50 protein-coding genes and 2 pseudogenes are annotated in these 47,500 nt (G+C 57.7%); 28 read left to right on the forward strand and 24 right to left on the reverse strand.

The window, feature by feature from the left end:
• Window positions 1-369: 369 nt before the first annotated feature.
• Window positions 370-1,173, forward strand: a complete 804-nt coding sequence (locus tag LPA44_RS15490; RefSeq protein ID WP_230890419.1) for a DUF7537 family lipoprotein — start codon at window positions 370-372, stop codon at window positions 1,171-1,173.
• A gap of 129 nt (window positions 1,174-1,302) precedes the next feature.
• Here LPA44_RS15490 and LPA44_RS15495 read toward each other — a convergent pair whose 3' ends face one another.
• The 3 genes from LPA44_RS15495 to LPA44_RS15505 form a co-directional block, all read right to left on the reverse strand.
• Entirely contained in the window at window positions 1,303-1,491 is a 189-nt protein-coding gene (locus LPA44_RS15495; RefSeq protein ID WP_230890420.1) for a hypothetical protein, read from the reverse strand.
• Window positions 1,492-1,888: 397 nt separating this feature from the next.
• Window positions 1,889-2,284: an HVO_A0114 family putative DNA-binding protein gene (locus LPA44_RS15500; RefSeq protein ID WP_230890421.1), complete on the reverse strand. Its 396-nt coding sequence runs from the start codon at window positions 2,282-2,284 to the stop codon at window positions 1,889-1,891.
• Between the two features lie 136 nt (window positions 2,285-2,420).
• Window positions 2,421-2,996, reverse strand: a complete 576-nt coding sequence (locus tag LPA44_RS15505) for a hypothetical protein (RefSeq protein WP_230890422.1) — start codon at window positions 2,994-2,996, stop codon at window positions 2,421-2,423.
• A gap of 227 nt (window positions 2,997-3,223) precedes the next feature.
• Between LPA44_RS15505 and LPA44_RS15510 the strand changes: the two genes are divergently transcribed.
• Window positions 3,224-3,484 (forward strand): hypothetical protein, encoded by a 261-nt coding sequence (locus LPA44_RS15510; protein WP_230890423.1) that lies wholly within the window; start codon window positions 3,224-3,226, stop codon window positions 3,482-3,484.
• A gap of 246 nt (window positions 3,485-3,730) precedes the next feature.
• Here LPA44_RS15510 and LPA44_RS15515 read toward each other — a convergent pair.
• From LPA44_RS15515 to LPA44_RS15525, 3 genes and pseudogenes are all read right to left on the reverse strand, one after another.
• Window positions 3,731-3,895: pseudogene (locus LPA44_RS15515) on the reverse strand (zinc ribbon domain-containing protein); the annotation flags it as partial.
• 18 nt (window positions 3,896-3,913) lie between these two features.
• Complete coding sequence (locus LPA44_RS15520; protein ID WP_230890424.1) at window positions 3,914-4,435, reverse strand: HVO_A0114 family putative DNA-binding protein; 522 nt, start codon at window positions 4,433-4,435, stop codon at window positions 3,914-3,916.
• 6 nt (window positions 4,436-4,441) lie between these two features.
• Window positions 4,442-4,741, reverse strand: a complete 300-nt coding sequence (locus LPA44_RS15525; RefSeq protein WP_230890425.1) for a toxin-antitoxin system TumE family protein — start codon at window positions 4,739-4,741, stop codon at window positions 4,442-4,444.
• A 225-nt stretch (window positions 4,742-4,966) separates the two neighbouring features.
• Between LPA44_RS15525 and LPA44_RS15530 the strand changes: the two genes are divergently transcribed.
• The 3 genes from LPA44_RS15530 (at window position 4,967) to LPA44_RS15540 (ending at window position 8,608) form a co-directional block, all read left to right on the forward strand.
• Window positions 4,967-5,830 (forward strand): hypothetical protein, encoded by an 864-nt coding sequence (locus LPA44_RS15530; RefSeq protein WP_230890426.1) that lies wholly within the window; start codon window positions 4,967-4,969, stop codon window positions 5,828-5,830.
• 68 nt (window positions 5,831-5,898) lie between these two features.
• Entirely contained in the window at window positions 5,899-7,536 is a 1,638-nt protein-coding gene (locus LPA44_RS15535; protein WP_230890427.1) for a hypothetical protein, read from the forward strand.
• A 454-nt stretch (window positions 7,537-7,990) separates the two neighbouring features.
• Window positions 7,991-8,608, forward strand: coding sequence for a hypothetical protein (locus LPA44_RS15540; protein WP_230890428.1), 618 nt, complete (start codon window positions 7,991-7,993; stop codon window positions 8,606-8,608).
• 21 nt (window positions 8,609-8,629) lie between these two features.
• Here the strand turns inward: LPA44_RS15540 and LPA44_RS15545 are convergent, their stop codons facing one another.
• Together LPA44_RS15545 and LPA44_RS15550 are read right to left on the reverse strand one after the other, a co-directional pair.
• Window positions 8,630-9,109: a hypothetical protein gene (locus LPA44_RS15545; RefSeq protein ID WP_230890429.1), complete on the reverse strand. Its 480-nt coding sequence runs from the start codon at window positions 9,107-9,109 to the stop codon at window positions 8,630-8,632.
• A 120-nt stretch (window positions 9,110-9,229) separates the two neighbouring features.
• The gene (locus tag LPA44_RS15550) at window positions 9,230-9,625 is read right to left on the reverse strand and encodes a hypothetical protein (protein ID WP_230890430.1); all 396 of its coding nucleotides are present in this window, start codon (window positions 9,623-9,625) and stop codon (window positions 9,230-9,232) included.
• A gap of 183 nt (window positions 9,626-9,808) precedes the next feature.
• On the opposite strand from LPA44_RS15550, the gene LPA44_RS15555 reads away from it, so the two are divergent.
• A complete protein-coding gene (locus tag LPA44_RS15555) occupies window positions 9,809-10,786 on the forward strand; it encodes a HEPN domain-containing protein (RefSeq protein ID WP_230890431.1) in 978 nt (325 codons plus the stop codon).
• A 244-nt stretch (window positions 10,787-11,030) separates the two neighbouring features.
• On the opposite strand, the gene LPA44_RS15560 is transcribed toward LPA44_RS15555, so the two are convergent.
• From LPA44_RS15560 to LPA44_RS15570, 3 genes are all read right to left on the reverse strand, one after another.
• Complete coding sequence (locus tag LPA44_RS15560; RefSeq protein WP_230890432.1) at window positions 11,031-11,474, reverse strand: hypothetical protein; 444 nt, start codon at window positions 11,472-11,474, stop codon at window positions 11,031-11,033.
• A complete protein-coding gene (locus LPA44_RS15565) occupies window positions 11,467-12,369 on the reverse strand; it encodes a ParA family protein (RefSeq protein WP_230890433.1) in 903 nt (300 codons plus the stop codon). Before LPA44_RS15565 ends, LPA44_RS15560 begins: the two co-directional genes overlap by 8 nt.
• A 601-nt stretch (window positions 12,370-12,970) precedes the next feature.
• Window positions 12,971-14,095 carry an outer membrane protein assembly factor BamB family protein gene (locus LPA44_RS15570; RefSeq protein WP_230890434.1) on the reverse strand — a complete coding sequence of 375 codons (1,125 nt, stop codon included), beginning with the start codon at window positions 14,093-14,095 and terminating at the stop codon, window positions 12,971-12,973.
• 199 nt (window positions 14,096-14,294) lie between these two features.
• Here LPA44_RS15570 and LPA44_RS15575 point away from each other — a divergent pair, with 199 nt between their 5' ends.
• From LPA44_RS15575 to LPA44_RS15590, 4 genes are all read left to right on the forward strand, one after another.
• Window positions 14,295-15,971, forward strand: coding sequence for a transposase (locus LPA44_RS15575; RefSeq protein WP_230890435.1), 1,677 nt, complete (start codon window positions 14,295-14,297; stop codon window positions 15,969-15,971).
• Window positions 15,972-16,510: 539 nt separating this feature from the next.
• Window positions 16,511-17,050: a DUF7342 family protein gene (locus LPA44_RS15580; RefSeq protein ID WP_230890436.1), complete on the forward strand. Its 540-nt coding sequence runs from the start codon at window positions 16,511-16,513 to the stop codon at window positions 17,048-17,050.
• A gap of 3 nt (window positions 17,051-17,053) precedes the next feature.
• The gene (locus LPA44_RS15585) at window positions 17,054-17,515 is read left to right on the forward strand and encodes a hypothetical protein (RefSeq protein ID WP_230890437.1); all 462 of its coding nucleotides are present in this window, start codon (window positions 17,054-17,056) and stop codon (window positions 17,513-17,515) included.
• Complete coding sequence (locus LPA44_RS15590; RefSeq protein ID WP_230890438.1) at window positions 17,512-18,759, forward strand: phage integrase SAM-like domain-containing protein; 1,248 nt, start codon at window positions 17,512-17,514, stop codon at window positions 18,757-18,759. The genes LPA44_RS15585 and LPA44_RS15590 overlap by 4 nt, the downstream gene beginning before the upstream one ends.
• A 32-nt stretch (window positions 18,760-18,791) precedes the next feature.
• On the opposite strand, the gene LPA44_RS15595 is transcribed toward LPA44_RS15590, so the two are convergent.
• The 3 genes from LPA44_RS15595 to LPA44_RS15605 are packed head-to-tail and all read right to left on the reverse strand — an operon-like array spanning window position 18,792 to window position 21,613.
• A complete protein-coding gene (locus LPA44_RS15595) occupies window positions 18,792-19,445 on the reverse strand; it encodes a hypothetical protein (RefSeq protein WP_006183494.1) in 654 nt (217 codons plus the stop codon).
• Window positions 19,446-19,473: 28 nt separating this feature from the next.
• Complete coding sequence (locus LPA44_RS15600) at window positions 19,474-21,393, reverse strand: heavy metal translocating P-type ATPase (RefSeq protein ID WP_179908274.1); 1,920 nt, start codon at window positions 21,391-21,393, stop codon at window positions 19,474-19,476.
• Window positions 21,394-21,397: 4 nt separating this feature from the next.
• Entirely contained in the window at window positions 21,398-21,613 is a 216-nt protein-coding gene (locus LPA44_RS15605; protein ID WP_006183492.1) for a heavy-metal-associated domain-containing protein, read from the reverse strand.
• A gap of 182 nt (window positions 21,614-21,795) precedes the next feature.
• Between LPA44_RS15605 and LPA44_RS15610 the strand changes: the two genes are divergently transcribed.
• Window positions 21,796-22,320, forward strand: a complete 525-nt coding sequence (locus LPA44_RS15610) for an ArsR/SmtB family transcription factor (RefSeq protein ID WP_006183491.1) — start codon at window positions 21,796-21,798, stop codon at window positions 22,318-22,320.
• 20 nt (window positions 22,321-22,340) lie between these two features.
• Here LPA44_RS15610 and LPA44_RS15615 read toward each other — a convergent pair whose 3' ends face one another.
• Together LPA44_RS15615 and LPA44_RS15620 are read right to left on the reverse strand one after the other, a co-directional pair.
• The gene (locus LPA44_RS15615; RefSeq protein WP_015299307.1) at window positions 22,341-22,997 is read right to left on the reverse strand and encodes a hypothetical protein; all 657 of its coding nucleotides are present in this window, start codon (window positions 22,995-22,997) and stop codon (window positions 22,341-22,343) included.
• Between the two features lie 26 nt (window positions 22,998-23,023).
• A complete protein-coding gene (locus LPA44_RS15620) occupies window positions 23,024-23,395 on the reverse strand; it encodes an SHOCT domain-containing protein (protein ID WP_179908275.1) in 372 nt (123 codons plus the stop codon).
• Between the two features lie 182 nt (window positions 23,396-23,577).
• Between LPA44_RS15620 and LPA44_RS15625 the strand changes: the two genes are divergently transcribed.
• Together LPA44_RS15625 and LPA44_RS15630 are read left to right on the forward strand one after the other, a co-directional pair.
• A complete protein-coding gene (locus tag LPA44_RS15625) occupies window positions 23,578-24,963 on the forward strand; it encodes a permease (protein WP_179908276.1) in 1,386 nt (461 codons plus the stop codon).
• Between the two features lie 155 nt (window positions 24,964-25,118).
• Window positions 25,119-25,568 carry a universal stress protein gene (locus LPA44_RS15630; protein WP_008364394.1) on the forward strand — a complete coding sequence of 150 codons (450 nt, stop codon included), beginning with the start codon at window positions 25,119-25,121 and terminating at the stop codon, window positions 25,566-25,568.
• 14 nt (window positions 25,569-25,582) lie between these two features.
• Here LPA44_RS15630 and LPA44_RS15635 read toward each other — a convergent pair whose 3' ends face one another.
• Both LPA44_RS15635 and LPA44_RS15640 read right to left on the reverse strand, forming a co-directional pair.
• Complete coding sequence (locus tag LPA44_RS15635) at window positions 25,583-25,978, reverse strand: SHOCT domain-containing protein (RefSeq protein WP_179908277.1); 396 nt, start codon at window positions 25,976-25,978, stop codon at window positions 25,583-25,585.
• 28 nt (window positions 25,979-26,006) lie between these two features.
• Complete coding sequence (locus LPA44_RS15640; protein WP_058365957.1) at window positions 26,007-26,567, reverse strand: DoxX family protein; 561 nt, start codon at window positions 26,565-26,567, stop codon at window positions 26,007-26,009.
• Between the two features lie 114 nt (window positions 26,568-26,681).
• Here LPA44_RS15640 and LPA44_RS15645 point away from each other — a divergent pair, with 114 nt between their 5' ends.
• The 3 genes from LPA44_RS15645 to LPA44_RS15655 all read left to right on the forward strand — a co-directional run bounded on the left by LPA44_RS15645 (window position 26,682) and on the right by LPA44_RS15655 (window position 27,844).
• Window positions 26,682-27,032 carry an ArsR/SmtB family transcription factor gene (locus LPA44_RS15645; RefSeq protein WP_179908278.1) on the forward strand — a complete coding sequence of 117 codons (351 nt, stop codon included), beginning with the start codon at window positions 26,682-26,684 and terminating at the stop codon, window positions 27,030-27,032.
• A gap of 3 nt (window positions 27,033-27,035) precedes the next feature.
• Window positions 27,036-27,311 (forward strand): DUF7521 family protein, encoded by a 276-nt coding sequence (locus LPA44_RS15650; protein ID WP_230890439.1) that lies wholly within the window; start codon window positions 27,036-27,038, stop codon window positions 27,309-27,311.
• Between the two features lie 137 nt (window positions 27,312-27,448).
• Entirely contained in the window at window positions 27,449-27,844 is a 396-nt protein-coding gene (locus tag LPA44_RS15655) for a hypothetical protein (RefSeq protein WP_179908280.1), read from the forward strand.
• A gap of 30 nt (window positions 27,845-27,874) precedes the next feature.
• Here LPA44_RS15655 and LPA44_RS15660 read toward each other — a convergent pair whose 3' ends face one another.
• Complete coding sequence (locus LPA44_RS15660; RefSeq protein ID WP_179908281.1) at window positions 27,875-29,209, reverse strand: permease; 1,335 nt, start codon at window positions 29,207-29,209, stop codon at window positions 27,875-27,877.
• A gap of 372 nt (window positions 29,210-29,581) precedes the next feature.
• On the opposite strand from LPA44_RS15660, the gene LPA44_RS15665 reads away from it, so the two are divergent.
• The 3 genes from LPA44_RS15665 to LPA44_RS15675 are packed head-to-tail and all read left to right on the forward strand — an operon-like array spanning window position 29,582 to window position 31,877.
• The gene (locus tag LPA44_RS15665) at window positions 29,582-30,400 is read left to right on the forward strand and encodes an ABC transporter ATP-binding protein (protein ID WP_230890440.1); all 819 of its coding nucleotides are present in this window, start codon (window positions 29,582-29,584) and stop codon (window positions 30,398-30,400) included.
• Window positions 30,397-31,143 carry a hypothetical protein gene (locus tag LPA44_RS15670; protein WP_230890441.1) on the forward strand — a complete coding sequence of 249 codons (747 nt, stop codon included), beginning with the start codon at window positions 30,397-30,399 and terminating at the stop codon, window positions 31,141-31,143. The genes LPA44_RS15665 and LPA44_RS15670 overlap by 4 nt, the downstream gene beginning before the upstream one ends.
• Window positions 31,143-31,877: a hypothetical protein gene (locus tag LPA44_RS15675; protein ID WP_230890442.1), complete on the forward strand. Its 735-nt coding sequence runs from the start codon at window positions 31,143-31,145 to the stop codon at window positions 31,875-31,877. Before LPA44_RS15670 ends, LPA44_RS15675 begins: the two co-directional genes overlap by 1 nt.
• A 57-nt stretch (window positions 31,878-31,934) precedes the next feature.
• Here the strand turns inward: LPA44_RS15675 and LPA44_RS15680 are convergent, their stop codons facing one another.
• A complete protein-coding gene (locus LPA44_RS15680; protein ID WP_179908284.1) occupies window positions 31,935-32,534 on the reverse strand; it encodes an AsnC family transcriptional regulator in 600 nt (199 codons plus the stop codon).
• A 131-nt stretch (window positions 32,535-32,665) separates the two neighbouring features.
• On the opposite strand from LPA44_RS15680, the gene LPA44_RS15685 reads away from it, so the two are divergent.
• Both LPA44_RS15685 and LPA44_RS15690 read left to right on the forward strand, forming a co-directional pair.
• Entirely contained in the window at window positions 32,666-32,863 is a 198-nt protein-coding gene (locus LPA44_RS15685; protein ID WP_179908285.1) for a heavy-metal-associated domain-containing protein, read from the forward strand.
• A gap of 149 nt (window positions 32,864-33,012) precedes the next feature.
• Complete coding sequence (locus tag LPA44_RS15690; RefSeq protein ID WP_230890443.1) at window positions 33,013-35,295, forward strand: copper-translocating P-type ATPase; 2,283 nt, start codon at window positions 33,013-33,015, stop codon at window positions 35,293-35,295.
• Between the two features lie 320 nt (window positions 35,296-35,615).
• On the opposite strand, the gene LPA44_RS15695 is transcribed toward LPA44_RS15690, so the two are convergent.
• Window positions 35,616-36,503 carry a hypothetical protein gene (locus LPA44_RS15695; protein ID WP_230890444.1) on the reverse strand — a complete coding sequence of 296 codons (888 nt, stop codon included), beginning with the start codon at window positions 36,501-36,503 and terminating at the stop codon, window positions 35,616-35,618.
• A 233-nt stretch (window positions 36,504-36,736) separates the two neighbouring features.
• On the opposite strand from LPA44_RS15695, the gene LPA44_RS15700 reads away from it, so the two are divergent.
• Together LPA44_RS15700 and LPA44_RS15705 are read left to right on the forward strand one after the other, a co-directional pair.
• Complete coding sequence (locus tag LPA44_RS15700; RefSeq protein WP_230890445.1) at window positions 36,737-37,060, forward strand: winged helix-turn-helix domain-containing protein; 324 nt, start codon at window positions 36,737-36,739, stop codon at window positions 37,058-37,060.
• 51 nt (window positions 37,061-37,111) lie between these two features.
• A pseudogene (locus LPA44_RS15705) lies at window positions 37,112-37,231 on the forward strand (IS630 family transposase); the annotation flags it as partial.
• Here the strand turns inward: LPA44_RS15705 and LPA44_RS15710 are convergent.
• Together LPA44_RS15710 and LPA44_RS15715 are read right to left on the reverse strand one after the other, a co-directional pair.
• On the reverse strand, window positions 37,228-38,250 hold the full coding sequence (locus tag LPA44_RS15710; RefSeq protein ID WP_269070354.1) for a two-component system sensor histidine kinase NtrB: 1,023 nt from the start codon (window positions 38,248-38,250) through the stop codon (window positions 37,228-37,230). The pseudogene LPA44_RS15705 and the gene LPA44_RS15710 sit on opposite strands and share 4 nt — an antisense overlap.
• Window positions 38,251-38,340: 90 nt before the next feature.
• A complete protein-coding gene (locus LPA44_RS15715; protein ID WP_230890446.1) occupies window positions 38,341-40,512 on the reverse strand; it encodes a PAS domain S-box protein in 2,172 nt (723 codons plus the stop codon).
• Between the two features lie 138 nt (window positions 40,513-40,650).
• Between LPA44_RS15715 and LPA44_RS15720 the strand changes: the two genes are divergently transcribed.
• From LPA44_RS15720 to LPA44_RS15740, 5 genes are all read left to right on the forward strand, one after another.
• Window positions 40,651-41,805: a PAS domain-containing protein gene (locus LPA44_RS15720; protein ID WP_442903407.1), complete on the forward strand. Its 1,155-nt coding sequence runs from the start codon at window positions 40,651-40,653 to the stop codon at window positions 41,803-41,805.
• A 42-nt stretch (window positions 41,806-41,847) separates the two neighbouring features.
• Window positions 41,848-42,645, forward strand: a complete 798-nt coding sequence (locus LPA44_RS15725; protein WP_230890448.1) for a TrmB family transcriptional regulator — start codon at window positions 41,848-41,850, stop codon at window positions 42,643-42,645.
• A gap of 663 nt (window positions 42,646-43,308) precedes the next feature.
• A complete protein-coding gene (locus LPA44_RS15730) occupies window positions 43,309-43,560 on the forward strand; it encodes a hypothetical protein (protein ID WP_230890449.1) in 252 nt (83 codons plus the stop codon).
• Between the two features lie 62 nt (window positions 43,561-43,622).
• Window positions 43,623-44,033, forward strand: a complete 411-nt coding sequence (locus LPA44_RS15735; RefSeq protein WP_230890450.1) for a hypothetical protein — start codon at window positions 43,623-43,625, stop codon at window positions 44,031-44,033.
• 781 nt (window positions 44,034-44,814) lie between these two features.
• A complete protein-coding gene (locus LPA44_RS15740; protein WP_230890451.1) occupies window positions 44,815-46,974 on the forward strand; it encodes a PAS domain S-box protein in 2,160 nt (719 codons plus the stop codon).
• Window positions 46,975-47,129: 155 nt separating this feature from the next.
• Here the strand turns inward: LPA44_RS15740 and LPA44_RS15745 are convergent, their stop codons facing one another.
• Complete coding sequence (locus LPA44_RS15745) at window positions 47,130-47,276, reverse strand: DUF7563 family protein (protein ID WP_230890452.1); 147 nt, start codon at window positions 47,274-47,276, stop codon at window positions 47,130-47,132.
• Window positions 47,277-47,500 lie beyond the last annotated feature (224 nt).

The following is a 47,500-nucleotide window of genomic DNA, read 5'->3' on the forward strand; positions in this document are numbered from 1 at the left end:
CACCACCGCCGCTGCTCGACCGGCTGATCGAAGACGCTCAAAAGATCCACAAGCAACGACCAATCTTACAAGAGACGCTCGCTACCACTACACAACCGAGGTGTGAGGCTTAACTAAAGACGGATGAATCTTCGACATAGGCATCGGCGGTTTCCCGCTTCATTCCACTAGTTCTGACGGTCGAAGCCGACGCTGTCCAGCGATTCACCAGAGCCATCTTGACCCATAAATTCCTCAGCAGCTCTAGTGAAATGGGCGCGAAGTAGGGATGCGAAATTTCCGGGTAGAAGTCAGAGTCGTCGCCATGCTGTCTCAAAGTGTGCATATTAACCAAAGTTAAATGCGGAAGAAACTGGATGATAGTATCAAATGACGAAAAGAAAATTTCTGTCAGCCATTCTAATCTCCCTTCTCATTTTGAGTGCAGGCTGCAGCGGGATGACAAACACATCAGGGCCGAATACGACGGCCAACACTCCGAATACGACGAGTCCCTCAAGTGCGGAACCTGAGTCCGGGAATCCATCTCAACTCGCACCCGGACTTACCGAAGCGGGTGTCACCGACGCGTGGGCGCTGGCCCAAGCCCACCGCGACAGTCTCGATAACGTCACGTACACCGAACGCAGCTACCGCTCAGTCCACACCAACGAAACACTGCTGCAAAACGTCTCCACCACACTGATGCGCGGCCACGGTGAACGCTACATCTACGAATTCCGCACCTACGGCACGGAAGACGCCCCCATTCCGAACCTGACGGTGTTCCGCAACGACTCAACGCTCGTCCAGCGAATAAGCTACGAGAATGGAACAGTTGCGTACACCGGCCCGGAGAACGCTGCGACACCCCAGACAGAACAATACGGAAACGTCTACTCAATTCTCAGCGCGAGTAACACAACCGTTGTGCGCTCAGTTGAACGGAACAGTACGACGCTCTACCAGGTGACTTCGGTCGGCGCTCCCTCCGAATCCTCCACGTATGCTGGTGTATCCAACTACGAAATGTCCGCGCTTGTCGATTCAGATGGGCTTGTCCACGAATACGAACTTTCCTACAGAACCACCCGCGACGGACAAGCAGTGAACATCGCCGATAGTCTCCGATTCACTCATCTCGGAGAGACGGTCGTTCAGCCGCCTGAATGGGTTGTAGAAGTAGAGCAGTAGTTGCGTGAATCCTCTGTACTTAGCGAAGCTATGAATCACATCGAGGCGGATTCTTACCAGCGGATTCGGAGTGAAATAGGCACTCAGTAGGAGTGAGGGTGTAGTGACAGTAGTTGCGATCGCCCTCTTCTATTCTTGCCTAGACTGAACGGCGTAAATGCCGATTGCAACTCCTAAGCCAATTCCGCCAGCAGTAATGCCTGTTTCTACAAGACTATCCTCAAACACCAGAATCCCGATTAATACCCCGACGATGACAGCAGTGAGGAATCCAACGAAGGCAAATCGAAGTGGAGATGCTTGTTCTTGGAGAGTCATAAATACTGATACGAGGAGGTGATTATTAAAATACTGCTCTATCTTAGAGATAGACATACGTTCTGTACTTAGCGATTCATCGAATCCCGAGAAAACGAGTTTCCGCGTGAACCCATGGGGTTGCGCGCTAAGAGGGCTGATTTCCGAGATATGCACACGAGATCGGGAATCCTGTGTGAACAAAGCGTTGGGCAGATTGGAGGAGTGGCCCGTTCAGACGCTGATTCAAGGAGATACCGTGCCGTGAGCGTGCTCTTGTTCACACGACCGGAGGAGCACCGGTAGCGCGAGGTCACTCAACCAACACGGCCTTAACCAACATCCGTCGGCAGATTCGGCCAGTGTTGGTTAACGCTGAGAGCGAGAATAGCATCGACCCAAGCGAAGAACCAGTCCGCTAGGCGTTTGCTGCGTCCCGTTGGGCTCCCGTCGACGTCAGCGGGAGGTCGACGTCGATCTCGTCGTACCAGACGACCGGGCGTTTTGCCTGTCCATCTTCCTTGAGTTCGAGGAGGCCGTAGTCTGCGAGCTCGTTGACGTTCTCCAAGACCTCCGGCGGGTTCCGGTCGACGAGACGCGCGAGTTCCCGAATGCTGGCGGGGTTGTGTTCGACGATGGCTTCTAGGAGTTCGAGGTTCGTGCTGCGGAACACCCGCCCGAACGTTTCGAGGTCTTCGATGGCGAGCGTTGGATTGTGGGGCGCGACGTCCTCACCAGCATCAATTGCTTTGAGGTGGTCTTCGAGGCCGCTGCGGTCCGGCGAACTAATCGTGACGTGGAGTGTCTGAGTCATGTTGGGGGTGTGTATTCATTCGAGATGAGCCGTACCCTTAGACGGGTCGGGGCAAAGGAGAGGAATGATTACTCTCAGGGAGGTCTGGTGAAACGACTGATATGCGCGTCTTAAATTTCAACCTGACCGTTAACTTCTACGGCTCGATTGTCGCAACTGTGGCACAAATCTGGTCGAGTTCCTGATGTGCTATATAATAGCTGCACGCGACAGCAAAAGGAATGAACGCGACGACGCTTTGAGATGCTACGGCAGTGAGTATTGTTGTCGTTAGCAGAAATTCCCTATTCACATCGTCGTAAACCTCCTTAAGGCGTGCCTGGATTCCATCTTGACCACAGAACAACTCATAGTGTTCCTCGACGATATCATGAATTAACGATTTTCCTGGGTAGAGGAGATACTCATGGTTAATCTCCCGAGCCCTGAGGTCAGGAAGATTGATCTTCCCGCGAGAAGCTTCTTCTGCAAAGCCAGTTGGTAGATCGCTCGACTGAATCTGTTCTCTCGCCCTTAAATTCGAATCTAATACTTTGTCTACCGCCACGTGGAATTGGGTCTCCAGAATGTTGAGATTACTAGCGTGATCTCTCAGATCCAACGCGAAAAGAAACGCCCCCTGTGCATAGTGGTCGTGTTGGTACTCTTCTCGCCCTAATTCCGCAAGCGCCTCTTTGATGAGCGTTTCTTCCCGAGTATCTATTGGAACCATGTCACACTGGTTGTAAAGTAGGGTGAAAAATTACCCGCCCGGAAATCTAAACTTGATTCCGGTGACTACCCTAGGGTCAAGGCCCGAGACACTCGGCCTGCTCAGCCTGTAGATGTTCTCCGATGTCAACGGCCCCGCGCACGGTGAGCCGGGGAGTCAGCCGTGCTACCTAGTTTGAAGGAGCTCAGCAGAGCCGGATTTTTCTTTTTGGACTGGGTATCGATGATATGGACTGGGTGACGCTTCTGGCGGGTGGCCTCTTTGCGCTTGCGTGGCTCATCGTGGTGTATCAATCACGGACAGAGAACTGGACGCTGGGACGAACCACTGGCTGGCTTGTGTTTCTCGGTGGTGCAACCATTGGAGCGTTCTACGATGAGGTCGTCTCCGCTGAATCAGCGCTTCTCCCGTGGATCGAACCAATTGCCGCCCTTATTATGTTCCTCGGAATCGGTATTGCAGTGATCCGTACGCGTCGTAGACATTGACCGCCTCCCACCCCTAAAGGCGTGGAATTCCCCGAAAGGGATATCAGGTTGCGCGTTTCCTCGGCAGCTCAGGGACGCTTTCGCGTCCCGCGTCAGCGGTCGCCGTCCGGTTACGACCGCGGGCGTGCTTTTCAGCGCGTACAGCCGGGTCAACGCGGCCTTCCTCCCCGGTCACGCCGGGCGTCGGCGAAGCAGACGGTGGAGTGTTCAGTCCACAAGGCCGCACGGTTCGTGGCACCCGAAGTGCTACACCGTGCATGGTTCTCCCTCCCGTTGACGGATGTTCTCGGCGGCGTTCAGGTCGGCATGCCGGCCACGGTCGCACTCAGGACACGAGAAGTAGTCGCCGTCACGCGACCCTTCAGCACCGCAGGCCGAACAGCGTTGACTCGTCTCGAACGAGTCAACTTCGTGCGGAATCGAGGTCGGTCAGGCGGGGGCGGCGTCGTCGGCCGAGGTCGGGGTCGAGATTTCGAGACTGACCTCGATGGAGTCGTAGGGGACGAACGGGCGCTTCGCCCGGCCGTCCTGCTCAAAGTGGACGATATCGTAGTCAGCGAGGACCTGCAGGTCGTCGTGGACGCTCTTGACGTCACGGTCGAGACGCTCGGCCAGCTGGCGGATGCTGTCCGGGCGGTCGGTCATGATGCTCCGGAGGAGCTCAACGCGGCGGTCGGTGAGCAGCGCTCGGAGATCGCTGGGGTTCTGGAAGTTGATGACGTGTGGGACCTCCTCGCCGGCTTCCCAGCGGTCGAGGCGGTCGAGCGCGTCCTGGCGGTGGGCCTCGTCGGAGTCGGATGTGATCCGCAGCACCGAGGGGTAGTCCTCAGGGCCGCGGTCCTCAAGGAAGCCCGCCTCGGCTTCGACGTCGTCCATCACGATCTCCTCGGTCTCGGAGTCGGTGCTGTTGACGTCGTCGGTGTCGTCGGGCGTGTTGGATTTGTCAGGCATGGTGGGTCACCTCTCGCGGCGGTCGTCCATTTCGTCGTAGAACGTCTGGGCGTGGGCTTTGAGGGCGGTGTACTCGATGTCGTCGTAGACGCCGGTGGGCGTGTGGTAGTGATGGCGGTCAACGCCTGGGTGGTCCGGGAAGTTGTCGAACCGGAGCAGCGTTCGACCGTCTTCGGCCATGTACTGGAATCGATACTTGACGCCCTCGGGGTAGTCGTCACTTTTTGGGATGGCGGTCGCGATCATCTCGTATCTGGAGCCGTCGGCGAACGTGTCTTCGTCTTCGTAGATGATCGTCGATCCCATCTGTGCTCCCTATGTTGGTGTAATGCGCCAACATAGAATAAATCTTTCCGTTGGTGTGGGGAACCAACATCATCTTAGCTGGAGCCATTCTGCCAGTATTTGGGCTCGCGATCCTATCGAGCAGCCAGCCAGTCTTAACCAACACACTCAGTCAAAGCACGCAATATGTTGGTTAATACTCAGGCACCCGAAAGTGATTTTCCGGTCGCATAGATTATCTAATCTATGCCAGACCAGCGCCGCCGCGCGGCCCTCGCTTCCATCGGTACAGCCGCCGTCACGGCCCTCGCCGGCTGCAACTCCACCTCCAACAATTCCAACGACTCCGAGAACGGAGATGCCACAGCCGCGACAAACACGTCGACGTCCACGCAGTCGTCGAACGCAGATGTCTTCGAGGCGGTCGAGCCGACCACTGGCAGCCTCCCCACCGAGAACGAGGAAGGCGCAGTCCTGGACGTCGCACTCACGGACACATCGATCTCCGCAGTTACCCTCCGCAACAGTAACGGATCCGAGGTTGCCCGCCGTGAACTCGCTACCGGCACCGCAACACAGCTGCCTCTTACCGGGATTAAAGCCGGTGCGTTCGACGTCGTTGCCGTCAAAAACGGAAATGTTGTCGGAGAGCAGTCGATTACGCTTGAACGGAGTTTCGAGGTCGACAATATTACTCTCGCCAAGTCCAGCGGGGTTGGCTCAGATAAGCAGGTGACTGATAAGATTGCTCTGGAACTGTCGAATACGGGAGATCTCCCGACGCAAATTGAGGTACTACGTGTTGAGGGGGACGTCCCGAATCCGACGCCGCCTCGCTTCGAACGACCAAGGATTAGCGGAAGGGCGACTGCGGAATTTAACCCGGGCGAATCGATGACAGTAACGTCTCGTGGGTCACCGTTAACGGGGGATTCAGACGAGTTGTGTACGGGTGAGTCGCGAAGTGCAGATGTCGTTCTTGAGACGGCACATGAGCATGTGGCGACCGTAGATCTCGATTTCACCTTGTTTGGTAGTCAAGTGCAATCTGTGGGGAGTGTTGGCTGTCAGGAGTCGTCAATTCAGGATTGGACTGTTAGCAAGTCGTAGCCAATTCTCATTTTCTAGAACGTTTTATTGACAAAAATATAATAGAGATAGAAATTGTGAATTAATCTATGCCAGGAATCGGACAGACAGTTAAAAATGCCATCTACGACGTTATTGGTGGGCTCGTCGAACCAGTCCGTGGATTCGTCAAGTGGTTATTCAGCCTCGCAGCGGACTACCTCACCAGCACCCCCTACCCCGATAATCTCTATTCATTTGGCAGCCCGACGAAGGATCCGTGGGCGACCCTCTTCCAGAACATATACAACGACACCGTCATCCTCCTCCTACCGACGCTATTCGGGCTAGCGCTTGGGCTTGCGATGTTCTTCAACATTTTCACGCCTAAACAGAAGCAGACGAGCATACGCCGAGCTGTCTTCGCTTATCCGCTCGCCTATTCATGGTGGTGGTTTGGCGGTTGGTTCCTCAAATTCAACAACGACCTCGCAGACGTCATTCTCGGAGGTGCAGCAGACCAATTTGCATCAGCAATCACCGGATCTGCCACTTCTGCAGCCGGCACAGGTATCGTCGCCCTGCTTATCTATATCGCTGGTTCAAGCGTCCTACTGGTAGTTATTGCTGTTTTCCTACTCCGGCGAGTCGGCATCTACGCCTATATGGTCGCGATGCCCATTCTGTTGATGTTCTGGATTGTCCCCATCAAGCCCGTCGAGGGATGGGCAAAGAGCATGATGGGGAAATTCATCCCACTCGTCTTAATGACCCTCCCGACCGCCTTACTACTCCGAATTGGCGCATTACTCCTCCAAGGCAACGGAGGGGCCGCTGCCACAGGAACCGGCGGAATTGGGGCAGGGATGACGTCAACAGTTCTTGGATTCGCGACGATTGCGGGTGCAGCGCTGGTTCCGAAGTACGTGTTTTCGTTCTCGTCGCAGGTGTCCCGGGCTGTCCGAACGGGGTCGCGGGCAGGCCATGGGGTGTCTCGTGGGGTGCGAGCATCAGGGGCAAGCGCAGCGGCGGCGAGTGGTGGCGGCGCGCCACAGGCTTCGGATACCAGAAGTGGCGGTAGCCGTAGTGGCGGAACGTCGAGCGCGTCGAGCGAAGAACACAAGCACGACCCGAAGACGGACTTCTCGTCGTCGCGACGGATGCGGTCGCAACGACGTCGTCGTCAGCAGCGTGCCGAACGCATCGGATCAGGTGCCCGGAAGGCCGGTCGAAAAGCTGTTGACGGGACTGCACGCGCCTCAAAGAGCGTGCTACGGAACAAGCGTGCAGACGGATCGACGGCACGCGGTGTGGCTGGGGACGCGAAAAACGCAGCGAAAGGCGGAATGAGTGGATATCGGCAACGGATTAACGAACGAATGGCCGTTCGGAGCGAACAAGTCAAAGAGAAGTTCACTCCCGGAGACAACTCCGGTGGGAACGCCCCGACACAGACGTCTATCGACGATTATGACGATGGACGTGGGGAACCACCTGGATTTGAGGACCCCTCACAAACTGGCCTCGAGGAGTATGAGGACTCAGCCGGCAACGAGGGTCCGGGGACAACGACAGATGCCGGTCCTGACGTCGAGGACGAGAGAGCGGGCGGGAGGGATACCGAGATCAACAGCTCGCCGCGAGAGTTTGGGTCGCCGTCGACGAACAGGACGCCCGATGAAACCGAACAAATAGACGAAACCGGGTCGTTCTCTCAGAGCACAAATCGCCAAGAGAGCGACGACTAGCTGTTAGTCTACTCGACGACGAGCTCCCGGTGTTGTAGCGATGCTTTGCCACTACGGACGTAGCAGTCGCTCAGCGTGAAGGGAAGCGAGAGCGCGGGTGTGCATCCCAATAGTGGCACAAAGCGACACCCACACGCGCCCTCGCAGTTCCAACTTACTGACGTTACGTTAAAAGCCATTCGTCGGCTGCCTATCAGTAGTCATCAATACGGTTTCTTTATTCAGCGGATAAGGTGAAACGCCCGGTCAGTACAGTATATCTACGGAGCGGCTAAAGAAGGTCGTCGATCCAGTCGCACCACGCTTGGAAGTCGTTGGCGCCACATTGACTGGCGTTGTTGCGTAACATATCCCCGCCAATCTTTCTCTATGGGAACCGTCACGTTTCGTCTCTCGTCAGTTTCAAGACGATGTTGGCGGAGGTTTAAGGAATTCTACTGCTTCTCCCCGGCAAATGCTTCACTCCCTCTGGGAACGCGTTCGACTCTTCTTAGTTGAAGGAATTGCTCAGATACCTGGGCTACGGTTGGTGGTGGCGTTAGCTCCCATCATCTCCGGCTGGTTCACACACCATCTGGTGAAAGACGTTTCAATTGGCGCGGACGCCGAGCTCTCCGTCGTTCACCAAGACCGCGTAATCGCGCCAATACGCCTTACGTTTTCTGTTGAGAATTGGAGTCCCGACAACATCACCATCGATAGCACCCATTTACATATCGGACTCAGGTGGCCAGACCCAGCCCTTGAATCAATAGATTGGGATCGTGAAACAGTTCCTGAGCCACCCAGCACTGTCTTTGTCGAACCGATAGCTGCGAAAGACGACGGAGAGTTCAATATTGAATTCATCCCACCCCGGTTTCTATACTACACATCCAGTGCTCGGACACTCTACGTCACCGGCACGGTGCAGGTGAACACGACGTTCGGCAAGGAACGCGTTCGTGTTCGGGCAAGCGCTCGTATCGAGGAACACCACATCGAGGACGACTTCTACCATGTGAAGGACGACCTCGAACGCGGGTTCAGCCTTCCCGGAGAATCGAGAGAAGAACAACCCACGATGGAATAGCTCGCTCTAATTTCTACCCGGTTAGAGGATGGAGCCTGTTTTCTGACGCTTCCGCGCGAGCCAGGTGAATCCGGCCAGCGGCGCGATGAACGGGATGATTGACGGCACGCAGTACGCCCACCAACGGAACTTGATACCCGACTTCTCGCTAGTGGAGCTGATGTCTAGGTACACAGAGATTGGTAAGATAATCCAACCCGCGAACAACGCGACCGCGAACAACGTCTCCTGATTCAACAACGCGAACAGTGCCAGCCAAAGCACTGCGCCGAGCAATACACCTGCCGTCCACACGACCGGCGGTACGCCAAACCGGTCAGCAACCCCAGACACCGCACCTGCCGCCCTCGCACCAACACCACCATTCGAATCCTCCGACTCGCCGGTATCGTCTTCAGGAACGTTGTAGGGTTCGCTACGATCCCATTCGTCCTCAGTGCCGAATGCCCACTGAATCAGTCTCACCGACCCGCCAACAACCATCACACCGAAGGCAAGCATGATGGCACCCCAAATGATGCCGATGATAGAGAGAATCCCAGCAATCCCACCGACAACACACAGTCCGCCGATAACGAGTCCGAGGATGCCGACAACACCGCCGACGACTTGCTTCGTACCCTACTCCGCGAGGCTTTCTTCGCCCCAGCTGGTTTTCCCCAGCTTGGCCTCACTAGTGATTGCGTCTACAATCGCTCCACTGCCGTTCTGAAGCGGTGGCAGCTCGTACACGTCGTCACCAAGGGTGACGACTTCGATGGTTTTCGTCGCGACGCCGGTGCGTCGGACCGTCTCGATGTCGGCCAGATCGATATCGAGATTGAGCTTGTCCGCTTCTTCCTCATCGACACTGCGGCCCTTCTTCGCACCAGTGATGATGCGCTGTGTGGTGACGATGACGATGGCGTTGTCGCGGATACTATCCCCCAGCTTTGTGCTTTTGGCCGCGAGAACGGATTCGCCGTCGCGCAAGTCGGGTTTGACTTGCAAATCGTGGATTGTTGGGTCGTCGAACATTCAGGCCACCATACACGTGGGTTGGGGCGTGTTACCGAAAATGTTGCGCTGTAGTTACAACTTCGAGACAATACTGGGTGTGGAGTGAACCAAGTGACCGCAAATTGGGACTCCCTGACCGTAAGCCGTAATGTCTCTCCCCCTGACTTGCCGATGAAAATGCCGGAAACACTAGTTTTCGAAATGCAGAACCTCTACATTCCGGAGGACGAAGTGTACGTAAGCGAGGCGTTTCCGATACGCATCGAGCCAGTCGAAGGTGTTGAGGAGTTCGAGAATAACCGGCGGGAGGAGGACAGCAAGTACCGGACAGGGTACTGGTTGACTGCGAAGTGTTTTATTGAGGCGGACGAGGAGCGGGCGAAGGAGTTGGCCGAGTGGGTAACATACGTCTACTCGTTTTATCAGAACCGGGACGTTCGGTGGGAAACGTACTATCCAGAAGGTTCATCGGAGGAAGCCTGCAACCTAGACACGTATCGAATCCCCGTTGACAACACCGGCCTTCGGTTCGTACACGCCGTTCACGAGACAGGGCCAGTGTTCAACTCCAACATCGGCAAGTTGGTGGACGTAGCGCTGACGACAATTGACGAGGCCGATGAGGATTTAGCGACCGATCTCCGCACGAACATCTCGCTGTTCCTGCACTCTGAGGCGACGAAGCTGATGACACCGAAGTTTCTGCTGTTGTGGCTGGTACTGGAGGCGAACGCGGACAGAAATTATCACCGGTATATGAAGAGCCAGCGCGAATACCTGTTTGACGAGGATGAGAAGGAGCGCGTCCGTGAGTACGTGTTGGACGAGTTTGAGGACGAGTTCACTAAGGGGCAGTTGAACCGGCTGGAGTACAATCTCGGGAAGGACTTCATCTTCGAACCGAGCACTCTAGTGAAGATCAAGAAGTACGCCGAGCAAATCGACTTGGGGTTCGACTCGGACGAGGTGGAGGAGATAGTGGAGGAAGCGAGGGACATTAGGAATCAGATCGTGCATTCGATGGACGAATCGGGGCTTCGGGAGAACACCGATATTCTGGTGGACTTGAGGAAGATGGTGATGTTCCTGATAATGCGGGAGTTGGGCGTGAAGCCTGAGTGGCAGGACAGGTTGGCTACGCCGAACATTTTTGGCCCAGATAGCGAGCACGAGTGGTGATGGTGAGTCACTCTGAGGCGGCCAAGAGATTTCGGTGGCGGAATCGAACCGCTATGAAAGCTACGCGCCCTGTATTCAGCACGGGAGTGAGAACCTCTCTTGTTCCTGACTGAGGAGTTAGCGACAGATTCGCATTCTCACTTGCCGATTCAGCCACCTCAGTTTCCGCACCTGTTCTGAATAAAGAAGTCGCGCTAGCAACTACTGCTGCGCCAGACCCTGAAAAGCACAGCAAGCCAACCTGCTACTCGTCGCGAAGTCCGTCCGTATCCCCCTCAATACCGCGTGCGTCCTTGATATACTCCACGAGCACGTCCGAATTGTCCATCACCATCTGGAGCATCGCGTCGTGTTTCTCGGACGTCGTGACGTCCTTCACGCCGTCTTGGACGAGTGCCGGCGTCACTTCCACGTCGTCCACGGTATTCCACTCGTCAAGTGTCGCTTCCCGCACGTAGAACGGGAACTGCGTTGCTTCATCCCCGAACTCGAACGCCTTCGTCGTGTACGGGTCCGTTTCCTCGTTCGCTACCTGTTCCCCGGTCATCGGTTCATCCGTGCCATCATCACTGGTAGTTTCCTCGGTCGCTGCCGTCAATGTCGACGCGGTCGTGGTTGATTCACTGTCGGCATCGTCGGCGTCCTGGTCCTCGATTGTCTCGTCGAGGTCGTCGAACGGATCACTCATCGCGGATCACCTCACCACGTTCGACAATCTGCGCGAGCTCGTCGTACGCTGCCAGTTGGTCACACTCGGGGTCGTAGTCGCGCAGCGGCTCGTTGGCGTCCCGCAGCGAGTTATTGATGGCGTCCCGGTGGCGGATGCCCGGCAAGCCACCGTCGTAGTCGCCGGCTTCGATAGCCTCCCAGTCCTCTGGAGAGATATATGCGAAGTTCGGGACCTTCGATGCCACACCGTCCCGCGTAGTAATCTCCTTGAGAAGTTCTTGGTCGAGCGTTGCTTGGTCGATACGCCGCTGGAGGTCGGACGGCACGACCGCGAGAATGTCGAGGTCGAAGTACCGGCGCGCTGGCTTCACAAGCCGGTTGACCGTGTTGTCGAGGCCAGTCTTGTAGCCGAGTTCCGGTCGCAGCGGGATGATGAGGTTGCCGGTGGCGTACATCGCGTTGTCGTTGAGTTTTCCCCGATTCGCCGGGCAGTCAACGACAATATAGTCGTAGTCCTCACCGAGAAGCGGTTCGACAAGATGCTGCTTGAGGCGAGCAGAGCCCTGTACAGCGTCTTTGAGCGTGGATTCGACACCTTCCAAGTCCGCGTGGGACGGGAACAGGTCAAGGCCGCCAGCGACGTCGACGATGTAGTCACGGGGGTCGGCCTCGTTGACGAGGACCGCTTCGGCGTGGTTCTCGTCGTCATCCCCGGAGCCGTGCTGGTAGGCATCACGTTGCCCGAGGTTGAGTGTCAGGTGGCCGTTGTCATCGAGGTCGATGAGTAGGGCGGTTTCGTTGCGGTGTGCGAGCTCGCGCGCGAGGTTGAGCGCGGTTGTCGTTTTCCCGAATCCGCCTTTCAGGATGCCTACGCACACTGCTCGCGGGGTTTTGTCGGTATCGCTTTGTGCCATATTGGTTTCCTCACCGGATACAACAGTAGACAACTCCTTTAACTTTTCCAAAGTAGTCAAAGTAGATGGAGTAGGTAGAATAGACAGAGTAGATAGAGTAGACAGAGTAGAAATGGGACTATATCGCCTAATAGCCCACAGTAGCCATCTGCTGTAAAGTAGATGGGGTAGATAGAGTAGACGGCTACTTTAGAGTAGATAGAATAGATGGGAGAGTCGGAGAAGATGGAGGAGGAACAGGGGGAGCGGGAGTCGTACTGCAGGGGGACGTCGAGCGGAGATCGGCTGCTCGAACTGGATTGAGAAGCGCGAAATCCGGTTCAGGGGCGAGGTGGAACGCCAGAATGGGCCCGCACTCAGCACCAATCTGGGAATCGTATTGTTACCCGGTCGAGCTACCGGTTTATGGACACGACACGCGTCGAGGGAGGAGCTATGTTCAGGGGCCTTGAATCAGAACAGCGTAGCAGTAGTTGAGACTGATTCTCTTAATGCATATGGTGTGAGCTATCTAAGGATCATCAAGCGTTGCTAAATCTATTTGAGTTCAGTCGAGATGTTCTACTTGCTAACGCTGTTGGCTGTTACCGTAGATCTCGCGTTATGATGGCTGAGTGAGAGCGTATAGAGTTCCGTTGGTTGTTTGTGCAAACACTTGCTCGTCACCGGCACCGAGGAGAAATGTCTCACTGGAAATCGTCGTCTGAGCTTGCTCAAATGAAGAGAGTCTATCGACCCACGTGACCTGTCCGGCATCTGTTCCGACAATAAACCTATCCAAGGTCGAAGTTGTTTGTGTTACGGGCGTCTCAAAGCGTCTCTCATACCGTTCCGTACCGTTCTGAAGTGAGAGCTCATATAATGTCCCAAAAGTTCCAGAAGGTGCTTGCGCTGTCGACTCTGCAACTAAAAGGGATGATTCAGCTTTGTGGACCCCTTGGACTCGGGCATCCATTCCAAATGACGAACGCCACTGGAGCTGGCCAGTTGTCCGATCAAGTGCGGCGACGTTACCGTCTGCTCCAACATATACATGGGTATCGACAGGAAGAGGGCCGACAGTTGTTGACGGCCAGTCCTCCGGCTGCCACGCCCACAGAAGTGTTCCGTTACTGGGTGAGAGTGCGACGACGCCTCCTTGGTTACCGAAGTAGACCGCCGTATCATCAGCTGCAAGTTGGTCGTCTGGTGCGGCAATCACGGTGAAGTCGATTCCATCGATCGACGACTGCTCCCAGCGAAGTGTTCCATCACTCGTCTCAAGGGCTGCAAGAGAGCCGTTCGCCGCATAGAGGGTCTCATCCGAAACAGTGAGCGCTGAAGCGAGGTTATTCACGGCCTGTGTCCACAATTGCTCACCACTCGATGCATCGAACGCGTAGATCTGTGCTTGTGCACCACGGGGGCCGCCTCTCTCGCCGGCGTAGATACGGCCATCTGAAGCAGTGAGGCCAGTTATTCGTTCTAGATCAATATCCCACTGTCGTGTCCCGTCTGTTGCATCAAAAACCGCGAGCTGGCTATTCCCAGATTGACTGCTATGATACCCACCAACTGCAAGCCATCCGTTCGTTACACAGGGTGGGGACAGTGATGTTGGTTCAGGAACTGATGCGGTCCATTGCGTCCCATCTGGCGATTGTGAGAGAATTGTCCCCGAGCAGCCAGCGAGAACACCTGCCAAGAGCGTACCACTAGTGGCGAGGAACGAACGGCGGGAGGGCATACAGAAATCCACCTTACACCCGAATCATATAGACATTCTGGAAGCTATATCTAGAACCCACTCTGTTACATCCTCACTCTACATCTAACGATTAGCTGCACCAGTCTTGTTCGCGACTGAAGAATCCAATAGAGCTACTGAAGCCACTATACAGGTCAGTTAGACGGACTCTTGGGCATGTCCGGGCTATCTATCCGTAGTGGTCGCGACTCGCGAGTCTCGGCGCAGCGTCTTTCGACAAATTGCACACCAGCAGCACGTCGAGTGGCCCGCATATGACTCGACGCCGCTGTACGATCGCTCCTCACTCGGTGGGTTAGAATCGGACGTTCGAGTCGTCTCGAGTGCCTGGTTTACGCACCCAAATCATAACTCACTCGAACAGTTCGTCTGCGAACTTCCGATAGCCTACTTCAGATTCGAGGCCCACGACCGGTACGAGGGTTCGACACGTTACGAGATGGACACTCTCTTTCGCGTGTTCGTGCTGAAAGAACTCCACGGCTGGACGCATGAAACATCTCTCGTCAAGTACCTCAATAGCCACCCCGCACTCTGCGAACGCTTAGAGTTGGGGACGGTGCCCGATCAATCGACACTGTGGCGAACTTGGAACGAGCGCTTCACGCGAGATCTCCGCGAGACCGTCCAGAAAGCGGCTCGAATGATCCTGATCAAAGCGCAGAACGCGAATGTCGCCGTGCCACGTGAACCAGAACGAAACCTTCCGGATCGAGGCGACGACGCTACTGAATCGGACCCAAACGACCAAGCCATCCTCGACAAGGCTGGGAAGATCACCGACCACATCAGTCGCGTCGTATTCCCCGTGTTCTCGCTCAACCGGGGCGAGGGCTGTGAGATTCCTGAGAACGCCTACTGGGACTTACAGACCTATCTGGGGCTCCGTGAGAACTTGGCCGCCAACGAGGGCGCTCAGAGCTTCATCCACGAGTCGACGCGTGATCGAACACCACTCGGACACGGCCACCGCGACCAGATTCGTGACCTCCCTATCGAGCAGATCCGCGAGATGTACCGACAGGCAGTCCAGCAACTCACCAACGAACTTGCGGGGACGGAGGAGTTCTTCCGAGCTGGAATCGTCGCGATCGACATCACTGAGGACGATCCCTTCACGGGCGACCGAACCGGCCACGAGGACGAGATAATCGGAACGAAGGAGAAGAACGACGAGTACGCCTACCAATGGGCGACCGTCCAGCTGGTCGGCAACGCTGTTCCACTCGTGCTTGATGCCCGCCCAGTTCGACGAGGCGAGTCACGAAAGGAGATCGTCAAGGACCTGCTCAACTCCGCTGAAGAGCTCGTTCACGTCGATAACGTGCTAATGGACCGAGAGTTCGATAGTCAGCACCTCTTGGAGATGATTAGCCAGCGGGGACTCTCCTATGTTGTCCCAAAGCGGATGCAGGCTAGCGAGAAAGCCCAGGCAAAACGACTCCTCCAACGGGGGCAAGACCGGTACGAGACCGACCGGAAGCTCCATCTCGGGAAGAATGAGTGGCACGAGACGACGCTGATCTACCGACGTAAAGAGAACTCTGAGCACGACGATCACCGGCAGTACTCGGTGTTCATGTCCAACCGAGGTGGCGGCTTTCTCAGTGAGTACGGCCATCGGTGGGAGATTGAGAGTGGCTATCGGTCGATCAAGCGATTCATGGCCGCGACGACGTCGACGAATTTCGGACTGCGGTTCTTCTACTTCGCGTTCGCCTGTTTGTTGTACTCGATTTGGCGAGCAGTCGACCTACTCGTCCAAGTCGAGTTGACGGGTGAGTACGAACACGCACCGATGGTGACTGCCGATAATACGCTGACGCTGCTGAAGAAGGAGACTGGAATTGGATAGGGCGGTACTCGGTCCGGGGCAATGCGGATTCCTGAGTGGCAACGCTGTCGGGGATCTCGGAAACTCACCGATCTGGTCGGTAGTACGACACGAGAAGCTCCTCGAAAGAGGATTCGAAGCGTCCTCCCCTCACAAATTCGCCCGAAACCACGCATTACAGCCCCGCTAAACCCGCCGTAGTCTCACCTTCTCCCCTACCCAATTTTGATATAGCGGCATATAGTTTATAATTTGCCTAGATCGCCTAATCTGCGGATAGGGGCAGAGAAACCGCCGAATTAGCGGGATTCTAGCGTTCATCTTGTTGGTCGTGATTATGCCCGTAATCACGACCACTTTGAAGTACCCCGCCGCCGTCGGTGAAGCACGAATGCTGCAATCGGCTCAGCAAGACGGTTCCCCTGGGTAGAGCCGCCAAGACCACGGTTCTAGTTTACCCCGACTCTCTACAGCTGTGGTCGGGGCGATGGTGGCAGATAAAATTCGATATAGGACGAATGACCTCAACCTATATTAAGACAAAGCACGAACGGTGATGTATGGCCGAAGACGAATCGAGCTCCGAGGGACTGTTGCAACGCCAAACTACGGGTGAAGACCGAGTGCGAATGGTCGCCCGACAGCTGTCGGAGCCGCGGACGGTCAACTGGATCGCTTCCGAAGCGGACTGGTCCCACGAGCCGACCAAACGCGTTCTCGAACGCCTCGTCGACGACGGGATCCTCCATCGCGACGACAGCGGGACTCACACCACGTACTACCCCGATTACCGTCGTCAGGCGATGCAGGAGGCGATGCGTCTTCGAGACAGCGGCCACACTGTCGAAGAACTCACGGATCGCCTCGCCGATATGAAGACCCAGATCCGCGACTGGGAGGATGAATTCGGGATCGAGTCACCGAACCAGCTTCGCGGGACGCTCGCTAACGAATCGCTTGACGCTGACGAGGAAGATCGCCGCCGTGAGATTGCCCGCGAGTGGGAGCACCTACAGCGACGGATCCAGATCGTCGGATTCGCCATCCGCGAATGGGACTTCCTCGCCCCGACGACAGAGCCTGCTGAGGCCAGCAGCTAACGGATGTCGGTCCCACACCCAGGTGGTGATCCGAATGCAAATCTCTACGCCCAATTGAAGCGAGACGTCCTCGACCGGGTTCCTCAGATCACGACCGTCGAGTTCGTTCCCGACAATATCGAGGCCACGCAGCTGCGAGCGGTGTTCGATCCGACCCGCCTTGAGGATCCCCCAACAGGCCCTGAGTCGCCAGTATTGATCGTCAAGTGGTATCGACAGGATCCCCACGATTGGTTCCGGATCAACTACACCGACCCGAACACGGGCTTTCACGCCGGCTGGCACCAGGACGAAGACCATCCCGATCTCGGACGGACGCATTTCCAGTACTCAGCCGCCACTACGGAGGACCGCTGGGGGATCACATTCGAACACGAAACCCCCTCCCTGATCCTCTGGGAAATCGTCGAAGCACTCCTCGAGGACGTCCGTCCGACCTACCAAGACGCGAACGAAGACTCATGACTCCCGATACACCTCGAGAACGCGTTGATCAGTCGCTCGCGAGTTCCTTCGAGCGCTACCTTCAGGACAAGGGGAAAGGCCGCAGTGGGGCCGGTGGGAACTATCGACGCAACGCAGCTCGCGAGCTCGAGCGGTTCACTGAGTGGGCCGCCGGCGACCGCGGCGACGACGGCTGGACCGGGATCGTCCCCGACGACGTCGACCGGAAGCCGACCTTCGACGATCTCGACGAACGCGTGTTTCGGGAGTACGCCCGGCATCTCGGAGGAGACCGGGGGCTCAAGCAGAATACGGTACAAACCTATTACCGCTATATCTCTGCGTGGTGTGGCTGGTGCGTCAACGAGGGGTATCTCGAAGCGCACTATGCGCAGCGGGCGAGTGCGATGGCGCCGCTGCCGGAGGACGACGGCCGTAAGCCCGGTGACCAGCAGGCCTGGACGTCCGAACAGCGCCACGCCCTCACCCGCCACGTCGACGAACGGGCCCGCGACGCCATCGAGGCGTACACGACACTCCCGGAGGATACTGACCCGCTCGACAAGCAGCGAGCACGCTATGCGGCGCTGAAGGCGGCTCGTGACCGGGCACTGGTGTTCGTCCTCGCGTACACCGCCGTCCGCGTTGGCGAACTCCTCCGAGATCCAAACGACCCGCGCCGGCGCGGCGTTCGCTGGGAGGACCTCTCTCTCGACGACGGGAGTATGGACGTCTACCGCAAGAAACAGCAGTGGGACGCCGCCAGTCTCCCCGACCCGGTGATCTCGCCGCTGCGGAGCTACCGCCAGCTGATGGACCCACCCACGGAACGCTGGCCGGTGTTTCCGACGTTCGACCAACGGACGCTCGCAGAGCTCGTCCGGGATGAGCTAGCCGATCGAGGGGCACGCCCAGAAGTAATCGACGAGCGACGTGAGGCACACGCCCGGGACCTCTTGCTGGCGCTCGATGAGAATATTCGGCCGCCGTCGATCACGACGGACGGCGCACGGTCGATTCTCCAACGACTCTCGGAGGCCGCGGAGATAGACATCGACCATCCGAAACACGATTATCTTGCTCCGCACGGTGGCCGTCGTGGCATGGGCGAGGTTCTGGTCCGGGCATTCGGATATACTGTGGCGGCCCGATATCTCGATAATTCTGAGGAGATGGTTCGTGAGCGGTACTCGCATATCGAGGCTGGTGAGTTAGGTGATGTCGCTACTGAGGCCCTCGAGGAGATCGATAGTGTACCGCAGTAACTTATTTCGAGTGAGAGGGGTAGACCGTCGCGTCAAACCGCTTTGACAGTGAACAGCGAGTCGTCACTGAGGACGACCTGTATCCGGCGGTGCCAGGCGTCAGCGAAAGCCTCTCGTTGCTGTTCAGTTGCCGATTCGTCGAGAATCCCTTGGAGGTTCCCGATTGCGGGTCCACCGTCAGGAACGTCGCTGACGTGGTAGGTCACTTCGACGGTCTCGTCCGTGTCGGTTCGCCGGAACCGGAACGTCGGCTCTGCCGTGTCCGGGTCGAACGCGTCGAAGACGAGGAGGTCGCGGCGGCCGCCGTAGCCGCCGGCGAGCCCGCTGAATCCGTCGTCTTCGGTCGCGCCAGTAACGTACGAGATGATGCGGCTCATCACGCCATACGCAGCATCGTCCTGCGGGCCGGCCGCCTGCACCTCGATTTCGCTCCGAACTGGATAGTCGTCGGGATACAGGGCGTCGAGCCCCAACTGGACGATCCGGTAGGCGCCCGAGGCAGTCGGACAGGAATGTCCCGCCTCTTTCACCGCGTCTCTATAGGTGATGACGAACGGGTCACCCGGTTCGAGAACGCCGAGGGCCTCCGCGACAGGGTCGCGAATTTCGATCGGATCGACGTCGTAGTCTACCTTCCAATTGGTTCTAGTCTGGGTCTCGGCGGTCGCAGTCGAGTTTGATGTCATGAGTGGTTGTGATGATCGTATCTAGTGGTCAGTGGCGAAGCAGTCGCATCCCGTTGAGGATGACCGCGAGGACGCTGGCCTCGTGGACCAACATTCCCGCGGCGAGGGTGACGTAGCTGGTGAGCACGCCCGCGAGCAGGACGGTCACGGTCAGCACTGCGAGCCCGACGTTCTCGAGGACGTTCCAGCGCGTCGCCTTGCTGAGTTTGACCGCGTAGGGGATGCGGTCGAGGTCGTCGGCCATCAACGCCATGTCTGCCGTTTCGATGGCGGTGTCCGTCCCGGCGGCACCCATCGCGATGCCAACGTCGGCGGTCGCCAGCGACGGCGCGTCGTTGATGCCGTCGCCGACCATCGCGACCACGTGGCCGTCGGCTTGGTAGGCCTCGATGACTGTCTGCTTGTCCTCGGGGAGGAGTTCGGCGCGGTACTCGTCGATGCCGACCTCCTCGGCGACGGCGGCGGCCGTCCGCTCGTTGTCGCCGGTGAGCATCACCGTCTCGATGCCGACGTCCTGAAGCGCCGTGACGACCCCAGGAGCTGCCTTCCGGAGCTCGTCCCGCAGCGCGATTGCGCCGATGATGTCCCCGTCCCGGACGACGTGGACGACAGTTTCGCCGCGCTCCTCACGCTCGCGGACGTAGTCGGCGATCCGACTGGGGACGTTAATGTCGCGGTCCTCCAGCAGTGCGCGATTGCCGACAACAACTTCGGTGCCCTCGGTATGGGCGATAACGCCCTTACCAGCGACCACGTCGAAATCGTCCGGACCGGGAATCGACTGAAGGCTGGCGTCCGTCTCGTCCGCCTGGGCGACCGCCGCCCCACCGTCCGTCGCAGCAGTCGGGCGCTCGCGGGCTGCGTCAACGATGGCGTCAGCGAGGTGGTGTTCGCTCTTCTTCTCGGCGGTTGCCGCGAGCGAGAGGACTTCGTCATCGGCGACGCCGAATCCCTCGACGTCGGCGACGGTGGTTTCGCCCTTCGTGAGGGTGCCGGTCTTGTCGAAGGCGACGAGGTCGATCTTGCCGGCGCGTTCGAGGTGTTCGCCGCCCTTCATCAGCACGCCCGATCGGGCGGCGTTGCCGATGGCCGAGACGATGCTGACTGGCGGCCCGATCACCAGCGCGCCCGGACAGCCGATGACCAACAGCGTCAACGACAGGATCGCGTTCTGCGTGACTGCATATGCGCCGATGGCCAGCACGATGACGGCCGGCGTGTAGTACTTCGCGAACCGGTCGATGAGACTCTCCGTGGGCGACTGGGCCTCTTGGGCCTCCTCGACGCGACGGATGATACGTTCGAGCGTCGTGTCCGAGCCCGCACCCGTCGTCCGGATTTCTAGCGCGCCCTCCTGGTTGACCGTCCCGGCGTAGACTTCGTCGCCGTCGGCCTTGTGGACGGGGGCGCTCTCGCCGGTGACCGGCGCCTGGTTGACGGCGCTTTCGCCGTCGACGACCTCGCCATCGACCGGAATCTTCCCGCCCGGCCTCACGACGACGACCTCGCCCTCTTCGACTTCCCGGGCGGGAACCTCTTGGAGTTCCCCGTCGCGACGGACGGTCGCCGTGTCGGGCGTCATCTCCAGGAGCTCCTGGAGGGCCGTCCGGGTCTTCCGCATGGTCCGGCCCTCGAGGTAGCTGCCGAGGCTGAACAGGAAGACGACGGCGGCAGCCTCCCAGTACTCCCCGATGACGATGGCCCCGATAGCGGCCAGCGTCACCAGCGTCTTGATGCCGAGTGTCCGGTTCGTGACCTCGTGGTAGGCGGTCTTGGCGATGTCGTAGCCACCCACGATCGTCGCGAGGACGAGGATGGCGGCGCTTGCCATCTCGAAACTCGTGAGGTAGCCCAGACTCCAGCCACCGCCGTACAGCAGGCCGCTCGTCGCCGTGACGATGGCCTTCCGGTGTTTCCGGTAGTACTGCGTGATCGATTGAATGTTCATGGTGTTAGGCTGGTTGGGGCGTGTACCCCTGGTTTTCGATGGTCTGTGCGAAGGCGTCGGGATCAGCGACGCTGTCGTCATATTCGATCTCGACGCGGCCGGTCGCGTAGTGAACCTCGACGTGCTGGACACCGTCGACGTTCGATAGGGCGCGTTCGACGGTGCTCGCACAGGTCGGGCAGTCGAAGTCGAGGACGCGGAACTGGGTTGTGTCGCTCATTACAGTTTGAGGTAGTGCCCGTACCCCAATAAGTATTTTTTAGATGATATGTTTGAATACAGATATAGGTGATTGGAACAGTCAAACGGGTTGTCTAGGGCTTTCGGTATCGCGGACCCAGCGACCTGAGTTCTAAGCAGCGTCCCGCTAGCTTTTCCCGCCTGCTCATACTCAGTTCTCGTATGAGTAGTTCCGGTACCGACCACCGGCTTGAGGACATCGCGGTGCGAGACACCCGGGTTTCGGACGCCATCGACGAACCGATGCGGGCGATGATCCTCGATATCCTCTCCGAGGAGGCGCTGACCGCAACTGAGGTCCACGGCCGTTTGGAGGACCGCGGCGTCGACCGCACGGAGAACACGGTTCGTCATCACATCAACGAGTTACGGGATGCCGGTCTCGTCGACGTCGTCCGCTTCGAGGAAGGGCGCGGTGGGACGACGAAGTACTACCACGCGAATACGATCGTCCTCTCGTACTCGCTGCCAGAGTCAGCTGATGACGCTGTTGAGGAGATGATCGAGGCCGTTCAACCCCAGATCAGGGACTCACTCGATACTCTCACAGAAGACCACGACGACGCGATAGCGGAGATCGTCGCAGATATGCAGCCGTGTGAGCACTGTCAGACCCAGAAGTACGAAACCTACGTACTCCTGACTGTCCTCCGCCGGGCGTTCGTTCGTGCGCACCGAGATTCTTGAGCTTGCGCCCTGTACCGCTGTCAAGGCCTCACTTCACCGTGTGTTTTAGTTATCCGGCGATATCCCTCATACACAGCTGGCAATCCGAGGGGAAGTGCGAAGACTCCGAACCCGAGTAGGATGTATCCGGCTACGTGCCGGCGTCGCACAGCTAGAACTGTCGCGGCGACGCCGACGAACGCAATCAGATAGGCAAGATTACTCCAGAGCACGTTGTACGAGGAGCAGTATAGCCAGCAGACGACCGTGTAGGAGGGAGCGTTCCAGGTCGGCGGATGAAGCTTCGGCCAGAAAAACCGGCAGTATGTCGTCCAGCTGAGCATCGCGAGCGCCGGAAGTCCAGCAAGCCACATCGGTGTTCCGAACGGCATCCAGTCTCCGAATCGTCTATAGCCAGCGAGGAACAGCGCGGGAAAGCCGATAATCCACAGCCAGATACCGATAGTGTAGGTCACCGGCCAGTGTTCGATCCGGGGCTGTGCAATCGGTAATCGTAGAGACTCGGGCAGCGTCGCCCACGGGAACGAGGGATCGGGAACGGGATTCGTGAGGAACGCGACCAGACAGAGTCCAGTCCCGATGAGGAGCCCGTATAACCCCACCGTCGTGTATCGGTCAAGCCACGCTGGAAGTTGCGGACGGGGAGACTGTTGACGGTGGTCGGGGTAGCCGGTCATCCTTCAGCTTTGATGTCTCGTCGTAATCAGGTATCTCGTTCGAGTGCTTCGCGTCGCTGTTCGTATTCCTCGTCAGTCAGCTCCCCGCGAGCGTAGGCAAGCCGAAGCTCTTCGAGTGCCTGGTCCGAATCACTCGCAGCTCCCGTAACTGCGCGATAGATGAGGTACCCACCACCGACGAGGGCAGCGAGGAACAGCAGCTGCATCACGATGTCGACGATGAACATCCAGCCAGGCATCGTCCCGTCGCCCCACATGTGACCGCCCCACATCCCGCTCATCATCGGACCAAACCCCATCATCCCGAAGCCCATGAAGAACAACGGGACGATGAAGACGGCACCGATGATAACGAGGAGGAGCGTAACAAGTCGCGTATCGTCTGAATTTGTCGGCATATTGTGATCCCTCCCTGAGTTGGGGTTCTCAGATTATACTACGCACTAACTATTCAATGCGGTTGTGCCTTTGACCTACGTGTTCCACCCGCCACAATTCTTTTGAATACCTACTCACCACGGCTCTGACCCAAACTATCTGAAGGAAAACTGCAATAGATGATCCCTTCGAACTGATACCTATGGTAGCGACGATGATTGATGCCATCTCCGAAGCTCTACGTATCGGAGTGGGCTTCCTCTGGACGGCAGCGTGGGCGATCATCATGGGCCTCACGATCACGAGCCTCGTCCAAGTCTACGTCTCCAAGGAGCGGATGGCGCAGGTCCTCGGCGATGGCGATCTGAGCGGGCTCACCAAGGCGACTGCGTTCGGCGCGGCCAGTAGTGGCTGTAGTTTCGGCGCCGTCGCCATCGGGAAGGGGTTGTTCAAGAAGGGGGCGCACGCGGTGAACTTCCTCGCGTTCATGTTCGCGTCGACGAACCTCATCGTCGAACTCGGGTTGATGATCCTGATTCTGCTGGGGTGGGAGTTCCTCGTCGCAGAGTTACTTGGCGGCCTCATCCTCATCGCCGTGATGGCGGTCATCGTTCATCTCACGCTTCCGGAGAACCTCTTCGATGAGGTGCGAGAGACGCTCAACGAGCGCGATCACGAGGCGGGCGTCACCGAGGATCCAACTTGCGGGATGGAAGGCAAAGACGAGTACACGCTTACGACTGACGGCGGTGAGACGCTCAAGTTCTGCTCGGAGGGGTGTATGGAGACTTACCGCCAGGAGATGTCGAGTCGCGGTGGGTGGCGTGACGAGTTGCTGTCGTGGGGTGGCTGGTACAAAGTCGGGAATCAGTACCGCAAGGAGTGGTCGATGATCTGGAAGGACATCGTCGCTGGCTTCCTCATCTCGGGGTTCGTCATCGTCTTCGTCCCGCAGTGGGTGTGGAACACGCTGTTCATTCAGGGCGACGGCCTGCTCGTGACCGCCGAGAACGCAATTATGGGTGTCACCATAGCCGTCCTCAGTTTCGTTGGCAGTATGGGCAACGTCCCGTTCGCCGTCGCGCTGTGGGGCGGTGGCGTCAGCTTCGCCGGGATCATCGCGTTCGTCTACGCTGACCTCATCACGATTCCCGTGCTGAACGTCTACCGGAAGTACTACGGCTGGAAGATCATGCTGTACATCCTCGGCGTCTTTTTCGTGACGATGGCGTTCACTGGCTTCCTCATGGAGCTGCTGTTCGACGCGCTGGGAATCGTTCCGGATCTGGCGGGCGGCGAGACGGCGACGGAGCAGACGTACTTCAAACTCAACTACACGTTCTATCTCAACCTCATCGCGTTCGCGCTCTCCGGGTTCCTGCTGTATGTTTATCGTCGCGGTCTCGGTGCGCCCGGCCAGTACCGCGACCCCGTCTGTGGGATGCGGACTGACGACAGCGAGCCATCGGCGACGCACGACGGCGAGACGTACTACTTCTGCTCGCAGACCTGCAAGGAGACCTTCGGGGAAAACCCGGACGAATACGCCACCGGGCATCCGATGGTGATGGAGGGGCACGACCACTGACGGACAGCTCGTTGATGGTTCACAGTCTCGATTGAGTACGTCAGTCGTGCTTGGACACATCCGCTGACGCGGCAATACTGAACACGCTACCGTGACTCTTGAGCAGAGAGAATTGGAAGCCGAATTTATGATACCCGCCTTTGAATTCTGACTGAATGTACGACCGAATTCTCCTGTCGACCGATGGAACTGTTGCGTCTGAAGATGCTGAAACGCATGCACTCGAGCTCGCAGCCGCTCACAACGCAGTCCTCCATGTGCTCTACGTCGTTGACGAGGATGTCGTAACTGCGTACAGCGGGGACGAGTACGTCGACGAAGCCGAAGGTCCCGAACACGGTCTCGAAGAACACGGCGAGGAGACGCTTTCCGAACTCCGACGTCGAGCCGCAGAAACCGATGTCGATGTCGAGACGGCAATGCAACATGGCCGCCCCGCTGAGACCATCGTGGACCACGCAGACGACTGTGACGCCGATCTCCTCGTGCTCGGTACCAAACGCCGGCCGGACGAATATCGTGCGTTGCTCGGAAGTGTCACCGACCGCGTCCTTCGGCTGACGACGCGTCCGGCAACCGTCGTGAAAACCGAAGTCAGCGAGTAGGGAACGACCGTCCGTTACCGTCCATCATCTGGTGTGAGACGGGCGCGACGGCGGTCAAACTCCTCGTCGTCGATCTCGCCACGGGCGTACCGCTCTTGGAGGACGGCGAGTGCGCTATCCTCAGCGGGGCCGTTCGATTGCGACCGCGTTCCCAGCCAGTAGATGAAACCGAGGGGGACGGCGACGAGGAGTGCCATCCACAGGAGCCCGAACAGCATCATCCCCCAGCCCCAGCTACCCCATTCGGCCATGTGGCCGTCGTTCCACATCCCGTCGTGCCAGCCCCACATCATTGCATCTGGGACAGTCGCGTGTGTTAGCGCCATTCCGGCGACGACGGCCAGAGCCAGCGCTCCGACGACGATGAGTCCCAGAGAACGAATCCCGCGTGCTTGAATTGGATTTTGCATTGTTGTACTCCCAAAGGTCTCGGCGTGGTTAGCCGAGGATGTATTCGAGGGCGGGGTAGCGCTCGACGAGCGTCTCGCCGCCGACGTCGTAGTTCTCGATGTACTGGTCGAGGCCCAGGATGCGGCCCGCGGCGAACGCGGCGACCGCGAGGAACACGAGCATGTACGCGAAGTCCCCGTTGATGAACCCGTGGCCCATGTCCCAGTTCCCGAAGTAGAACATGAGCATCATGAGCGCGCCGAAGAACGCCGCGAGGCGGACGAACGCGCCGACGAGCAGGCCGAGGCCGATGAACAGCTCGCCCCACGGCACGGCGACGTTCGCGAACTCGACGAACCACGGCGTGCTACCCATCCACGCGAACATGCCCGCGAGCGGGTTGCCGTTGGTCGCCGCGACGTTCGACAGGTAGCCGCCGGCGGCGAACTCGCCGGTGATCTTCGTGAACCCGGAGTACGCGAACGCGTACCCCATCATGAGCCGGAGCGCGAGCACGAACCACGCGCTGAGGCTGTGGACTTTCCCGCCGACGGTCAGGCCGCCGACTCTGCTCTCGAGCTGGTTCATGCCGGAGTCGAGTGTGGACATAATTATTGCACCTTCAACTATCAGTAGGCGGAGTAAGACGATATAATAGCGAGCCGGCGTTCTGAGTCAGAAAACCGGGGGACTATATTACCCTCCTGTCGCGAGTACGGACGTGTGACTGAGGAGGCCGACCCGTCGGACATCTTCGCGACGCTCGACGACGAGTACGCCCGCGACATCCTCGTGGCGACGAAGACTGACCGACTGTCTGCGAAGGAACTCAGCGAGGAATGCGACATGTCACGCCCGACCGTCTCGCGGCGTGTCACCAGCCTCGTCGAGCAGGGCCTCCTCGAGGAGTACACGCACGTCGATCCCGGTGGCCGGCACTACAGCGAGTACGAGGCACGCCTCGAACGCGTCGAAGTCCTCCTGCAGGCGGAGGGGTTCGATGTCCAGATCGATGTCCGGCCGGACCCCGCCGACCGGATCACGTCCATATTCGAGGAGATGCGGGGAGACTGACTCATGGAACACACGTTATTCGTCATTGGCAAGCTGTTCACGACCGTATTGGCGCTGGTCATCGCCTACCAGGCCTATCGCGGATACCAACGGCATCACACACAGTTCCTGCTGTACGTCGCCGCTGGCTTCGCGCTGGTCGGGCTGGGCGGCCTTCTCGAAGGCGTTCTCTTCGAACTCCTCCAAGTGTCTATCTTCGAAGCGGGATTCGTCGCAGCACTCGTCACCGCCGCCGGGATGCTGTCGATCCTCTACGCTCTGTATGCCCCGAACCCCTGAGGATTCGGGACGTTCATTCGAAAAGCGGCCTCTGGGCGTCGTTCCCGATTAGAAGCCACTATTCTTCGGACTCCCCTTATTCTCGCCAGTGTAGGACCGCAGCGGGAATTATGTCCGTACCGGTCCTACCATATCGTATGATTCGAACACTCGTGGGTGTCCTTGGCGCTCTCTCAGCGCTGTTCCCGGACGAAATCGTCGAGCTCTTCGAGAAACTCGCGATTGCGAATCCAAGCGAGGGAACGGTGAGAGGGTGGGTACGTCCAGCAGTCCGGTCGGAGGGCGTTCTGATAGCTGCGATTTCCCTCTTTAACGGGCGGGCATACACGTGGCTAATGAATCTTACCGGCCTGTTCGGCGCGATCGTCCTCCTGTTTCCCGATCTGTATCGGAGATTTGCCACCGCGTTCCTGTACGAGCGTCCGGAGTCGATCGAATGGAACGAGCGATTCAAATCGGCCGTTCGGGCTATCGGCGCACTATACGTCTTTTTAGCAGCGAAGACGTACAGAGAGCGCCACAACGATACCTGATCCTACCTGCCATCGACAGCTGGCCAAGGGTCAGTTCATCATCGTCGCGTGGTCTTCACTACTGCGTTCCCCGCCGCCGACTGAATCCTGATTGTGGAGCCAGTAGAGGAACAGGAAGAACACAGTCGCGAGGACGTTCAATACGAGCTTGTAGTTGAGTTCGATGGATACCTCGGCAGCCTCGGCGGCAGCCCGCGAGGGGATGAGGCCGACGCTCAGGAAGAGGAAGTGAATCACGAACCCGACGATGACTGCAGCGACGAAGATCATCAGAGACAGAACCGCCGCGAACGTCGTTCCGTAGTACTCGTCGTAGGCTTTCATGATCGGGGGGACGATGAGGTCAGCGAAGATGTACGAGAGCACCGATCCGAATGGCAGCCCCCGTGTCCAGAGAACGGTGCCGAACGGGACATTCCCGACCGAACAGACGAAGGTGACGACACCAATAATCGCCCCCAGCGCAGCCGTCCAGAGGACGTACACCGGCAAGCCGAACGTGGCTCCGGAAAAGACGCTCGTCCAGACTGATTCGGGGATGAACCCGGCAATGAGGCCGGCGAAGATGAACCCGATAGCGATTTCATCCCACAACATCGCCCATTCTTTCCACTGTTTGTCCGCGAGCGACTTCCACCCCGACCATGAGGTCGCCTTCTCCGGGATAGAGGTGTTCGCCGCTTCCGGGTCGAAGGAGTCCTTGCAGGACTGTGAACAGAAGTAGTACGTCTGGCCATCGTGTTCGATGGAGTAGTCCGTCTCCTCGGGATCGACGTCCATCCCACAGACGGGGTCCTGTACGGTGATCCCCTCGTCGTCGGTGACATTCTCGCGTGCTTCGTCGAGAATCTTGTCGGGAACGACGTAGACGAAGCCGACCGACATCAGGCCGATGAGGAGCAGCCCACCGATGATGTCGGCAAGCAGGAACTCCCAGCCGAGCAGCAGCCAGATGACGATCCCGATCTCGATGACGAGATTCGTTGAGGCGAACTGGAACGCTGCTAGCGCCGCCGCCGCGGACGCTCCCTTCTTGTAGAGGTTCTTTGCCGTAGCGATAGCTGAGTACGAACACGACGAGGAGACGAACCCGAAGAACGTAGCGACGCCGAGCGATCGCGGACCGTGGCCTTCGAGCAGCTCCGAGATCTGCTGGGTCGATACCCACGCCTCAACGCCGCCGGCGATAGCGAACCCGAGGACGAGCGCCCACCAGGTGATCCACGCCATCGCGGCGGTCGTTGTCGCGGCCTGCCGCGCGCTCTCCGCGAAGAACGTCCCGAGGGATTGGTTGGTCGTCACGAGGCCGATGGTGACAGTGATTACGGCGATGACCGTGAGGATCGCGTAATCTGATCTGTCCATTATCGAGGTGTTCTATGATACGGGTCCTCTTCCTAATGCGCTTGTGGCTTCTATCGCGGGCTGTCTCGTGTGTTGGTCTTTCGATTCCATGGTTGTATCCGGGGGAGAGATTTGGAATCTGAGCCGGGCCTTCAGCGAGGTATTACGGAGTTGTAGCTGATGGAGTGGATGCTCACAAGCTTGTCTCCCTCAGCGAGACGGTGATATGATTGGTGAATTAACGGTCCTGACGCCGGAACCACAGCTGTGGCATGATCTGGATTACGAAATTAGTAAACGGCCATTCGTTTTGGATATAATTTTTGTGCGGTCTGATACTGGGGTTTCCTAAGCGAAATCGCATTAGAACATGTGTCCGTACATACGAATGTGATGAACGGAGCTTCCAAGGGTGACGACGCCAGAGGTACCGCGGACAGTTCTGGTGACACCGTCGTTAGTGCGAACAGCGTCGAGAAGACCTACGACTCTATCCTCCCGTTCACCCGATCCGTCGAAGTACTCGACGGCGCGACCCTCCACGTCGAGCGTGGACAGGTTGTCGGGATAATGGGCGAGAACGGGAGCGGGAAGTCGACGCTCATGGGCATCCTCGCCGGTGTCCTTGACCATGACGCCGGCGAGGTTGAACGGGCGGGCCCTATCGGCTGGTGTCCGCAGGAGCCGCGGCTGTACGACCGGCTGACCGTCGACGAGACCTTCCAACTGTTCGGAACTGCCTACGGGATGAGCGACGACGAGATCGTCGACGCCAGAGCGTGGCTGACCGACGTGCTGGACTTCGAGCGCTTCCGTGACAGGCAGATCCGCCACCTCAGCGGCGGGAACCGGCAGAAAGTCAACCTCTCGGTCGCGTTGATGCACGAGCCCGACCTCCTCCTCCTCGACGAACCGTACACCGGGTTCGACTGGGAGACGTTCCTGGCCTTCTGGGACTTAACTGAAGAGCTTCGCACCCGCGGCGTCGGTGTCGCCATCATCTCTCACATCATCAACGAGCGCGACCGGTTCGACGTCGTCTACGAGCTCCACGAAGGCCACCTCCACAGACAGGAGATCGGCGACGACGATGGCCTCAGCTCGGAGCCAACAGACGACGACGTCGCCTGCGAGCGGACCGCCTCATTTATCGACGAGGCTGGTGCCGGGAGCGGTCAGCGAGCGACCGCCGGACAGGAGGAAAGCGAATGAGCACCGTTCACCGGACTCTGGCGGGCATCCAAGCGAGCACGCGTTCGTTCGTCCGGGAGCCGTTCACCGTCGTGTTGCTGGTCGTCCTGCCGGCGCTGTCGATCCAGATTTACGGGATCGGCATGGGGCAGTTTCCCGACGTAGGGGTCTTCGCGGTGAGCGGGTCGGTCGCGACAGTCGGACGAATCACCGGCGCCGTGTTCGCCACCGGCGCGCTCGCGGGCGTCCTCGGCCTCTTCCAGATGATTAGCGCCCGGCACGCCGACCGCAGACTCGCTATCTGTGGCTTTCGCGGCGTCGAACTCGTCACCGCACGGTTCGCGACCGTCGCCGTCGCGAGCGCCGTCGTCAGTGTGGTCGCCACGCTCTCTCTGATTGTCCTCGTTGACGACCCGATTAGAGCACCGCTCGCCGCGTTCGGAGGGCTCGCGATAGCCGGTGCCATATACGGCCTGCTCGGCATCGTCGTCGGCAGCGTGCTCCCGAGGGAACTCGAGGGCTCGCTGTTGCTAGTCATCCTGACCGACGTGGACAATGTGTTCGCGAGCGGCCTGTTCGGCATCGAGGATAGCATCACGCAGTTCGCACCGCTCGCGCACCCGCACGCCATCGTGACGGAGGCCGTCGTCGAGGGCGCGCTAGCGACCGGACACCTCGTCCCGGCTCTCGGCCACCTTTCGCTATTTGCCCTCTTGAGCGTCGCCGCGTACACGTACCAGCTCGAGTCAGGAGGTGACGCCTGATGAACCGCCGTGTCACGACCGCCGTGCGGATGGGCGTTCGAGAGTTCCGCCGGACGCCGGTCCTCCTGGCGCTGCTTGTGTTCCTGCCGGCGTACATCATCGGCGCGTTCGTCCTGCTCGTCCCGGATGTCGACGTCCCCGCGACGATTGACGGAACGAGGGTCGCTGTCCCCATGACGGACTTCGCGGCGGCGTTCATGACGCCCGTTACTGTCGCCATCCTCTCGGGTATCGTCGGACTGTTCCTCGTCCAGACGTCGCAAGCGGCCGACGACAGGCTCCGGCTGGCCGGCTATACTGCGACTGACCTCGTCGTCTCACGGGTCGGTACGCTCGGACTCGGGATCGTCGTCGTCACGATGGCGTCGGTTGTCGTCGCCGTGTTCGCGTTTACGCCCGAATCGACCGTTCCGTTCGTCGCCGCGACGCTGCTGGTCGGGCTCACGTACGGTATCCTCGGCGTTGTTGTCGGCATCGTGTTGGGTCGACTGGGCGGGGTGTACGTGATGCTGTTTTCGCCGATGGTCGACGTCCTCCTGTTCCAGAATCCGCTCGCGACTGACGCGCCTGAGTGGACGAAACTACTGCCGAGCCACTACGCGACGAACGCGCTCTTCGACGCGGCATTCACGTCGAGCATCGACGTGTGGGATTTCGGCGGTGCCGTCGCATATACCGTCGGCCTCCTCGTAATCGGCGTGCTGGTCTTCTATCAGGCGACAGACGTCGAGTGACTTCTCCAACGACCAAAGTCGTGGTAGAAATTATGAAGCGCGGTGCGTAATCCCGAATCAGTCAGCCCCCTCTCGGAGTTGCTCGTACTTCTCCTCAAACCGAGCCTCACACGATGGACAACAGAACTGGTACAGCTCTCCATCGATGCGGGTGGCTGTTCCTTCACTGTCAACTGTATTTCCACACTGAGCGCAGGAGAGCGCGAACTCCGTTTCCCCCAATTCTGGTGCCCAGTTAGCGCCTGCGAGAAGCGTTACCTCAAAGTCGTCGACTGCTCCGGTGTCGATGGTATCCGCAAGCCAGCTTGCGATGTCTGTATCTGGAACTCTGGCGTACAGGACTAGGTCCGCTTCGGCAGTGGTAAATACGTGTTCGATGGCGCCTTCGTCGATGAGATCGTCTTTGATCGATGCAGCGCTATGGCTGGCTGATTCGACATCGAGCGTAATCAGGACCGGAATTCCGCCGCGGAGCTGTGAGCGATCGACGTCAAGCGTGAACCGATTAATAATTCCCATCTCTTGTAGCCGTTCGACTCGGTCCGACACAGCTGGCGCTGAGAGGTCTACAACATCTGCGATCTCACTGTACGGTCGACGAGCGTCCAACATCAGTAGCTGAATAATCTCGAGGTCAGTTTCGTCCAAGTCGCGCATAGTAGCACGCCGTTGGCGAGTAACTAAAGAATCACGACCATCTCTGTTTTGATTCTAAAGTCAAACCGAACCTCATACCAGCCTATCGAAGGAGAAATCCGCTAAAGGGAGGAGGGCATACATTCATACGTATGACGACGACCATCAGCGTTGAGGGGATGACCTGTGGCCACTGTGAACAGACAGTAGAAGAAACGCTTCAAGAGATACCTGGCGTGACCGACGCGACCGCAGACCGGGAAGCTGAACAGGCGAAGGTGGATGGTGACGCCGACGCCTCGGTCCTCGTTGAGGCTGTCGAAGACGCCGGTTACACTGCCCACGCCTAAGTAGTGTATCTCTGGGGATAGCACATCACGCTCCTGGGTGAACGGTCCACCGTTCTCTTCGGAGTTTGCCCACCTTGACCCTGTTGTACGGTTTCAGGGACCGAACTTTCAGGAAGCCGGCGGAACCACCTCAATAGAGAACATGATCTATGGACGACCACAAAGATACAGCTAAGAATTCCCAGGGCGGAGAGGACCAGCAGGACACCACCAGTCACCAGCACGAACACGGCGACCACGATGAAGCGGTCGCGGAATCTGACGAGGAAGGGGTAGAACAGGAGCTACTAGAGGAGGAGGCTCACCCTGCTGCGGCAGGTGAGATGGCGTCCCACGAACAGCACGAACACGCCGGCCACGAGGGCGACGGGCACGGCCACGGTTCCCACGAGGGACACGGCGAGGGCCATGGCGGGATGCACGAAGGCCACGAGCAGATGTTCCGGCGACGCTTCTTCGTCTCGACACTCCTGTCGGTTCCCGTCCTCCTGTACAGCGAAATGCTGCAGGAGTGGCTCGGCTTCTCCGTCCCCACGTTCCCGGGGAGCGAGTGGATCAACCCGGTGTTCGCCGTCATCGTCTTCGCGTACGGTGGGGTCCCGTTCCTCCAGATGGCGGTGCCGGAGCTGAAAGACCGGTCGCCGGGGATGATGACGTTGATCTCGATGGCGATCACCGTCGCGTTCGTCTACAGTCTCGCGAGCGTGGTCTTCCCGACGCAGTCTGCGTTTTTCTGGGAACTCGTCACGCTGATCGACATCATGCTGCTGGGCCACTGGATCGAGATGCGGTCGGTCCGGCGGGCCTCCAGCGCGGTCGACGAACTGGCGAAACTGATGCCAGACACCGCCGAGCGTATTACCGACGACGGAGAAACCGAGGAGGTTCCCGTCAGGGAGCTCTCGGAAGGCGATCTCGTGCTCGTCCGGCCGGGCGCAAGTGTCCCTGCTGACGGCACCGTCGAGGAAGGTGATTCGGACGTCAACGAGTCGATGATCACTGGCGAGTCCAAGCCCGTCTCGAAGGAGCCTGGCGACGAGGTCATCGGCGGCACCATCAACGGCGATGGTAGTCTCCGCGTCCGTGTTGGCGCGACGGGCGAGGAGACGACGCTGGCGGGCATCATGCGTCTCGTCGAGGAAGCCCAGCAGAGCAAGTCCAAGACGCAGGTACTGGCCGACCGGGCGGCAGGCTGGCTGTTCTACGTCGCGCTCGGGGCGGCAGTCGTGACGGCGATTGCGTGGACCGTCGCGGTCTCGTTCGACGCGACCGTCATCGAGCGAGTCGTGACGGTGCTCGTCATCGCCTGCCCGCACGCCCTCGGGCTCGCCATTCCGCTGGTCGTCGCGATCAACACGTCGCTCGCCGCTCGCAACGGGATGCTCGTTCGCGACCGCATCGCGATGGAAGACGCACGGAATCTGGACGCGATCATCTTCGACAAGACAGGGACGCTTACCGAGGGCGAACACGGCGTCGTGGATATGGCGACCGTCAACGGCGTCGACGAGGACGACGCGCTCGGGCTGGCGGCAGCCGTCGAGAGCGACTCCGAGCACATGATCGCGCGAGCGATTCGCGAGGCCGCCGACGAGCGAGACCTAACTACTCCCGACGCGACCGCCTTCGAGGCGATCAAAGGCCGAGGGGTTCGCGCGAACGTCGACGGAAACGAGGTGTACGTCGGTGGGCCGAACCTGTTGACCCAGCTCGATAGCGAGATCCCCGACCATCTCCAGCGCTTCGCTGACGAGGCCGGACAGAACGCCCAGACAGTGGTGTATCTCGTTCGTGACGGAGAGCTAATTGCCGCCTTCGCGATGGCCGACGTGATCCGCGAGGAGAGTTTCCGCGTCGTCGACGCGCTCCACGATCTGGGTATCGAGGTGGCGATGCTGACGGGGGACTCCCAGGACGTCGCCAACGCCGTCGCCGACGAACTGGGCATCGACACGGTGTTCGCGGAGGTCCTCCCCGAAGACAAAGACGAGAAAGTACAGGAACTCCAGGACCAGGGCAAGCTCGTGGGGATGGTCGGCGATGGTGTGAACGACGCGCCGGCGCTGACGCGAGCCGACGTCGGCATTGCGATCGGGAGCGGCACCGACGTTGCGGTCCAGTCGGCCGACGTCATCCTCGTCCAGAACAACCCGATGGACGTCGCCCGGCTGGTGAAGCTCAGTAAGGCGAGCTACCGGAAGATGCAGGAGAACATCGTCTGGGCGGCCGGCTACAACGTGTTCGCGATTCCGCTTGCAGCAGGCGTGTTGGCACCGGTCGGGATTCTGCTGTCTCCCGCCGTGGGCGCGCTCCTGATGTCACTGAGTACGGTCATCGTTGCCATCAACGCTCAGCTGCTCCGCCGCGTGGACTTGTCCATTCCCGAGCTTCCGGGCGGGACACCAGCGACTGACGCACAACCTGCAGACTGAAACGCTCCCGATCGCTTCGGTGCTTCTTTCAATTGAGTTCGGTTGGTGGACAGCAAATGGCGACACTGCGTAATTTCGGTGGGTATCGCTACGTGGTCACCGGTTCCACAGTTTTCCCGAAGGGTGCATAGTTCGGTATACACAGACGCTCGTCTGATGGGCTACATTGCTGCGTCAGCACTAGGTTTATACCGCTTGACGGACTTCTTTCCAATATGAGCCTCGAAGAGACGGTTGACTACCTCGCCGAGGAACTCGACCTCGAGCGAAGTGAACACGTCCGTGAGGTTGGTCAGTCAGTCGCCGAGCTTCGCGACTGATCAGAACATTTCTCTGAAGTCCCGTTCGACCAGTCCGTCCTCCAGATACGTGATGAACTCTTGTTTCGTTGGTCCTTGACGGTCGAGCAGATCGTCCCGCTCTGCTCGTTCGAGAACTGACTGTGCAAAGTCCGTACAGTGGGATTCGTGCTGCTCAGCGTACTCTGAGAGGGCTTCTCGCCAGTGCATATCCAGCTCGAACTCGGCTAATCGGATTTGGATTCCGTCTTTCCGTTCGACGAGGTCGACGTTCAGCTCTTCGAGTTGCTTGAAACGGAGGTTGTTCCGGCGGACCGTGATGAGCCGCTTAGAATCAACAATATAAGGATCAACCCACTCTCGCCAGGTATCGTCGTCGACGTGCGTTCGTGGCATCTCAAAATCCGGCTCCACACTCTCAATACAGAACTGCAGCATCGCGATGCCAGTTCGATGATTCGCATTCGGGAGGGAATGTCGTAGGATCAAATTCGACATCACCTCTCCAGCGACGGTCGGAAGTGGTGCTCCCCAGGAGACGTGATCGAGTGCCTGCTGGATCTTTTGCGGTTCGAACTCCTTGTAGAGCCGGAACTCATCCTCATCTCGAACATCGACCGCGGCTTCGAGCAACTCCACTAATCGGAATGCGACAACCTGCCCAGCACGGGGGAGATCACGAATACGGTCGCTCAGCCATTCCTGATCGAAGTCGATGTCTTGGGCTGATTCGATCTCTGAATCGCCTTCGTAGAGCACATAGACCGGTGTTTCAAAGGGATACCCGATGAGCTTTGTCGACTCGTCGGATTGCTCTCGCTGAGACAGGATTTCTGCCACCGATGCCGAGCTATATTTGAGTGAGAAATTCTCGGCCTGTGGGTGATGATAGAAGACGAGCCGAGCCATCTCAATATGTATTCGTGAGAAGTAGGTAAAGCAGTCCCGGTTTTATAGGTTTCAATCGAGTAGTAGCGAGTATGCCACTCAGCACATCCACGGGAGAACACTGGACACAACCGCCTAGCTGACGAAACGCAGTTTGGTGGGAGTATAATCGGCCGGACTGACTGGTAGGTGCTGCGACGACTGGTCTGCCCCGTCTCGACCCGGGTAGGGGAAAATCGTGACGGGGAATCAAAATGGAACTCGAAACAAAGAACGAAACCTACGCTGAAGGCCACGCACTAACAAAGCTCTTCGGAGAATCGGCGAAAACGAAAATCATCGCAGCACTGCTCAGCGAGAGCGACGTCGACGTCAACGTCACCGATATCGCTGACCTCGCCGGCCTGCACCGCACGACCGTCTACGACCACATCGACGACCTCGAAGCCCTCGGCGTCGTCGAACAGACCCGAACGGTCAGCGGCAGCCCCATGTACCAGATCAATCGCGATAGCGACGTCGCAGAAGATATCGCCCAGCTCCACTGGGACCTCCTCGACGTCGTCGGCGAGGGGTAGCTACCAGAATTTCCAGCGGTTGCTACAGCGTGGCACCTATTGGATCTTGACGAAGAGTGCTGGAGACAAATTCAACTACCTCCTAGAAACCGCTTCTTTGACTCCCTCGAGTTGACGACCACGATTGATTCTGCTCTCGACCAAATTTCAACTCCAGAAGTAAGTAGTTACCACGTAATTTCGAACCGTGCTCCCTCTGAGGCACTCTCGGTCACGACGATCTCCCATCCGTGCCCCTCAACAATTTGAGCCACGATTGAGAGCCCGTAGCCGGTTCCCTCCTCGCTTGTTGAATACCCGTGTGCAAAAATCTCTGATCGAAGTGACTCTGGAATTCCTGGCCCATCATCTGCGATATATACACCCGCCTCGGGAGATAGGCTGCCCACACGAACGGTGGCATTACTGCCAGCATGCTCGATCGTATTGCGAAAGAGATTCGCAAGCAGCTCCCGAAACCGGCTTTTATCAGCCGTAATTACCCCTAGTTCATCTTCGATTTTCACTGTCGCTTCCTGCGTATCAACGCTCTTCCAGGCTTCCCGAACACTGTCTTGAATCTCGACTGACTCAACCTCACCAATATACTGTCCCTCCTTCGAGAGGGCAAGGACGTCATTAACGAGATTATCAATCCGAGTGAGCGACTCTGCAACTCTTTCTAGTTCTGGACTGTCGTGGTTCTGTTGTGCGAGTTCAGTATACCCCTGGGCGACCGAGAGCGGGTTCCGAATATCATGTGTAAGGATGTCCGCGAAATCATTCCACCGGTCTTTTTGCGCTTCTAATTGATTCTCACGTCGTCGCCGCTCCGTAATATCTCGAATAATGCCCGTGAAGTACTGTTCGCCGTCGTGTTCGTGCTCGCGGAGACTGATCAGCGTCGGCACCTCGTGGCCATCCTTGTGAAGCGCGGGCAGTTCCATCCCATCCCAGTCGATGTTGCGCTCTCCGGTTCTGACGTATGACTCAAGCGCGGCAGCATGCACTGGCTCCAGGCGCTCTGGAATGATCTTCATCTTCGAACTACCGATTAACTCAGCAGGTGTGTAGCCAAGAATCTCCTCAATCGCCGGGTTCGCGTACACGATCTTGCTCTCCTCATCAATTGTCAGCATTCCCTCAGCAGCGTTTTCAACAAGCGTCTGATAGAAATCACCAGCAGTGGCGTGCGGTGGAGGGGATTCCATTCGTTGTTAGCCTAGGCACGGAAGTATGCTTAACACTTCTTCACAGTTTCTCAGTGTGGGAACCGTGGATAAAGTCCAGGCTACGAGTGATCAGAGTGAGTCTTCGGATACGATTTCGAATCGAACACCATCGAGGTGTATTCCATCGTCAATCTGGATGTCCCACTCGTGAGCCAACACGATTTGGCGAATGCTCGCCATCCCCATCCCAATCCCCTCATCACCATTCTTCGTGGAGAATCCGGGAGTGAACACGCGGTCTCGATGGTCGGGGTTGATTCCGGGACCACTGTCTTCGTAGTAGAATCCGTCCTCGAGGGCTCCGATACGAATCCGCACGTCGCTTGGACCGTGCTCGATGGAATTCCCGAGAAGGTTCTCGAGCATCCGCTGGAGTGCGTCGCGATCGGCGTCAATTTGTATGTCGCTGGCGACTGTGACAGCCGCTTCCTGTGGCGGATCAACTGTCGTCCAGACATCCTCAACGACAGACCCGACATCAACAAGTGCGGTTTCCGAGATTATCTCTCCGGTCCGTAATGTTGTCACGAGATCTGTCCGAAGGTCATCGACACGTTCGATTGCCTCCCCAGCACGTTCGACGTGTTCCTTGTCTCCGGTTTCCAGAGCTAACTCTAGGCGTCCTTGAACCGTTGAAATAGGGCTTTGCAGGTCGTGTGAAACGAAGCTCGCAAATCGGTCAAACTGTTCGTTACGCCGTTCCAATTCCCGTTCTCGTCGTCGCCGCTCCGTCACATCCGTCGCTGATGCGATAATACGAATTACCGCTCCATCAGCATCCGTAACCGGCCGAAATTGCCCCTCCACTGTCGCTGTTCCACCGTCTCCTTTCGGATGCGTTGCTTCGTACTCGACGTACTCCCCCTCTGCTGCAGTCGCCACCCACTCTTTGACCGTTGCTTGGTAGTCTTCGGTCCACCACGGCGTTTCCCAGAACGGATCGCCGATGAGTTCCGCTCGTGTCCCCTCAACGTAGTCAAGCGCAGTCTGGTTTACGTCGAGTGTTGTCCCGTCGACGTCAAGGAGGCCGACGAGGAGATTTGGATCGTTGAAAATCGCGTCAAACTGCTGTTCCTGTCGGCGCATGGTCTGCTCACGCTCCTTCAGCTCCGAGATGTTGCGCCCCTCCGGTATTAATAACGTGACATCGCCAGCCTCATTGATGACTGGTCGCACCGAGAAATCGATAATCGCGTCCTGGTTCTCGCCACGAATTGTGATCTCATCTCGGAATGACTCACCGCGCTGTGCCGTCTTAACCGCGTTACGAGCAATTTGTTGGGCTTGCTTGTTCGACTGGAACCATGCACCCTCCCAGAGCGGGAGGCCAACCACATCGTCTCGGTCAACGCCTGCAAACGAGAGTGCGGCCTCGTTTGCCTCAATAATTGTCCCGTCTGGCTCAAGGAGTCCAGTAAATTGGTAGGTGTTGTTGAAAATCGCCTCAAACCGTCTCTCACGCCGCTTCGACTCCGTTATATCCGTGATAAACCCCTCTAATATGCGGTCCTCGCCGTCGGCGTTCGTAATACTCCGACCACGTTCCCAGACCCACTTGGTCTGCCCGTCAGCTGTTTCGATTCGATACGTTGTCTCGAATGGCTCGCTGTCGTCGAGTGCAGTCTGTACGTCTGTCCAGACTGGTCTCTGGTCGTCTGGATGGAGTACGTCCTCGCCCCATGAGACGGCGCCGGATTCGAGCTCGGAGGCAGGATACCCTGCAAGCTGCTCGCACTCCCCGGCCACTTCTTCCATCGGCCATCCCGGTTCGTTCCGGCACCGGTACACAAGCCCAGGAACGTTACTGACGAGCGTTTCGAGCCGGCGTTTCTGTTCTTGCACGGCTTGCTGTGACAGATAGCGGTCGACAGCATTCTCAACCCGGTTGGCGAGTAGCGTGTATTGTTGCGTGCCACTTTCTTTCTGGAGATAGTCCGTGACACCAGCCGAGATCGCGTCGCTCGCGATTTCTTCGGAGCCCTTCCCAGTAAAGAGAATGAATGGAAGATCCGGGTAGTCATCGCGAACTGCGGTGAGCAACTCAATCCCTGTCATCGAGGGCATGTCGTGGTCTGCGATAACACAGTCTGGAGTGTCATTCCGAATGTGGGCCAGCGCGTCAGTGGCTACCGTTTCAGTTACAACATCAAAGCGGCTGCTCTCTCGTTCCATGAACTCGGCCGTGAGACTCGCAAAATCCGGCTCATCATCGACATGCAGCACTCGAATGGAGGCCGCCATAGCCAGTCCTTTAACATAGAGAGTGAAAAGATATTCCCCTATATTTTATCCTTGTTTCTTTTAATCACTCTTAATAAATAGTCAATAATTCTATCCTACTAGACTCAATTTATTACCCTCCGGCAACGTGTCCAGTCTATGCCGCCCTCGGCTCTCAGTGAAATTCCTCCATTTAACGGAGGGAATCAGCTCATGTCGGTGGTTCTCGTTGATGACGACGAATCGCTGGTCGAGATGTCCTCAGCATTCCTGCAGCGAGAACTCGACAATATCGAAACGACGACGCTCACTGACCCAACAAATGTACTCAACGAACTCCAGGGTGGGGAGTACGACTGTATCGTGAGCGACTTCGATATGCCACGGTTGGATGGCTTAGCGCTGCTGAACGCACTCCGCGAGGCGGGTATTGATATTCCGTTTGTTCTGTTCACCGGCAAGGGAAGCGAAGAGATCGCCAGCCAAGCTATTACCGCTGGTGTTGACGAGTACCTCCAGAAGGGTGGCCCCGAAGAGTATCCCGTTCTCGCGAATAAGATTGAGAACCTTGTCGAGAAGCATTGGGCGGAGACACAGGTACAGCGCGGGTTTCTCGCGATTGAATCCGCCGAGGAAGGGATTGGTATCATCGACGACGACGGCGTCTACCAGTATATGAATGAGGCGTACGCAGCAGTGTATGACCGTGATCGCGGCGAACTAATCGGGGAGCACTGGGATATGCTGTACCCACCGGAGGAGACCGACCGCTTCCACGATGAAATTCTCCCAGAGCTCGAAACTGAGGGAGTGTGGCGCGGTATTTCGACAGGCATCACAAAACAGGGTGAGCCAGTTCCGGAGCGGCTCGTCCTCACACAGATGGATAGCGGTGGCCATGTCTGTATCGTCCAAGAACTCGACCAGAATGACGAACTCGAAGCCGAACTCGCGCTAAAGAACCGAGCACTTGACGCAGCTGGCTTAGGCATCGTGATAACAGATGCTCTGGAAGACGACAACCCGATCGTCTACCTGAACGAAGGCTTCGAAGAACTAACTGGGTACGACGAAGAGAAGGTCCTAGGACGTAACTGTCGATTCTTGCAAGGCGATGAAACAGACCCTCAAACAGTCACCAACCTGCGCGAGTCAATTGATGCTGGAGCATCGATTTCGACGGACATTCGGAACTACGACGCCGACGGCGAGCTATTCTGGAATCACCTCGAGATCTTTCCTATCACCGACGAGACGGGGACGGTCACGAACTTTGTCGGCTTCCAGCGCGACATTACGGACCGGCAGGGGTGAACGGCCGCTTTGCTTTTCGGGTGGTATCTTCTACGAGGGCGTATGGCGGGAAAGTCAACCGAGCAACTCGAATACGAGTGTTCTACTCTACTCCAGAAGTTCGGCTTCACCGAGTACGAAGCCTCTACGTTCGTCTATCTCCTCCGCCTCGGGACTGGCACCGCAAAAGATGTCGCAGAGATCGGCGATGTACCCCGAACTCGCGTCTATGACGCCGTTGACGCCCTCCATGAGGCTGGATTGGTTGACATCCAACACACGTCGCCGAAGAAATTCACGCCAGTCTCGCGAGAAAGCGCCCTCCGAAAGCTCAACCTCCAACGGCAGAACACCATCACGGAGTTGAGTGAGCTGTTCGAAGACCTCGAACCCGCCACCCAGCAGCCCGAAGAACTCGGGGTGTGGACGGTCACGGGCTACGAGGGTGTCACTAGTCGACTTCTCGAATTCATTGACGACGCTGACGACGAACTCATCTATATGACCGTCGACGAACTTCTGACCGAGGACCACCTTGATCATTTGGAGGCGGCCGAAGAGCGTGGTGTTGACATCTATCTTGCGGGTCTGTCTGATTCCGCACAGGCCGAGATTCAGGAGCGGATTCCTTCGGCTGAACTCTTTGAAACACTGTGGGCGTGGTCCGAGGAAGGCGCTGGAAGCCTGCTCATTACCGACGAACGAACCGCACTTGTAAGTGTCCTGACCGACCAAGAAGCGACGGATAGCATCCACGAGACGGCCATCTGGGGAATGGGCGAGCGCAATAGCCTCGTCGTGGTACTACGGGCCATTTTCACCTGGCGACTCAACACACTCACCCCCGAAGCTAATGAATGAACAACAGCAGTTGCCAATACGATTTCTCTATTCAGAGTGAAACCTGAAACAGCCGCTACATACAGACTGACGGGTGATTACCTTGGTCAAAATTGTTGACGCCGAATAGAGTCTGGTAGGGGCGGATGGGTTTATCCGGACAGCGACCTTAAGGACGTATAGTCCGATCATAGTGCCCTATATCGTTGCCTGCACGCTGTGCGACTTCCAGCGAGAGATTGCCGAATTAGCAGATGTATTCGAATTCCGCGACACCCATCAAGCCACCTACGGCGAAAAACCACGTTTTCGAGTGGAAACTCATCGAGGAGAGTGACCAAGCCCCCGACTGACTGGTATTTTCGGCGTTCGAAGGGCATAGAGCGGAACTGTTGTTACGGGAATTATCACAATTGATTGAAGTCAGTCGGGGGTGAGTTGTGCGTATGTCCCGATAATGCGATACTGTGAGTGTCGAAATTGTGGATTCGTGTTTTTCGCTTCAGAGGATGAATCACCTCAGCCAAAACGCTATAATTCCTGCCCTAACTGTGACGGCACTAAATTCTCCCTTTTGGAGAAATAACACCGAGAGCGTACCCCTACTGAGCGGCTGTTCCAAACCATGGTGACAATCGATAGCCACCAGATAGTTAACCTATTCTCACGCTAGACTTGCTTGTTGTGAGGATTCTCGAAACACTGCTTGGCGGGCAGTCCCTCAACGACGTTCGGGTCAGTAACTTCACGGAGTGCGTCGTGGAATCACCGGGACTCGAACTCGTAGACACCGACAACAGCACCCTCACAATCCGAATCCATCCAGAAACAACCGCCAACGCCGATTTCATTCGGCTGTTGAACTTCTCGCGCGTCTCCATCCGTGACCTCTACACCGAGGACGGGAGTTCCTACCTCATCGTGACCATCAGTTGAACACACCATGACCCCATCAACTCGCCCCGAGGAAAAACAGCGTCAAGTCACTGTCCAGAGTGATGATTGAGGAACGCCACCGGAAGCTACATCGATTCATTCAGCAGCGTGCCAGGGCGTCCTACCGGTCGGCGTTCTACTACGAGCGCGACAACTGGGAACCGCTGTACGTCCGCGATGACGTGGCAAGCCAACGGCTGCGTGATGAACTCCCGGATATTGTCAAGCGCGCCCGCCAGAACCAGCCACTGCTTCGAGAAGAAGATTATCCGCCACTTGGAGAGGTACACGCGACCTCAGAAGTCCACGAGGGCGGCGTTATTCTCCACTTCCCGGAAGGGCCAGAGGTTGGCACGATTGTCTCGCTCGACCGGGATGCTGCCCGCCGGCTTGCCGGGTTCGTCTCACAAGCGATGACAATCCTCCAGTCACCACAATCCTCGGAATACCGTGCTGGCACCGTAGACGACTAACCCCAGATCAACACCGCGTAAGAATGCCACCACAGAGGATACCTCAATCAATCGCCGTGTTGAACGTGGGACTCTCCGCCGCAGCACTCCTCACCGCAGGGACCGCAATATTTCTGACTGGTGCGTATCCGGGCGGGGCATGGCGTCCGCCGGGAGAGTGGCCGCCACTGGTCTTCGTGTTGCTGGTGCTGTCAGTCATTCTTGGACTGCCACCAATTGTGCTGCTCCGTAGGTATCGAACGCAACTGCGCGTCTCAAATTGACTCGCTTTGCTATTGGTCAGTCCGCAAACCCACTTATCGATTCAGCTGCTCCAGTTTCAGTATCCTTTCTGAATAAAGAAGCCGCGTTAGCGTCTACTGATAATGTTTCGGTACCTACTCCTCCGATTCTACTGTTCATCAGTCAGTGGATGGCTCCTTTTGTTCGAACTCAATGATATGCTTATCGCCGTAGTTCGCTTGGTGCGTGTCACGGAACTCGAACACAGCCTCTAATTCGTCAATCTCGCGCTGGAATTCACACAGCGTACAAGTGACGAGATAGGTCACGACTGGGCGTTCTACGTTCGATAAACGCCTGCGAATGGGTAAACCCCCAAATTCACCGAGCGAATAACAAACTGGCCCGCAACTGCCGTTTGCAACCTGTCTGTTGCTCACCTCGACGCTACAGCCAGTCACTCCCCGCTCACATAGAATTTACAATCCATCCCTCAAATCAGGGTACAAACGGAGACTAACTAGTAAGACGGATACCACTTCACGCACGAACCAAGAGTATGACCGGTGACGATGGCAGCCATCCGGATTCGACATTCCTTCCGGATGCGAAGACGGTGGAAGTCCTCCACATCGATGACGACTCGAGCTTTGCCGATCTCGTTGCGACGTTTCTCGAACGTGAACACGAAGCGTTCACTGTCCACACTGAGACCGATCCCAGAGACGCCCTCGCGGTCCTTGAGCAAAATGATTGCTCTGTTGATTGCGTCGTCAGTGACTACGATATGCCGGGCTTGGATGGACTGGACGTCCTCGAACGTGTGCGAGATACTCACCCGGGCCTACCGTTTATTCTCTACACCGGCAAAGGTAGCGAGGAGATCGCCAGCGAAGCGATTAGCGCAGGTGTCACCGACTACCTCCAGAAAACCGGTGGCACGGAACAGTATAGCGTCCTCGCCAATCGGATTCTGAACGCTACCGAGGGATATCGGGCTGAGCGATACCTGAATCGTGGCCTCGAAGCCATCGAAACCGCACAGGACGGCATCAGTATCCTCAACGAAGATGGCTATATCGAATACGCGAACACTGCCTGTGCAGAAATGCTCGGCTACACCCGGGAGGAGATCATCGGTCTCCACTGGGAAACATTCTATCACGACGACGATGTCGATGCCGTCTACGACGTGCTCCTCCCGGAAGCACGCGACGGCCGCTGGCACGGGACCACGACGTTCGTCCGAAAGGACGGTGCCGAACTCAACATCGAACATACGCTCTCGTACACGGAGGATAGGTCACTGATCTGCACGCTCAGTCCACAACCAACGATTGACGCAGACACGACGAATTTGTCTGCAAAAGAGCAAGCGATGGACGAAGCGCCTGTCGGGATCCTCCTGACCGACCCCCATCAGGAGGATAACCCAATCATCTACGCGAACGACGAATTCACGGAACTCACTGGCTACGAGAAACGCGACGTTATCGGCCGAAACTGCCGGTTCCTCCAAGGCGACGCGACTGCTGACGAACCAGTTCAAAAATTGCGGACTGCGATCGACAATCGGGAATCGGTAACCGTCGAGTTACGGAACTACCGGAAGGACGGCACTGAGTTCTGGAACCGCGTCCGCGTCGCACCGCTATTCGATGACGACGGAGAGATCGACCTCTTCGTTGGGTTCCAAGATGACATTACGGAACGTAAACAGTACGAGGAACAATTGCAGTCCCACAGCGCACGGTTGGAGGCGGTGTTCGAACACTCGCCGGACATGTTCGCAGTCCACGACATCGACGGTGTGATTCGGGATGTTAACCAGCGGCTGTGTGACGAACTCGGCTATACCGAATCAGAACTTCTCGGACGAAAGGTCTGGGACATCGACCCAACAGCCGACCCGGGTCGGGCGTCGTCGTTCTGGGATACGCTCCCACCGAATACCCCACACCGCTTTGAGGGCGAACTCGAACGAAAGGATGGGTCGACGTTCCCCATCGAGGTGCATCTCATCCGTCTGAACTTGGATGGGGAAGACCGGTTTGTGGCGATGGACCGCGACATCAGCGACCAGAAGCAACGCGAACGCGAGCTCGTCCAGCAGAACGAACGCTTGGACCGGTTCACGAGCGTGGTGAGCCACGACCTGCGAAATCCATTGCAAGTTGCGGAGGGGCGTCTCGAGTTACTGCGTGAGGACTGCGACAGCGACCACATCGACGAGATTGACCACGCGCTAGGCCGCATGGATGCGTTAATCGAGGATTTGCTGGCGCTCGCGCAAGCAGGCGAAGAAGCGATGGACTTGGAGCCCGTCTGGTTGCCGGAGCTTGTCGAATCCTGCTGGGAGACACTCCCGGAGACGACGGCAACACTAACAATTGAGACGGAACGGACTGTCAAGGCCGACCGCGATCAACTCCGTCAACTCGTGATGAACCTCCTTCGGAACGCGATTGAGCACGGCGGTTCAGACGTGACAGTAACGGTCGGTGATACCGGAGACGGGTTCTACGTTGCCGACGATGGAGCTGGACTCCCCGAATCAGTGAGTGGAAGCGTGTTTGAAGCAGGCTATACAACTGCTGACGAGGGAACGGGATTCGGGCTCAGTATCGTCGAAGAAGTCGCCAGTCGACACGGTTGGAAGATTTCGGCAGCAAACGGACGGAACGGCGGTGCTCGCTTCGAAATTACTACCACTTGCTGATCTGACGGTCTTGGTGAAACAGCCGAGAAAACAAGTTCAGAAACGTCGTTCACTCACGAAGCCCGACACCCCGCTGGGCTAATAATACTGTGAGGTGCTATCTATCAAGGGCCATCCATCGGCTCTTTCGATGGCGTAATGTCCGATGACTTGCATCATGTTCGTTTCTCTCGGATTCCTTCGCGGCTGCGAGTCATGTCTTCGCAGTTCGGACAGACACGTGGCTCGTCGATAGAGTCCGGGGTGAATACACGGACGTAGACGTCTGTGACGTGGCTGCCACAGTTCTGGCACTCCGGCATACCAGTAGCAGTCATCTTATCGGTCATAGGCTTTCTGTCAGCGCCGAAACGACCGAGTAGAACTGCAGAAGCGTCCACAACCCTTCCAGACTTAGTCTCAGTACCTCACAAAGCATCGCCGGCTAATCCGACTTGAGCCATCTGTTCTGTTGTGGTGAGTCGTCGATCACGGTTGAGCAACGCTGATCGAAGGCGGAGCTGTCGCTGTCGGCGGCGCTCAGCCG

The sequence above is a fragment of the Halobacterium sp. KA-4 genome, from assembly GCF_021028995.1.
GTDB lineage: Archaea > Halobacteriota > Halobacteria > Halobacteriales > Halobacteriaceae > Halobacterium.

Bases quoted from the DNA above. Each gene is read 5' to 3' on its own strand.
- LPA44_RS15490 (WP_230890419.1), top strand. From the start codon at position 370: ATGACGAAAAGAAAATTTCTGTCAGCCATTCTAATCTCCCTTCTCATT.
- LPA44_RS15495 (WP_230890420.1), bottom strand. From the start codon at position 1,491: ATGACTCTCCAAGAACAAGCATCTCCACTTCGATTTGCCTTCGTTGGA.
- LPA44_RS15500 (WP_230890421.1), bottom strand. From the start codon at position 2,284: ATGACTCAGACACTCCACGTCACGATTAGTTCGCCGGACCGCAGCGGC.
- LPA44_RS15505 (WP_230890422.1), bottom strand. From the start codon at position 2,996: ATGGTTCCAATAGATACTCGGGAAGAAACGCTCATCAAAGAGGCGCTT.
- LPA44_RS15510 (WP_230890423.1), top strand. From the start codon at position 3,224: ATGGACTGGGTGACGCTTCTGGCGGGTGGCCTCTTTGCGCTTGCGTGG.
- LPA44_RS15520 (WP_230890424.1), bottom strand. From the start codon at position 4,435: ATGCCTGACAAATCCAACACGCCCGACGACACCGACGACGTCAACAGC.
- LPA44_RS15525 (WP_230890425.1), bottom strand. From the start codon at position 4,741: ATGGGATCGACGATCATCTACGAAGACGAAGACACGTTCGCCGACGGC.
- LPA44_RS15530 (WP_230890426.1), top strand. From the start codon at position 4,967: ATGCCAGACCAGCGCCGCCGCGCGGCCCTCGCTTCCATCGGTACAGCC.
- LPA44_RS15535 (WP_230890427.1), top strand. From the start codon at position 5,899: ATGCCAGGAATCGGACAGACAGTTAAAAATGCCATCTACGACGTTATT.
- LPA44_RS15540 (WP_230890428.1), top strand. From the start codon at position 7,991: ATGCTTCACTCCCTCTGGGAACGCGTTCGACTCTTCTTAGTTGAAGGA.
- LPA44_RS15545 (WP_230890429.1), bottom strand. From the start codon at position 9,109: ATGCTTGCCTTCGGTGTGATGGTTGTTGGCGGGTCGGTGAGACTGATT.
- LPA44_RS15550 (WP_230890430.1), bottom strand. From the start codon at position 9,625: ATGTTCGACGACCCAACAATCCACGATTTGCAAGTCAAACCCGACTTG.
- LPA44_RS15555 (WP_230890431.1), top strand. From the start codon at position 9,809: ATGCAGAACCTCTACATTCCGGAGGACGAAGTGTACGTAAGCGAGGCG.
- LPA44_RS15560 (WP_230890432.1), bottom strand. From the start codon at position 11,474: ATGAGTGATCCGTTCGACGACCTCGACGAGACAATCGAGGACCAGGAC.
- LPA44_RS15565 (WP_230890433.1), bottom strand. From the start codon at position 12,369: ATGGCACAAAGCGATACCGACAAAACCCCGCGAGCAGTGTGCGTAGGC.
- LPA44_RS15570 (WP_230890434.1), bottom strand. From the start codon at position 14,095: ATGCCCTCCCGCCGTTCGTTCCTCGCCACTAGTGGTACGCTCTTGGCA.
- LPA44_RS15580 (WP_230890436.1), top strand. From the start codon at position 16,511: ATGGCCGAAGACGAATCGAGCTCCGAGGGACTGTTGCAACGCCAAACT.
- LPA44_RS15585 (WP_230890437.1), top strand. From the start codon at position 17,054: ATGTCGGTCCCACACCCAGGTGGTGATCCGAATGCAAATCTCTACGCC.
- LPA44_RS15590 (WP_230890438.1), top strand. From the start codon at position 17,512: ATGACTCCCGATACACCTCGAGAACGCGTTGATCAGTCGCTCGCGAGT.
- LPA44_RS15595 (WP_006183494.1), bottom strand. From the start codon at position 19,445: ATGACATCAAACTCGACTGCGACCGCCGAGACCCAGACTAGAACCAAT.
- LPA44_RS15600 (WP_179908274.1), bottom strand. From the start codon at position 21,393: ATGAACATTCAATCGATCACGCAGTACTACCGGAAACACCGGAAGGCC.
- LPA44_RS15605 (WP_006183492.1), bottom strand. From the start codon at position 21,613: ATGAGCGACACAACCCAGTTCCGCGTCCTCGACTTCGACTGCCCGACC.
- LPA44_RS15610 (WP_006183491.1), top strand. From the start codon at position 21,796: ATGAGTAGTTCCGGTACCGACCACCGGCTTGAGGACATCGCGGTGCGA.
- LPA44_RS15615 (WP_015299307.1), bottom strand. From the start codon at position 22,997: ATGACCGGCTACCCCGACCACCGTCAACAGTCTCCCCGTCCGCAACTT.
- LPA44_RS15620 (WP_179908275.1), bottom strand. From the start codon at position 23,395: ATGCCGACAAATTCAGACGATACGCGACTTGTTACGCTCCTCCTCGTT.
- LPA44_RS15625 (WP_179908276.1), top strand. From the start codon at position 23,578: ATGGTAGCGACGATGATTGATGCCATCTCCGAAGCTCTACGTATCGGA.
- LPA44_RS15630 (WP_008364394.1), top strand. From the start codon at position 25,119: ATGTACGACCGAATTCTCCTGTCGACCGATGGAACTGTTGCGTCTGAA.
- LPA44_RS15635 (WP_179908277.1), bottom strand. From the start codon at position 25,978: ATGCAAAATCCAATTCAAGCACGCGGGATTCGTTCTCTGGGACTCATC.
- LPA44_RS15640 (WP_058365957.1), bottom strand. From the start codon at position 26,567: ATGTCCACACTCGACTCCGGCATGAACCAGCTCGAGAGCAGAGTCGGC.
- LPA44_RS15650 (WP_230890439.1), top strand. From the start codon at position 27,036: ATGGAACACACGTTATTCGTCATTGGCAAGCTGTTCACGACCGTATTG.
- LPA44_RS15655 (WP_179908280.1), top strand. From the start codon at position 27,449: ATGATTCGAACACTCGTGGGTGTCCTTGGCGCTCTCTCAGCGCTGTTC.
- LPA44_RS15660 (WP_179908281.1), bottom strand. From the start codon at position 29,209: ATGGACAGATCAGATTACGCGATCCTCACGGTCATCGCCGTAATCACT.
- LPA44_RS15665 (WP_230890440.1), top strand. From the start codon at position 29,582: ATGAACGGAGCTTCCAAGGGTGACGACGCCAGAGGTACCGCGGACAGT.
- LPA44_RS15670 (WP_230890441.1), top strand. From the start codon at position 30,397: ATGAGCACCGTTCACCGGACTCTGGCGGGCATCCAAGCGAGCACGCGT.
- LPA44_RS15675 (WP_230890442.1), top strand. From the start codon at position 31,143: ATGAACCGCCGTGTCACGACCGCCGTGCGGATGGGCGTTCGAGAGTTC.
- LPA44_RS15680 (WP_179908284.1), bottom strand. From the start codon at position 32,534: ATGCGCGACTTGGACGAAACTGACCTCGAGATTATTCAGCTACTGATG.
- LPA44_RS15685 (WP_179908285.1), top strand. From the start codon at position 32,666: ATGACGACGACCATCAGCGTTGAGGGGATGACCTGTGGCCACTGTGAA.
- LPA44_RS15690 (WP_230890443.1), top strand. From the start codon at position 33,013: ATGGACGACCACAAAGATACAGCTAAGAATTCCCAGGGCGGAGAGGAC.
- LPA44_RS15695 (WP_230890444.1), bottom strand. From the start codon at position 36,503: ATGGCTCGGCTCGTCTTCTATCATCACCCACAGGCCGAGAATTTCTCA.
- LPA44_RS15700 (WP_230890445.1), top strand. From the start codon at position 36,737: ATGGAACTCGAAACAAAGAACGAAACCTACGCTGAAGGCCACGCACTA.
- LPA44_RS15710 (WP_269070354.1), bottom strand. From the start codon at position 38,250: ATGGAATCCCCTCCACCGCACGCCACTGCTGGTGATTTCTATCAGACG.
- LPA44_RS15715 (WP_230890446.1), bottom strand. From the start codon at position 40,512: ATGGCGGCCTCCATTCGAGTGCTGCATGTCGATGATGAGCCGGATTTT.
- LPA44_RS15720 (WP_442903407.1), top strand. From the start codon at position 40,651: ATGCCGCCCTCGGCTCTCAGTGAAATTCCTCCATTTAACGGAGGGAAT.
- LPA44_RS15725 (WP_230890448.1), top strand. From the start codon at position 41,848: ATGGCGGGAAAGTCAACCGAGCAACTCGAATACGAGTGTTCTACTCTA.
- LPA44_RS15735 (WP_230890450.1), top strand. From the start codon at position 43,623: ATGATTGAGGAACGCCACCGGAAGCTACATCGATTCATTCAGCAGCGT.
- LPA44_RS15740 (WP_230890451.1), top strand. From the start codon at position 44,815: ATGACCGGTGACGATGGCAGCCATCCGGATTCGACATTCCTTCCGGAT.
- LPA44_RS15745 (WP_230890452.1), bottom strand. From the start codon at position 47,276: ATGCCGGAGTGCCAGAACTGTGGCAGCCACGTCACAGACGTCTACGTC.